The sequence below is a fragment of the Nocardiopsis sp. B62 genome, from assembly GCF_018070675.1.
GTDB classification, from domain to species: Bacteria; Actinomycetota; Actinomycetes; order Streptosporangiales; family Streptosporangiaceae; genus Nocardiopsis; species Nocardiopsis prasina.
Genome location: NZ_JAGPXK010000003.1, coordinates 287,789 through 343,444, shown reverse-complemented (window position 1 = coordinate 343,444; position 55,656 = coordinate 287,789). Strand labels below are relative to the sequence as shown.

At 70.2% G+C, this 55,656-nt stretch carries 52 protein-coding genes and 3 tRNA genes (1 of these 55 running past the window's edge); 22 read left to right on the top strand and 33 right to left on the bottom strand.

Annotated elements, in window-relative coordinates:
• From KBX21_RS05580 to KBX21_RS05560, 5 genes are all read right to left on the bottom strand, one after another.
• Positions 1–187, bottom strand: partial view of a roadblock/LC7 domain-containing protein gene (locus KBX21_RS05580; RefSeq protein WP_049578734.1) — the 5' portion only. The gene continues 233 nt to the left of window position 1, outside the view; 187 of the gene's 420 nt are visible here — the first part of the coding sequence; it begins with the start codon at positions 185–187; the stop codon falls past the left edge of the window.
• Positions 188–282: 95 nt separating this feature from the next.
• Complete coding sequence (locus tag KBX21_RS26865; RefSeq protein WP_210841206.1) at positions 283–2,301, bottom strand: ATP-binding protein; 2,019 nt, start codon at positions 2,299–2,301, stop codon at positions 283–285.
• 337 nt (positions 2,302–2,638) lie between these two features.
• Complete coding sequence (locus KBX21_RS05570) at positions 2,639–3,016, bottom strand: hypothetical protein (RefSeq protein ID WP_210841205.1); 378 nt, start codon at positions 3,014–3,016, stop codon at positions 2,639–2,641.
• Positions 3,013–4,083: a serine hydrolase gene (locus tag KBX21_RS05565; RefSeq protein WP_210841204.1), complete on the bottom strand. Its 1,071-nt coding sequence runs from the start codon at positions 4,081–4,083 to the stop codon at positions 3,013–3,015. Before KBX21_RS05565 ends, KBX21_RS05570 begins: the two co-directional genes overlap by 4 nt.
• A 29-nt stretch (positions 4,084–4,112) precedes the next feature.
• Positions 4,113–4,649, bottom strand: coding sequence for a helix-turn-helix transcriptional regulator (locus tag KBX21_RS05560; RefSeq protein ID WP_210841203.1), 537 nt, complete (start codon positions 4,647–4,649; stop codon positions 4,113–4,115).
• A 230-nt stretch (positions 4,650–4,879) separates the two neighbouring features.
• Here KBX21_RS05560 and KBX21_RS05555 point away from each other — a divergent pair, with 230 nt between their 5' ends.
• Positions 4,880–5,386 (top strand): hypothetical protein, encoded by a 507-nt coding sequence (locus tag KBX21_RS05555; protein WP_210841202.1) that lies wholly within the window; start codon positions 4,880–4,882, stop codon positions 5,384–5,386.
• A 56-nt stretch (positions 5,387–5,442) separates the two neighbouring features.
• On the opposite strand, the gene KBX21_RS05550 is transcribed toward KBX21_RS05555, so the two are convergent.
• From KBX21_RS05550 to KBX21_RS05540, 3 genes are read right to left on the bottom strand one after another with little or no spacing between them, the layout of a single operon-like run.
• Positions 5,443–6,252, bottom strand: a complete 810-nt coding sequence (locus tag KBX21_RS05550) for an ABC transporter ATP-binding protein (RefSeq protein WP_210841201.1) — start codon at positions 6,250–6,252, stop codon at positions 5,443–5,445.
• Entirely contained in the window at positions 6,236–7,273 is a 1,038-nt protein-coding gene (locus KBX21_RS05545) for an ABC transporter substrate-binding protein (protein WP_210841200.1), read from the bottom strand. The genes KBX21_RS05550 and KBX21_RS05545 overlap by 17 nt, the downstream gene beginning before the upstream one ends.
• 50 nt (positions 7,274–7,323) lie before the next feature.
• Positions 7,324–8,157, bottom strand: coding sequence for an ABC transporter permease (locus tag KBX21_RS05540; protein WP_210841199.1), 834 nt, complete (start codon positions 8,155–8,157; stop codon positions 7,324–7,326).
• Positions 8,158–8,434: 277 nt separating this feature from the next.
• Here KBX21_RS05540 and KBX21_RS05535 point away from each other — a divergent pair, with 277 nt between their 5' ends.
• Both KBX21_RS05535 and KBX21_RS05530 read left to right on the top strand, forming a co-directional pair.
• Positions 8,435–9,553, top strand: coding sequence for a hypothetical protein (locus tag KBX21_RS05535; protein ID WP_210841198.1), 1,119 nt, complete (start codon positions 8,435–8,437; stop codon positions 9,551–9,553).
• Entirely contained in the window at positions 9,550–10,650 is a 1,101-nt protein-coding gene (locus KBX21_RS05530; RefSeq protein WP_210841197.1) for a hypothetical protein, read from the top strand. Before KBX21_RS05535 ends, KBX21_RS05530 begins: the two co-directional genes overlap by 4 nt.
• 175 nt (positions 10,651–10,825) lie before the next feature.
• On the opposite strand, the gene KBX21_RS05525 is transcribed toward KBX21_RS05530, so the two are convergent.
• Positions 10,826–11,272, bottom strand: coding sequence for a carboxymuconolactone decarboxylase family protein (locus KBX21_RS05525; RefSeq protein WP_210841196.1), 447 nt, complete (start codon positions 11,270–11,272; stop codon positions 10,826–10,828).
• A gap of 98 nt (positions 11,273–11,370) precedes the next feature.
• Between KBX21_RS05525 and KBX21_RS05520 the strand changes: the two genes are divergently transcribed.
• Positions 11,371–12,765: an MATE family efflux transporter gene (locus KBX21_RS05520; RefSeq protein WP_210841195.1), complete on the top strand. Its 1,395-nt coding sequence runs from the start codon at positions 11,371–11,373 to the stop codon at positions 12,763–12,765.
• A gap of 3 nt (positions 12,766–12,768) precedes the next feature.
• Here KBX21_RS05520 and KBX21_RS05515 read toward each other — a convergent pair whose 3' ends face one another.
• Complete coding sequence (locus tag KBX21_RS05515; RefSeq protein ID WP_210841194.1) at positions 12,769–14,241, bottom strand: FAD-dependent oxidoreductase; 1,473 nt, start codon at positions 14,239–14,241, stop codon at positions 12,769–12,771.
• A gap of 102 nt (positions 14,242–14,343) precedes the next feature.
• Here KBX21_RS05515 and KBX21_RS05510 point away from each other — a divergent pair, with 102 nt between their 5' ends.
• Positions 14,344–14,919, top strand: coding sequence for a TetR/AcrR family transcriptional regulator (locus KBX21_RS05510; protein ID WP_210841193.1), 576 nt, complete (start codon positions 14,344–14,346; stop codon positions 14,917–14,919).
• A 298-nt stretch (positions 14,920–15,217) separates the two neighbouring features.
• Here KBX21_RS05510 and KBX21_RS05505 read toward each other — a convergent pair whose 3' ends face one another.
• Together KBX21_RS05505 and KBX21_RS05500 are read right to left on the bottom strand one after the other, a co-directional pair.
• Positions 15,218–15,931, bottom strand: coding sequence for a response regulator transcription factor (locus KBX21_RS05505; protein WP_210841192.1), 714 nt, complete (start codon positions 15,929–15,931; stop codon positions 15,218–15,220).
• The gene (locus KBX21_RS05500; protein ID WP_210841191.1) at positions 15,931–17,169 is read right to left on the bottom strand and encodes a sensor histidine kinase; all 1,239 of its coding nucleotides are present in this window, start codon (positions 17,167–17,169) and stop codon (positions 15,931–15,933) included. The genes KBX21_RS05505 and KBX21_RS05500 overlap by 1 nt, the downstream gene beginning before the upstream one ends.
• Before the next feature lie 170 nt (positions 17,170–17,339).
• On the opposite strand from KBX21_RS05500, the gene KBX21_RS05495 reads away from it, so the two are divergent.
• The 4 genes from KBX21_RS05495 (at position 17,340) to KBX21_RS05480 (ending at position 21,849) form a co-directional block, all read left to right on the top strand.
• Positions 17,340–18,116, top strand: a complete 777-nt coding sequence (locus KBX21_RS05495; protein ID WP_210841190.1) for an ABC transporter ATP-binding protein — start codon at positions 17,340–17,342, stop codon at positions 18,114–18,116.
• Positions 18,101–19,759, top strand: a complete 1,659-nt coding sequence (locus KBX21_RS05490) for a hypothetical protein (protein ID WP_210841189.1) — start codon at positions 18,101–18,103, stop codon at positions 19,757–19,759. The genes KBX21_RS05495 and KBX21_RS05490 overlap by 16 nt, the downstream gene beginning before the upstream one ends.
• A gap of 435 nt (positions 19,760–20,194) precedes the next feature.
• Complete coding sequence (locus KBX21_RS05485) at positions 20,195–21,157, top strand: SDR family NAD(P)-dependent oxidoreductase (RefSeq protein ID WP_210841188.1); 963 nt, start codon at positions 20,195–20,197, stop codon at positions 21,155–21,157.
• 113 nt (positions 21,158–21,270) lie between these two features.
• Complete coding sequence (locus tag KBX21_RS05480) at positions 21,271–21,849, top strand: TetR/AcrR family transcriptional regulator (protein ID WP_210841187.1); 579 nt, start codon at positions 21,271–21,273, stop codon at positions 21,847–21,849.
• 7 nt (positions 21,850–21,856) lie between these two features.
• Here the strand turns inward: KBX21_RS05480 and KBX21_RS05475 are convergent, their stop codons facing one another.
• Positions 21,857–22,498 carry a TetR/AcrR family transcriptional regulator gene (locus tag KBX21_RS05475; protein ID WP_210841186.1) on the bottom strand — a complete coding sequence of 214 codons (642 nt, stop codon included), beginning with the start codon at positions 22,496–22,498 and terminating at the stop codon, positions 21,857–21,859.
• A 201-nt stretch (positions 22,499–22,699) separates the two neighbouring features.
• Here KBX21_RS05475 and KBX21_RS05470 point away from each other — a divergent pair, with 201 nt between their 5' ends.
• Complete coding sequence (locus KBX21_RS05470; RefSeq protein WP_210841185.1) at positions 22,700–23,875, top strand: acyl-CoA dehydrogenase family protein; 1,176 nt, start codon at positions 22,700–22,702, stop codon at positions 23,873–23,875.
• Positions 23,876–24,030: 155 nt separating this feature from the next.
• Here the strand turns inward: KBX21_RS05470 and KBX21_RS05465 are convergent, their stop codons facing one another.
• From KBX21_RS05465 to manA, 3 genes are all read right to left on the bottom strand, one after another.
• Positions 24,031–24,405: an FKBP-type peptidyl-prolyl cis-trans isomerase gene (locus KBX21_RS05465; RefSeq protein WP_210841184.1), complete on the bottom strand. Its 375-nt coding sequence runs from the start codon at positions 24,403–24,405 to the stop codon at positions 24,031–24,033.
• A 135-nt stretch (positions 24,406–24,540) separates the two neighbouring features.
• Positions 24,541–24,924, bottom strand: coding sequence for a VOC family protein (locus KBX21_RS05460; protein WP_210841183.1), 384 nt, complete (start codon positions 24,922–24,924; stop codon positions 24,541–24,543).
• Between the two features lie 41 nt (positions 24,925–24,965).
• Positions 24,966–26,159: a mannose-6-phosphate isomerase, class I gene (manA, locus tag KBX21_RS05455; protein ID WP_210841182.1), complete on the bottom strand. Its 1,194-nt coding sequence runs from the start codon at positions 26,157–26,159 to the stop codon at positions 24,966–24,968.
• 515 nt (positions 26,160–26,674) lie between these two features.
• On the opposite strand from manA, the gene KBX21_RS05450 reads away from it, so the two are divergent.
• A complete protein-coding gene (locus KBX21_RS05450) occupies positions 26,675–27,172 on the top strand; it encodes a GNAT family N-acetyltransferase (protein WP_210841181.1) in 498 nt (165 codons plus the stop codon).
• Between the two features lie 33 nt (positions 27,173–27,205).
• Here the strand turns inward: KBX21_RS05450 and KBX21_RS05445 are convergent, their stop codons facing one another.
• On the bottom strand, positions 27,206–27,757 hold the full coding sequence (locus KBX21_RS05445; protein ID WP_026129411.1) for a TetR/AcrR family transcriptional regulator: 552 nt from the start codon (positions 27,755–27,757) through the stop codon (positions 27,206–27,208).
• A 194-nt stretch (positions 27,758–27,951) separates the two neighbouring features.
• Here KBX21_RS05445 and KBX21_RS05440 point away from each other — a divergent pair, with 194 nt between their 5' ends.
• Positions 27,952–29,628: an MFS transporter gene (locus KBX21_RS05440; RefSeq protein WP_210841180.1), complete on the top strand. Its 1,677-nt coding sequence runs from the start codon at positions 27,952–27,954 to the stop codon at positions 29,626–29,628.
• 71 nt (positions 29,629–29,699) lie between these two features.
• Here the strand turns inward: KBX21_RS05440 and KBX21_RS05435 are convergent, their stop codons facing one another.
• Positions 29,700–30,893, bottom strand: a complete 1,194-nt coding sequence (locus KBX21_RS05435) for a molybdopterin molybdotransferase MoeA (protein WP_210841179.1) — start codon at positions 30,891–30,893, stop codon at positions 29,700–29,702.
• Between the two features lie 201 nt (positions 30,894–31,094).
• On the opposite strand from KBX21_RS05435, the gene KBX21_RS05430 reads away from it, so the two are divergent.
• From KBX21_RS05430 to KBX21_RS05420, 3 genes are all read left to right on the top strand, one after another.
• A tRNA-Gly gene (locus tag KBX21_RS05430) sits at positions 31,095–31,167 on the top strand.
• A 40-nt stretch (positions 31,168–31,207) separates the two neighbouring features.
• Positions 31,208–31,278: transfer RNA gene (locus tag KBX21_RS05425), tRNA-Cys, on the top strand.
• 13 nt (positions 31,279–31,291) lie between these two features.
• A tRNA-Val gene (locus tag KBX21_RS05420) sits at positions 31,292–31,365 on the top strand.
• A gap of 420 nt (positions 31,366–31,785) precedes the next feature.
• Here KBX21_RS05420 and KBX21_RS05415 read toward each other — a convergent pair.
• The 5 genes from KBX21_RS05415 to KBX21_RS05395 form a co-directional block, all read right to left on the bottom strand.
• Entirely contained in the window at positions 31,786–32,343 is a 558-nt protein-coding gene (locus KBX21_RS05415; protein ID WP_210841178.1) for a TetR/AcrR family transcriptional regulator, read from the bottom strand.
• 257 nt (positions 32,344–32,600) lie between these two features.
• Complete coding sequence (locus KBX21_RS05410; protein WP_247665244.1) at positions 32,601–33,206, bottom strand: ABC transporter permease; 606 nt, start codon at positions 33,204–33,206, stop codon at positions 32,601–32,603.
• 127 nt (positions 33,207–33,333) lie between these two features.
• Positions 33,334–34,299 carry an NAD-dependent epimerase/dehydratase family protein gene (locus tag KBX21_RS05405; RefSeq protein ID WP_210841176.1) on the bottom strand — a complete coding sequence of 322 codons (966 nt, stop codon included), beginning with the start codon at positions 34,297–34,299 and terminating at the stop codon, positions 33,334–33,336.
• A 107-nt stretch (positions 34,300–34,406) separates the two neighbouring features.
• Positions 34,407–36,614 (bottom strand): FAD-dependent oxidoreductase, encoded by a 2,208-nt coding sequence (locus KBX21_RS05400; RefSeq protein WP_210841175.1) that lies wholly within the window; start codon positions 36,612–36,614, stop codon positions 34,407–34,409.
• Positions 36,615–36,781: 167 nt separating this feature from the next.
• On the bottom strand, positions 36,782–37,354 hold the full coding sequence (locus KBX21_RS05395; RefSeq protein ID WP_210841174.1) for a TetR/AcrR family transcriptional regulator: 573 nt from the start codon (positions 37,352–37,354) through the stop codon (positions 36,782–36,784).
• 438 nt (positions 37,355–37,792) lie between these two features.
• Here KBX21_RS05395 and KBX21_RS05390 point away from each other — a divergent pair, with 438 nt between their 5' ends.
• From KBX21_RS05390 to KBX21_RS05375, 4 genes are all read left to right on the top strand, one after another.
• Entirely contained in the window at positions 37,793–38,341 is a 549-nt protein-coding gene (locus KBX21_RS05390; protein ID WP_210841173.1) for a TetR/AcrR family transcriptional regulator, read from the top strand.
• Between the two features lie 99 nt (positions 38,342–38,440).
• Positions 38,441–39,859: an MFS transporter gene (locus KBX21_RS05385; protein ID WP_210841172.1), complete on the top strand. Its 1,419-nt coding sequence runs from the start codon at positions 38,441–38,443 to the stop codon at positions 39,857–39,859.
• A 62-nt stretch (positions 39,860–39,921) separates the two neighbouring features.
• Positions 39,922–40,776 carry an SDR family oxidoreductase gene (locus KBX21_RS05380; RefSeq protein WP_210841171.1) on the top strand — a complete coding sequence of 285 codons (855 nt, stop codon included), beginning with the start codon at positions 39,922–39,924 and terminating at the stop codon, positions 40,774–40,776.
• Between the two features lie 68 nt (positions 40,777–40,844).
• Positions 40,845–41,252 carry a Dabb family protein gene (locus KBX21_RS05375; protein WP_210841170.1) on the top strand — a complete coding sequence of 136 codons (408 nt, stop codon included), beginning with the start codon at positions 40,845–40,847 and terminating at the stop codon, positions 41,250–41,252.
• A gap of 296 nt (positions 41,253–41,548) precedes the next feature.
• Here KBX21_RS05375 and KBX21_RS05370 read toward each other — a convergent pair whose 3' ends face one another.
• From KBX21_RS05370 to KBX21_RS05350, 5 genes are all read right to left on the bottom strand, one after another.
• Complete coding sequence (locus KBX21_RS05370) at positions 41,549–42,748, bottom strand: serine hydrolase (protein WP_210841169.1); 1,200 nt, start codon at positions 42,746–42,748, stop codon at positions 41,549–41,551.
• A 373-nt stretch (positions 42,749–43,121) separates the two neighbouring features.
• On the bottom strand, positions 43,122–43,559 hold the full coding sequence (locus KBX21_RS05365; RefSeq protein ID WP_210841168.1) for a hypothetical protein: 438 nt from the start codon (positions 43,557–43,559) through the stop codon (positions 43,122–43,124).
• A complete protein-coding gene (locus KBX21_RS05360) occupies positions 43,556–44,200 on the bottom strand; it encodes a hypothetical protein (protein WP_247665243.1) in 645 nt (214 codons plus the stop codon). The genes KBX21_RS05365 and KBX21_RS05360 overlap by 4 nt, the downstream gene beginning before the upstream one ends.
• The gene (locus tag KBX21_RS05355) at positions 44,197–45,186 is read right to left on the bottom strand and encodes an enediyne biosynthesis protein UnbU (RefSeq protein WP_210841167.1); all 990 of its coding nucleotides are present in this window, start codon (positions 45,184–45,186) and stop codon (positions 44,197–44,199) included. The genes KBX21_RS05360 and KBX21_RS05355 overlap by 4 nt, the downstream gene beginning before the upstream one ends.
• A complete protein-coding gene (locus KBX21_RS05350; protein ID WP_210841166.1) occupies positions 45,183–47,087 on the bottom strand; it encodes a VCBS repeat-containing protein in 1,905 nt (634 codons plus the stop codon). Before KBX21_RS05350 ends, KBX21_RS05355 begins: the two co-directional genes overlap by 4 nt.
• Before the next feature lie 208 nt (positions 47,088–47,295).
• On the opposite strand from KBX21_RS05350, the gene KBX21_RS05345 reads away from it, so the two are divergent.
• The 3 genes from KBX21_RS05345 (at position 47,296) to KBX21_RS27070 (ending at position 50,990) form a co-directional block, all read left to right on the top strand.
• On the top strand, positions 47,296–47,724 hold the full coding sequence (locus KBX21_RS05345) for an SgcJ/EcaC family oxidoreductase (protein ID WP_210841165.1): 429 nt from the start codon (positions 47,296–47,298) through the stop codon (positions 47,722–47,724).
• 183 nt (positions 47,725–47,907) lie between these two features.
• A complete protein-coding gene (locus tag KBX21_RS05340) occupies positions 47,908–49,524 on the top strand; it encodes an MFS transporter (RefSeq protein WP_210841164.1) in 1,617 nt (538 codons plus the stop codon).
• Positions 49,525–49,676: 152 nt separating this feature from the next.
• A complete protein-coding gene (locus KBX21_RS27070; protein ID WP_210841163.1) occupies positions 49,677–50,990 on the top strand; it encodes a nucleotide disphospho-sugar-binding domain-containing protein in 1,314 nt (437 codons plus the stop codon).
• A gap of 54 nt (positions 50,991–51,044) precedes the next feature.
• Here KBX21_RS27070 and KBX21_RS05330 read toward each other — a convergent pair whose 3' ends face one another.
• From KBX21_RS05330 to KBX21_RS05310, 5 genes are read right to left on the bottom strand one after another with little or no spacing between them, the layout of a single operon-like run.
• The gene (locus KBX21_RS05330; protein WP_307869159.1) at positions 51,045–51,659 is read right to left on the bottom strand and encodes a dTDP-4-dehydrorhamnose 3,5-epimerase; all 615 of its coding nucleotides are present in this window, start codon (positions 51,657–51,659) and stop codon (positions 51,045–51,047) included.
• On the bottom strand, positions 51,656–52,414 hold the full coding sequence (locus KBX21_RS05325; RefSeq protein ID WP_210841162.1) for a class I SAM-dependent methyltransferase: 759 nt from the start codon (positions 52,412–52,414) through the stop codon (positions 51,656–51,658). The genes KBX21_RS05330 and KBX21_RS05325 overlap by 4 nt, the downstream gene beginning before the upstream one ends.
• An 11-nt stretch (positions 52,415–52,425) precedes the next feature.
• Positions 52,426–53,574, bottom strand: coding sequence for a DegT/DnrJ/EryC1/StrS aminotransferase family protein (locus KBX21_RS05320; RefSeq protein WP_210841161.1), 1,149 nt, complete (start codon positions 53,572–53,574; stop codon positions 52,426–52,428).
• The gene (gene rfbB, locus KBX21_RS05315; protein WP_307869161.1) at positions 53,571–54,548 is read right to left on the bottom strand and encodes a dTDP-glucose 4,6-dehydratase; all 978 of its coding nucleotides are present in this window, start codon (positions 54,546–54,548) and stop codon (positions 53,571–53,573) included. Before rfbB ends, KBX21_RS05320 begins: the two co-directional genes overlap by 4 nt.
• Positions 54,549–54,606: 58 nt before the next feature.
• Positions 54,607–55,620, bottom strand: coding sequence for a glucose-1-phosphate thymidylyltransferase (locus KBX21_RS05310; RefSeq protein WP_210841159.1), 1,014 nt, complete (start codon positions 55,618–55,620; stop codon positions 54,607–54,609).
• Positions 55,621–55,656 lie beyond the last annotated feature (36 nt).

Below are 55,656 nucleotides of genomic sequence, written 5' to 3'. Positions count from 1 at the left end.
CGCTCAGGGACAGGCTCTGGACGCCGGCGGAGATGGCGGCGAGCTGGTCGGCGCGGTCCACGTCCAGTTCCCGGGTGTGGCACATCTTGAGGCCGTCCCTGGACAGCACCAGGACGTGGCGGATGCCCGGTGTCCTGTGTCGCAGGTCCTCCAGCAGCCAGTCGAGACTGGCGTCCGTGGTCGTCATGGGGGTAGTGGGGCGGTCGCCCGGCCGCGGCGCCGGGTGCCCCTCCCTCCGTTCCTCTTCATCGGGTGTGTCGTGGTGCGGGGCGGAGGCGGTGGTCACCGACCGTCCTCCCAGAGGGTGCCCGGTCCGTTCACCTGGTCGTCGTCCTCGTCGTCGCGGAAGGCGGCCAGTCGGCTGGGGAGCTCCCTGCGCGTGTCGGGGTCGAAGTCCCGGCGCATGGAGGGAAAGAGCTGTTCCGGGTTCTCCCGCACCGCCTGGGCCAGGGTGAGGCCCCGGAACCGCTGCGGCAGGTCGAAGACCGGCTCGGGCTTGGCGTCCTTGTCGGACCGGGTGGCGGGCCCGGTGCCCCGCACGGTCCCGGTGGCGGGCTCGTCGGCGAGGGGGTCGACCGCGGCGCGGCGGCCGCCGTCCCGCCGGGCCAGCGGCGGGCGGGAGGGGGTGGGTTCGGCCCGGGTCCATGGTCCGGAGGAGGCGGAGGGCGCACCGGCCACCGGGATTCCGGACGAGGGAGTGCAGGCCTCCGGGATCCCAGGCGAGGGAGTGCCGGTGGCGGGGGTGTCCCCGGCCAGGACGTCGACGCCCGGGTCACCCGGGACGGGGTCCCCGGTGGTGAACGCGGGCGGTGCCGGAGGTCGGGGCTCCTGGTCGAGTACGGACGCGTCGACGGCAGGGGCGCCGGTGCCGGGCGTCCGGATCGCGGCGGCCCGCACCGCCTGCTCTGCCTCCCTCGCGAGCTCCGCCTCCCTCGCGAGCTCGTCGTCCCTCTCTTTCTGGAGTCGGGGAGGCAGCGGCATCTCGTACGCGGTGATGAGGTGGGGCGGGATGAGCACGACCACCCCGGTACCGCCCCGCGCGGAGGGCCGGAAGCTCACCTGGAGGTCGTACTTGTCCGCCAGGGCGCCCACCACGGCCAGCCCCATGCGCAGGCCCGGGAGCGTGGCCAGAGTGCGGGGTTCGTCGATGTAGTTCTCCGCCGCCCGGCGCTCCCGCTGGCGCAGGCCCCTGCCGCTGTCCTCGACGGTGACGGTGACCCCGCTGTCCTCCTCCTGGGCGTAGACGTTGACGTCGGTGCCGTTCGCGGAGAAGTTGGCCGCGTTGTCCATGAGTTCGGCGAGCACCTGGATGACCCCCTCCGCCGCGTATCCGACCACCGCCGAACGGTGGGTGTAGTGCAGGCGGACCCGGCGGTAGGCGGTGATGCGGCCCTGGGCGCCGCGCAGGATGCTCTCCATGCCGATGGGGCGGTTCCAGCGACGCCCGGAGCGGCCTCGGGCGAGGGTGACGAACGCGTCCGCGAGGCGGCCGGTACGGGAGACGTTGTGGTCGACCAGCAGGAGGTCGTTGAAGACGTCCGAGCGGTCGCCGTAGCGGAACTCCAGGTCGCGGAGCTGGGCGAGCAGGGTGGTGAGGTGCGCCTGGACGCGCCCGCCGATGTTGGCCGCCGAGATCAGCGCGGTGGCGCTGCGGCGCTCGGCGGTCACCAGCTCCTCGATCACCCGGGTGCGCAGGTGGGCCACGGTCGGGTGGACCTCCCGGAGCTCCTGGGCGAGGACCTCCTCGGCGATGGTGCGGTCCTGGCGGACGCGGTGCAGGATGAACGGCAGGGAGGTGTCGGCCAGGTCGGTGACCTCGTTCTCGATCTCCGTGCGCTCCGTGCGGGCCTCGGTGGCCCGGCGCTCGGCCTCGGCGAGCTGGGTCGTGAGGGCGTGCGCGAGCCGGTCGACCGTCGGGTGGGTGGGCCGGGGGTGGTCGGCGAGCACGCGCTGGAGGGGCCGACCCTCGCGGGCGGCGTGGGAGAGGGCGGGCAGGAGGGCGTCGACGACCCACCCCGTCTCCTCCTCCAGGGTGCGCGCCCCGGCGCTGACCCTGGTGCCGTGGGCTCGGGTGATGCGCGCGACGGCCGCGTGATGGACGGCGGTGGCCACGGCGGCGCACAGCAGCAGTGCGACCACGCCACCGAGGAGGGCGATGACCGGTCGGGCCGGTTCGGGGCTCTCGATCACCGCCCACGACCATGCCGGAGCGGCCGCGGCGGAGGCAACCAGGAGGGCGACGAGTGCCTGTTGGCCGGGGCGCGGGTGCGGGCGTTTCCGGTCGGACAGGTGTACTGCCATGTATGGGTTCCTCGTGGCTTTCCGTGCGGGTGGCGGATTCGTTGCCGTTGCACCCGCCCGTGTCACGTGCGTTCTGGATTGCACCCCGAAGGACCCGAAGCGGGGGCTCGGGGGCGGATGGATTTCACGTTAGACCACCCCCCGGGGAGTGCGGGGAGTTTTCCACAAGCGGGACCCCTGGCAGGGATAAGACCGGCGGAGCACCCGCCGGACAATGGCACTTTGATGGACATTTCGGCATTGCCGGGGTTATCCGGGAAGGGGGCTTTTACGGCTTTTCTCGATTCCTCGTCTCGGAAACCCAGAAGGGCGACCGCCGAAGGAGGGTCCTGGCCCCTCAGAGGGTCAGGAAGAGGACCAGGGCGACGGTCAGGCCCACGGCGAGCAGGGCCCCGATCCAGCGCCCACGACCTTCGCCGCCCTCCGACTTCCAGGGCAGGACCCGCCAGCGGGCCGCTCCCGCGCCCAGGGCCGTCGCGGTCAGGACGGCGTTGACCCACCACAGGGCGGCCGGGACGTACAGCCATCCCACGGCGAGCAGGGTGTACGCCGTGGCCAGGACCACGAACGCGGACCGCCGGACCACGGTCCAGCGGTCAGGGAAGGCGTGACCGCCCTCCCGGCTTCGCGCGGACCGCACCATCTCCCAGGTCAGGGTGGTGGCGCAGACCGTCAGCACCGCCCACACGGTGAGATTGACCAGGGTGTCGTTCACGCCTTCTCCAGCAACAGGTCGAGGGCGACGGAGTCCACGGCGACGGCGCTGTCCGCCAGCACGAGCACGGCTCGCCCGCCCTCGCGGTCCAGGGCGACCATGGCCGCGAATCCACCGGTCATGCCGTTGTGCCAGGTCACCTCGGTGCCGTCGTGGTCGGTGACGAACCAGCCCAGGCCGATCCCGCTCCCCCGTCCGTCGTCCCAGCGCGGCTCCAGGGCCTCCACGCCGGGCGCCTCCCCCTCCAGCAGGGCGCGGACGAGGAGTGCCATGTCGGCACCGGTGGAGTGCACCCCGCCCATGGGCGCCCACGCTGCGTTGGCCGAGGGCGAGGAGGGTCGGCCGTTGGTGCCGTACCCCACGGCCGCCTCGGTGGGCACCTCGTCGGGAGCGGCTGGGACGACCGTGCTCCCCATCCCGAGCGGGTCGAGGACGCGCTGGTCAAGGAGGGTCTCGTAGTCGGTTCCCGCGGACGCCGCCAGGGCCTGGCCCAGCAGGGCGGCTCCGAGGTTGGAGTAGGCGAACTCACCCCGGTCCGTGAGGTCGGCCCTGGCGGCGCTGTCGAGCAGGGTGTCGAGGTCACCGGTGTAGGGGTCGCGGTTGCGCAGGTTGTCCAGCAGCATCGTGACCGAGTTCGCCGCGCCCGGCGGGTTCCTGGGGAGCCCGGACCGGTGGGAGGAGAGCTCCGCGAGTGTGACCGTCGAGGCGGGGGCGCCCTCCAGGTCGAGCAGGGCACCGAGTTCGGTGTCCTCGTCCACCTCGCCGCGCTTGATCGCCTCCGCCAGCAGGAGCCCGGTCAGGGACTTGGAAACGGAGCCGATCTCGTAGAGGGTCGTCTCGTCCGCGCCGAAGTGGGCCTCCCGGACGCTGTCGCCGTCGACCTCCACGACGGCCGCCGTGGCACGGGAGCCGTCCTCCAGCAGGGGGAGGGCACGTTCGGCCAGGTCGGTGTCGCCGGTGATCTCCGACGACAGGTCCGGGGGCGTGGGTCGCACGACGAACCCGGTGGCCAGGACGGCGACGGCCACGAGCACCGCCGTCGCCCCGGCCCGTGTGTTGCCCCGCATGCCTGCCCCCTCGTTACTCGTCTCGTTCCTCAGCCCCGTGCGGCGGTGAGGATCACCATCAGCGGGACCAGTCGCTCCGGCGGGATGACGTAACGGCCTCGTTTGCGGGTGACCAGCCAGCCCGCCGCGACCAGCAGGTTGACGTGGTGGTAGATCTGGCCGCTGGTGCCGAACTCCGCGCGTTCCTTGAGCTCGGCGACGGTGGAGACTCCGGAGTGGACGGCGTGCAGGATGCTGAGCCGGACCGGGTGACCGAGAGCGTCCAGGTTTCCTGCCAGGGCGGACCAGTCGAGGTTCTCGATGTCCTCGACGGAGCCGCCGTACTGCCACTGGACCGGCTCCGGTGCGCCCTCGACCGGGACGACGCCCGCGAAGACGACCGAGCCTTCGTCGGGGGCACGCTCCTTGAGGGCCTCCAGGACGAAGAAGTGTCCGGCGTAGGCGGTCTCGGCCGGTCCGGCCCCAGCTGGGGCCGGTCGCTCCAGCTCGGCGACCCGGGCCTCCAGGTCGGCGAGGCGTTGCTCCGTGCTGGCGTGGGACGCGGGTCCTGCGGTTGGTTCTGCCACGTGCCCACGCTACACGATACTACGTTGTTACGTAAAAGCGGAATCCACGCGGAAGCGTCGAGGACCCGGCGAGGACCCATCGCCCGGCTTTGCCCGATCCGGGGGAACAGGTTCCGTGCCGCTTACGCACCGTCGTCGATGATGAGGGTGCGGAGTCGGTATCCGCCTGCTCGTGACACCAGAGAGGTCGCCCCCGTCAGTACTCCTGGGCGACCGACAGAGGAGCACCCATGCGGACACAGGCCAACGGTTGGCAGTACTTCGTCGCCACGCTGCTCATCGTCACCGGAGTCATCAACGTGATCCAGGGCCTCGCGGCGATCTTCACCCCGGGCTTCTTCGTCGCCACGGAGACCCAGATGCTCATCCTGGAGTACGGCGCGTGGGGCGTCCTGCTCGGCCTCTGGGGTGTGGTGCTGGTGGCCGCCGGTCTGGCGGTCCTGTCCGGCAGCGCCTGGGCGCGGGTCCTCGCCATCGTCCTGTCCGCGCTGAACGCCGTCGCCCAACTGGCCTTCCTGATCGCGATGCCGCTGTGGTCGGTGGTGGTCATCGCCATCGACATCCTGGTCATCTACGGTCTGACCGCCGGGTGGCCCATCACGGTCGGCGACGACGACTCCGAGCGTTCCCGCGAGGCCAGCTACCAGGCCGGCTACCGGGCGGCCCACGATCGGCCGCGCGCCGCGCCCCGGCCGACCTCGTCCCCGGAACACGGCCACCAGCAGTCGAACAACTGAGTCTGTGACCCCTTCCGCCGCCCCCGCCCCGTACGTTCGGGGCGGGGGCACGTGTGTCACCGGGCCGCGGCGCGCACGGCGTCCGCGATCCGGTCCCGGGTCGCCGCGAAGTCCGGATGCGCGCTCGGCTCCTCGGCCCGGGGAAGATCCGACGCCTCGTCGAGCACGATCCGCCCCGGCCGCGCGCTCAGCACCACGATCCGCGTGCCCAGACGGACCGCCTCACCCACGTCGTGGGTGATGGACAGCAGCGTCTTTCCGGTCAGCCGCCACAGGGAGCGCACCTCCTCCTGCATGCGCTCGCGGGTCAGGGCGTCCAGGGCTCCGAACGGCTCGTCCATGAGCACGATGCCGGGGTCCGGGGCCAGGGCGCGGGCGATGGCCACCCGCTGCCGCATGCCGCCGGACAGCTCGTAGCTGCGCAGGTGCGCGGCGTCGGCCAGCCCCACCAGGGCGAGCTGGCGTTCGGCGAGGGCCCGCCGCCGCACTCTGCCCGTTCCCGCCATGCGCAGCCCGAACTCGACGTTTCCGCGCACGGTCATCCATGGGAACAGGGTGGGCCGCTGGAAGACCACGCCGCGGTCGGGTCCGGGGCCCCGCACCGGCCGCCCGTTGACGGTGACCGTGCCCCGGGTGGGCGCGTGGAACCCGGCGACCAGCCGCAACAGGGTGCTCTTGCCTGAGCCGGAGGGTCCCACGACCACCAGGTGCTCACCCGCGGCCAGGGTCAGGTCGACGCCGTCCAGTGCGGGCACGGTACCGCCGCGCCCCCGGTGTCCGTCCCGCCGGTAGTCGTGTCCCACCCCGAGCAGCTCCAGGGCGGCCGGGTGCTCGGGGGCGTGCCGGGGTTCAGGGGCGTGCGGCATGTTCGGCTCCGGCGGGGGCCAGCGCGTTCTCGAAGTCCGCGGTGTCGGGTGCGGTGTCGATCTCCCCCTGTTCCGCCAGGAACTCGGCGGTGAGCCGCAGGTACCCGGCCAGGGCGCCGGGGTCGTCGCCGGTCCCCAGGTAGTCGGCGGAGGCCTGCTCCTGCGCGCTCAGGAAGACGAGCTGGTCGACCTGCAGGGCGGCCTCCCCGGGCTCCAGGTTGAGTTCGGCCGCAATGGCCTCCACGGCACTCTCGCGGTCCTCCCGGAGGAGGGAGACGGCGCGGTCCTGCTGCTCCACCCAGGTCGCCAGGGCGTCGGGGTGGTCCTCGGCGAAACCGGTGCCGACCACGGCGAGGTCGGCGGTGACCCAGCCGCGCTCGGCCAGTTCCCCGCTGGTCACCAGAGGTCGGGCGCCCTGCTCGTAGAGCTGGCCGAGGACCGGATACCAGACGAAGGCCGCGTCGAGGTCCCCGCGCTGCCAGGCGGCCTGGATGTCCTGGGGTTCGAGGTCGAGCAGTTCGACGTCGTCGGTGCCCAGACCGGCCTCGTCCAGGGCGGCGATCAGGTGGTAGTGCGTGGTGCTCGCGAAGGGAACAGCGACGGTGCGCCCCTCCAGGTCGGAGACCTCGTCGATCCCGTCAACCGCGGCCAGGGCCTCGTTGTCGCCGATGACGTCGTGGATCCACGGCACCTGGTAGTCGATGTCGAGGGGCCGGGACAGGCCCCGGGTGACGGGGGCGCTGCCCGCGAGGGCGATGTCGAGTTCCCCGGCCAGGAAGGCGGTGTTGACGTCGCCCCCGGAGTCGAACCGGTTCCAGACGATCTCGGTGTCGGGCAGGGCCTCCTCCAGCCAACCGTTGTGCTTGACGACGAGGTCGCCGTTGGGGATCGACTGGTAGCCGATGCGCAACTGGCCCGGAACCCCGTCGGCCGGGTCCTCGGCCGCGCCGGAGCAGCCGGCGAGGATCAGGGCCAGGGCCGCCGCGGCCGAGGCGGTTCGGGCGGTGTCTCTCGGGGTCATGGGTGCTCCGTGGGAGATGTGATGGGGGTTCGGGGACCGGTGGCGGGGACTCACTCCCTGCCCCGCCAGGGTGCGACGGTGCGGTCCAGGGTCTGGAGGAGCCAGTCGAGGAGGAGTCCGGACAGGCCGATGACGACCAGGCCGAGGATCACCACGTCGGTCTGGTTGTAGCGCTGGGCCTCGCGGATCATCCCGCCGATCCCGGGGACCCCGTTGACCGTCTCGGCCGCCACGACCGAGGTGTAGGCGACGCCCACCGCGATCCGCACGCCGGTCATGATCTCCGGCAGCGAGTGGGGCAGGACCACCCACACCGGCAGGTGCCAGGGGCGGGCGCCCAGCGACCGGGCGGCGTTCAGATAGTCCGGCGCCACCCCGCGCACGGCGTCCGCGGTGGCCACGGCGACCGGAGGCAGGGAGGCGATGACGAGGAGCCAGATCTTGGGTTCCTCGCCGATCCCGAACCAGATGACGAGCAGGCTGAGGTAGGCCAGTGGCGGCAGGGTGCGCACGAACGTGACGAAGGGGCCGAGCACGGCGCGGGCCACCGGGACCAGCCCGATGAACAGTCCGAGGAGGACCCCGCCGACCGTTCCGAGGGCGCTGCCCACGAGGATGCGGCGCAGGCTCACCCCGAGGTGTTCCTGGAGGGTGTGTCCGCTGTAGCCCTGGGTGCTGGTGGCCACGGCCTGGTCCCAGACCGCTCCGGGCCCGGGCAGGATGACCGGCGGCCAGATCCCGGCCCGGGCGACGGCCCACCACACCAGCAGGAAGCCGCCCACTGAGAGCGCCCGGAGCCCGAACGAGCGCACCAGCGGGGGAAGACCCCGACGCTCCGGAGCGGGCGTCTCGCGTGCCTGACGGTCCGGTGCGAGGACGCTCATTCGGGGACCCCCGGTCGGCCCGGCACCGTTCGGGCGCGGGCGGCGGAGGGGCCGAGGTCCGGGGGCGGGGGCTGGTGGAGGCACATGTGGGGGCGTCTTTCGCGGGCGGACCGAAGAACAAACCTGACTATACAGGTAGGAAATTAGAAGTTAAGGCCCGAGGGCCCCCGACCCACCCCCGTTCGAAGACACGAGCAGGCACGGAACGACTCGCCCGTCGACCGGGAGGCCTGTGGACAACCGGGTTCCCGGGCTTTCGGAACCTAGGATGGAAGGCATGCACACCCCCCGTCCGCGTCTCCCGCGCATCCGTGTGTCCGCCTCCGTGATGTCCCATCCCCGCCGAGCCGAGTCCGCGAGGAGGGTCGCCGAACACACCGGCCTGCCCCTCACCGGACTGGCCCTGGATCCCGATCCGGACGGCCCGCCCACGGCCCTGCGCAGCGCCACGGTGGCCTTCGGCGCCGCCGAGCGGTACGACACCACCCACCACCTGGTTCTCCAGGACGACGTGCGGCTCGCGGAGGGCTTCGCGGGAACCGTGGAACGGTACCTGGACGCGCACCCGGGGGCCGCGGTCTCGTTCTTCGTCGAGTGGGGGTCGCGCACCGCGACCCTGGCCCGGTGGGCGGTGTTCACCGGAGCCGGAGCGGTTCCCGTGGTCAACCCCTACGTGCCCACGGTCGCCCTGGCACTCCCCTCAGGGCTCTCCGCCGACCTGGCCGGGTTCCTGGCGGCCGAGGGCAGGGAGGAGGAGCCCGACGACCGGGAGGTGCTGCGGTTCGTCCGGCGCACCGGGACCCGCGCGCTGGTCGCGGTACCGACCCCGGTGGAACACGAGGAGCTGCCCAGCCTGGTCGGCAACTCCGGCCACGGGGCGCGGCGTTCAGTGTGCTTCGCAGCGGTGCCCGTGACGGACCCCGAAACCTCGGTCCTGGAACCCCCGCGCCCGCTCCCCCACCTGAACTGGACCACCGGGGAGGCCGCACTCGTGGACCTCGACCACGACGTACCGGAGTCCCACGTGCCGCTCGCCGGTGCCCTGGCCGCCTGGGGAGCCGACGGGGCACGAATGTCGGCCGCACTCGCCGCCAGCACGGGGGTCGGTCCGGTGGCCGAACTGGTTCCCCCTCCGTATCTGGGGGCGGTCTGGCACACGGCGGTGGCCAACGGCGCCGTGTTGGAGGGCCGCTGGCCGGGGGTGGTCGGCGGGCTACGTGACCGGCGCGGGGAGACGGCGGTGGAAGGCGCGCTGGCCACGCTGGTACCGGGAGCCCTGCGCACCGTGGTCGACGTCGACGTCCTGGAGGAGCGCCGGTCAGCGGTGGTCTCGCTGACCCTGGACGCCCTGGAGTTCGGCGCCGAGTACTGTCCCGCCCCCAGGGAGGCCCTGTGACCGACGACGTGCGCGTCTCCTGCGCGGTGATGACGCACCCGCGCCGAGCCGGGGCCGCCCGCGCGCTGGCACGGGCCCTGCCCGAGCTCGCGCCCACCGTGGTCATGGATCCCACACCCGAGGGGCCGCCGTCCACTCTGCGCACCTCACTCGCGGCCTGGTCCGCCATGCCCGGCTGGGCCACCCACCACCTGGTTCTCCAGGACGACGCCGAACCCCGGCCGGGCCTGATCGCGGCGCTGTCCGCGCTGGTCGCTGCCCACCCGGAGCGGCCGCTGAGCCTGTTCTGCGAATGGGGGTCGGCGAGCGCCACCATGGTCCGCTGGGCGGCCCTCGGCGGCCACGGTCTGGCGGAATGCGTGGACCAGTACGTGCCCACGGTGGGGTTCCTGCTACCAGCGACCGCGGCCCGTGAACTGGTGGACACCGTCGACCCACGGGGACGGGAGGACGAACCCGACGACGAGGCGCTGGCCCGCTTCCTGGAGCGCACCGGACGAACGGCCCTGGTCACCGTGCCCAACCTGGTGGAACACGACGGCGACCTCAGTCTGGTCGGCAACGGCCACCGGATGGGGGTGCGCCGGTCGGTCCTGCTCAGGGTGGCCGCGGATCCGGCACCCGACACACGGATCCTCCGGGCACCGGCACTGGTGCCCTTCGTGAGCTGGCGCAGGGCTCGCGCGTCGGCTGCCTGTTGGGGCACCGAGCGGCGAAGACATTCTGGGCATCGTGGTCACCTGCGCACGGCCCTGTCCGACCGGGGCCCGTCCCACGCTGACCTGGTCCGGGAGCTGGACGCCTGGCTGGACACGGAGCCCGGGCGGCGTCTGGAGGGGAAGCTGGGCTTCGGTCTGGCGCACGAGGTGTGGTTGGCCGCCACGGCCATGGCCGTGTGGGCCCCGCTGCCCGAGCGGATCCTCGCCGAGCCCGTTGACCGGGCTCGTGGGGCACTGGCCACCCTGGCCCCCGGAGGGCTGCGCACGGTGGTGCCCGAGGTGCTCACCGACACGGAGGTACGCGACGACCTGTCCGCTCTGGTACTGGCCGCCTTCGCCTTCGGTGTCCGCTCACGCGCCACCGGTGCCGCTCACTGAGAGGGGCGCCCGACCTCCAGACCCCAGGCGGGCTGCCACCCCGGCACCTGTGGCGGACGGGCGCCTGCACGGTCCAGGGCAGGGCCCAGGGGCCCGGGCCTCCTTGTGGGGCTTGGGGGACCACATCGGTTCCCACGCCGGGGGCGTGCTCCCGGCGTGGGAACGGACGCGTGCCCTAGCGCTCCTTGGGGTGCAGCTGGCTGGTCACCGCGAGCCTGTTGTAGAGGTTGATCATCGCGATGGCGGACATCAGGGCCGCGAGTTCGGTCTCGTCGAAGAACTCGGCCGCCGACTCGTAGGCGTCGTCGGACACCCCGGTGCCGCCGAGCTCGGTCATCTCGTCGGTGAGGGCGAGGGCGGCGCGCTCGCGCTCGGTGAACCGCTCACCGGCCTCGTACCAGGTGGAGACCAGGAAGAGCCGCTGCTGGGACTCGCCCTCCTTGAGCGCCTTCTGGGTATGAAGGTCCACGCAGAAGGCGCAGCCGTTGAGGACGGAGGCCCGGAGTTTGATCAGTTCGAGCAGTTTCACGTCCAGGTGGTCGGCGATGACCACGTCGATCTCGTCGAGCTTCTTGTAGACCTCCGGCAGCTTCTTGGCCCACACCACGCGCTTCTCGGCCATGAGAACCGTCCTCTCTCGTCGAAGACCCTGTCGAGCCAGATGCTACGGCCCCCGGCCCTGTAGGAAACGCCCAACCCCCCGAGGAGTCATCCCCGAGCATGTCAACACGCACCGACCGGACCCCCGTGTCCGAACCCCCGTCCGCCGCCGAGCTGCCCGAGCGCTCGCGGGTGATCGCCTGGAGGATCGCGGGCAAGGCCCTGCCGCTCTACCTCTCGATGCTGTCCACCCTCATCGGGAGCGCGGTCACCGCGGCGGTCCTGGGCAACACCGGCACCGTGCAGCTGGCCGCGTACGCGCTGGTGATCGCCGTGTTCAACCCGATGATCATGGTCGTGCACGGCACTCTGCGCGGTTCCCTGCCCTTCTTCACCGAGAACGAGGGGTCACCCCGTGCGCTCGCACCGGTCCTGCGTGACGGACTGTGGCTCGGCCTGTTCCTGGGGATCGTTGGCGGGCTGATGATCCTCGCCGTTCCCCTGGGTGCCCGCTGGATCGGGGTGGCCGAACCCACGGTGGCCGCCCTCGGGTTCTACCCCCTGCTCATGGCCGGGTACGTGGTGCTGGCGGCGGTCAAGAACGCGACCACCGTGCTGCTGGTCGGGTTGGGCCACACCAGGGCGGTGCTGGCGTTGTCCCTGGCCGCCGTGGCCTTCTCTCTGGTGTCGACCCCGGCCCTGGTGCTCGGGCTCGGCCCGTTCCCGGCCCTGGGGCTGCTCGGCGCGGGGTTGTCCATGCTCGCGATGAACGTGGTCACCGTGGGCCTGAACTTCGCGGTGGTCCGACGCGGGACGATCCTGCGCGGGCACCGGATCGGGTTCGGCGCGCCACGGTGGGCGGGGATCGGCCGGATGGCGAAGGTGGGTCTGCCCACGGGTTCCACGCTGTTGATCAAGTCGGGGTCGTTGAGCGTCCTGGCCGTGGTGGTGGCCCGGATCGGTCCGGAGGAGGCCGCCATGCACCAGGTCGCCGTGGTGCTCGTGGGGATGGCCTTCATCTCCTTCGTCGGCGTGGGGCAGGCCACCGTGCCGTTCACCGTGCGCGCGGCCCTGGTCCGGGACCGGGCGCTGGTGGTGCGCACGGTGGTGGCGAGCTACCTGGTGTCGATCCCGGTGGTGCTGGTCAGCGGAGCGCTGTTGTGGTGGGCGGCGGGGCCGGTGGTGGGGCTGTTCACCGACGATCCCCGGGTGCACGCGGGGGTCGTCGCGCTCGTTCCGCTGCTGTGCCTGGTGGGCGCGTTCGACGCCCTCCAGTCGGCGCCCAACTCGGGGTTGCTCGGGCTCAAGGACACCCGGCCCGCCCTGTACGCGTTCGCCCTCGGATACGGAGTCCTCGTGCTGTCCTCGGTTCCGCTCATGGAACGGGGCGGGTTGACCGCCCTGTGGTCCGCCTACGCCGCCGCCACGGCGTTCCTCGTGGTGGCGCAGTGGTTCTCGTTCCTCCGGATGTCCCGCCGCGTCGTGCGGGAGACGCCCCCGGAGCTCTCCGCCTGAGGGTCAGGGGGCACCGGTCCACTCGGCGAGGATCTGGCGGACCTGACCGGAGGCGGGGTGCTCGCCACTCCAGGCGACGTACCCGTCGGGCCGGACGAGAAGCACGTCCGCTCCCTCGGGGAGGTCGCCCCGCACACGCAGGGCCAGGACACGGTCCGCCCAGGGCTGTGCGACCTCGGCAACGCTCCCCTGCGCGGTGGCGTCGAGCAGGGTGAACCGGGCGGGGTCCACCAGCTCGTACAGCCGGGTCGGCTCCCCCGCGTGGACCAACGGAAGATCGTCCACCCGTCGGCCCACCGACGGGGAGTCCTCCACCTCGTGGGGCCGGTCGTAGCGCACACCCAGACCGGAGATCAGCCTGCGCATCGCAGCGGTGAACCTGCGGACGCGGAGGAGCCTCGGGACCACGTGGGGCCGGATGGCGCGGACCGGGGCGGGGGCCACCGCCATGCGCTGGACGAAGTCGGTGACGCGCAGGGCCTGGCGGCCCACCGGGTGGCGTTCCCCCTCGTAGGTGTCGAGCAGCCAGGACGGAGCCCAGCCCCGTTCCTGCGCGACCAGCTTCCAGGCCAGGTTGGCGGCGTCCTGGATACCGGTGTTCATGCCCATGGCGCCCATCGGGGAGTGCACGTGGGCGGCGTCACCGGCGAGCAGGACCCGCCCGACCCGGTAGCGGTCGGCTTGGCGGCGTTCGCTGAGGAAGCGGGTGGACCAGCTCATCTCGGCGACGCTGATCCGTCCGCCGGTGATCCGCCGCAGGGAGTCGTTGAGCTCGTCCAGACTGACCGGGTGGTCGAGGGGTACGTCCTGTCGGCTGCGGTCCCAGACGATGGCGCGGAACCAGCCGTCCCCGTAGGGCGGCAGCAGGGCGACACCGTCCGCGCCCATGTACGGGTTGATCGCGGGAGGCAGCTCCTGGTCCGGGCGGACGTCGGCGAGGATGATGTGGGTGTCGTAGCTGCGTCCGCTGAACCCCACTCCCAGCAACCTGCGGACGACGCTGTGCGCCCCGTCCGCACCCACCACGTAGGACGCGTGTTCGGTGTGCGATCCGTCCCGGGTTCGGACGCTGAGGGTGACCCCGTCACCGTCCTGTTCGAGCCCCACCACCTCGGCTCCCCTGCGGATCCGCACGCCCAGGTCCTCGGCCCGGCGTTGGAGGAGGGCCTCGGTGCGCGCCTGCGCGACGGTCAGCACGTACTTGAACCGGCTCTCGGGGTGGTCCAGGTCCAGGGCCGTCTCCCCACCTCCCAGGTCCACGCGGACCCCGGACACCTCGAAGCCCTGGTCGACGATCTCGTCGGCGATGCCGCGCATGTCGAAGAGTTCGAGGGTGCGGGCGTGCAGGGCGAAGGCGCGGGTCAGGTTGGACTCCTCGGCCCGCTTCTCCAGGAGGGTGACGTCCGTCCCGGCCTCCGCGAGGTCTCCCGCGAGCATGAGGCCGGTGGGCCCGGCCCCGACGATGATGACGCTCATGCCGGTTCTCCTTACGGCGATTCAACGGTACTCTCAATACCGGAACTCCTAGTACCGATACTACGGGTACCAGAATTGCAGTCAAGGACTCCGGGAGAGGTAATGCGCAAGGGACGCGGTGGCCGCCGACCCGACCCCGCCGTGGACGAGGCCATTCGACGGGCGACGGTGGAGCTGCTCCAGGAACGCGGGTTCGAGCTGACCTTCGACGAGGTCGCCGAGCGCGCAGGGGTCGGCCGGACCAGCGTCTTCCGCCGATACGCCACCAAGGAGGACCTCCTCCTGGCCGCCGCGGAGCAGATCACAATCGACCGGATCGAGGTCCCCGACACCGGTTCCCTCATCGGCGACCTGACCACCGCCGTCCACACCGTGTACCGGGTGTTCGAGGAGCAGGCCACGCAGACGCTGGCCAGGCACGCCCTCGTGGCGGCGCTGCGGGAACAACCGGGCGCGGTGATCATCCGCGGGCTCCTCGACCGACGGCTGGAACTGGTCACCACGCTGTTGGAGCGCGCGGTGGATCGCGGCGAGGTCCCAGGGACGGAGCGGGCCCGGCTCGTCGCCGACCTGCTCTCCGGTGTGATCATGGCGCGTCTGGCCACCGACCTTCCGCTGCCCGGCGAGGAGGAGTCCGCCGCCCTGGCCGCCGCGATGGCCACCGCCGCCGCTGCCTGACGCCGAGTCGCATCCACGGCGCCGCCCCGTCGGGAACTTCGCGTGCGACCGGCGGTGGTGGGCCCGGGCCGGGACCACCAGCGTCATGCGTGGATCCACACGAAGACCGGACCCACTACGGTCGAACCCGATTCCGGGGCTCTCAACTCCCGAACGCCGGAACCATCGCGGCGACCGGTATCGGGGCCCTCAACCCCGGGTCACCACCAACCCACCAGTGGGCGGCGCCAACCGGGCACGAGCAGGCGCACCGGCCGCCCAGCCCAACGGAACCAGCGGCTCCCCGAACCTTCGCCGCTCAGGCCTCGAAGTCCCGAGCGTCATGGGTGAGCAGGGCCAACTGGATGCGACCGGACAGGTCCAGCTTGGTCAGCGCACTGGACACGTGCGCCTTGACCGTGCCCATGGACATGAACAGGCGATCCGCGATCTCGGCGTTGGAGAGCCCCTCGGTCACCGCCTCGGCCACGTCCCGCTCCCTGTCGGTGAGCAGCGCCAGCCGGGCCCGGGCCCGATCGCGGCGTGTGGGGGCCTCGGAACGCTCCACCGGGTCGACCCCGGCCGCCCGGTCCATCAGCGCGCGGGCCACGCTCGGCGACAGCACCGGCTCGCCGAGCGCGGCGCGGCGCACGGCCTCGACGATCCGCGCCGGGTCGGTGTGCTTGAGCAGGTATCCGGCGGCACCCGCCCGCAGGGCCCGCACCACGGTGGCGTCGGCGTCGAAGGTGGTCAGCACCAGCACCTGGGGGCCCGGGACACGGTGAGTTCCGTCCGACAGCCCCGTTCTCAGCTGCTCGGTGGCGGCGATGCCGTCGACCCCCGGCATGCGCACGTCCATGAGGACCACGTCCGGTCGGTGCTCGGCCACGGCGGCCACCACCTGCGAGCCGTCGTCGGCCTCGCCCACGACCTCGATGTCTCCGCCTCCGGAGAGCATCAGGCGCAGACCGGCGCGTACCAGTGCGTCATCGTCCACGAGCAGGACCCGGACCGGAGCTTTCACGGCCTCCACTATGACACCTTCCGACCGTGGTCCCCAGAGGGCCCGGTGGGCTGGGCGACCTGCCAGGGCAACACGGCGGTCAACCGGAACCGGCCCCGGGCGGGGCCGTGCCTCAGCCGTCCTCCGTCCAGGTGCACCCGTTCGGCCAGTCCGACCAGCCCCGCCCCGGCGCCGGGGATCTCGCTCTCCGCCCTGCCGATCGGCAGCACGTTGCTGACCACGATCACCAGCTCACGGCCCGGGGCGCCGGTCACCGTGACCGAGACCTTCGCCCCCGGGGCGTGTTTACGGGTGTTGGTCAGCCCCTCCTGCACCACCCGGTAGGCGGTGCGCCGTATCTGGTCCCGGGGTTCGACGCCCTCGGGCAGGTCAGAGGTGTAGGAGACCTTCTCCCCCGCGTCGACGGCCTCCGCCACCAACCGGGCGACGTCGGTGAGCCGGGGCTGGTGGGTGCCCTCGTCCTCTCCGGACAGGTCGCCCGAGCGCAGCACGGTGAGGATGTCGCCGAGTTCGTCCAGGACCCGGTGCGCGTTGTCACGGATGACCCGGACCGCCGAGCCCACCTCCGCGGCCTTGAGCGGCTCGGCCTCCCCGGACTCCGCCCGCTCGGTGCGGTAGGCCAGCGCCCCCGCGTGCACGGACAGCAGGGACATGCGGTGGGCGACCACATCGTGCATCTCGCGGGCGATCCTGCGACGTTCGTCCACCCGCGCGGCTGCCAACCTCTCCTCCCTCAGCTCGCGTTCGCGGCGCACGTCCTCCCTCAGGCGTTCGACCAGGCGTCTGCGGGAGCGGATGGCCGCTCCCCAGGCAACGTAGGCGCTCATCAGAACCAGGATGAGGAATCCGGTGACGATGGAGTCGCCGGTGGAGTCGGGCACCAGTGCGACCCAGGGCAGCCCCAGCACCACGGCCAGGGCCGCTCCCAGGGCCGCTTGCGGCAGGGGCCGGTAGACGGCCAACCCGATGACGGCCACCGTGAGCGCCCCGATCACCGAGGTGGAGAACGAGGAGAGCAGGACGATGACCAGCGCCACGGCCAGCGGGCGGTCCCGCCGCCACCACAGGGCCAGGCAGCCCAGCGGGAGGCAGGCCAGGTCCAGCCAGAGGACCCACGCTGGTACACGGTCGGTCGGGTGCAGGTCCGCCGCGTAGCCCGCGTAGGACACCAGCCCGAACACGCTCGCGAACACCACGAGGAGGATGTCCACCACGAGGTCGCGGCGGCTGCGGCGACTCGGCTCCATGCACCCCTCCTCCACTGTCACGACCTGGCCGGATTCCAGCCTAGAACGACGTCTCCGTTGGGCACCTCGGTCACCAGGCCAGGTGTGGCGTGCTCATGCTGGCCACTCGGCCAGAGGGTCTGTCCGGTTGACCGATGCGAACCGGACGGCGTTCCCGGAGTATGGGCACCATGACTAGCGACGACGTTCCAGCCCTCGAACTGGACGGACTCACCAAGACCTTCAACGAGACGCGGGCCGCTGACGACGTGAGCCTCGCCGTCCCGCGCGGCGCCACGCTGGGCCTGGTCGGCCCCAACGGCGCGGGCAAGACCACCTCGTTGTCGATGGCCGTGGGTCTGCTGCGCCCGGACTCCGGCACTGCCCGGGTCCTCGGCGTGGACGTGTGGCGGGACCCTGTCGAGGCCAAGCGGCGGATGGGCGTGCTTCCGGACGGCCTCTCCCTGCCGGAACGGCTCACCGGGGGCGAACTGCTCGACTACTGGGGGCGGCTGCGCGGTCTGCCCCGCGACGTGACCCGGACCCGTGCGGGGGAACTGCTCCATGTCCTCGAACTGGACGGCGCGGAGCGCGACGGCGTGCTGGTCGCTGAGTTCTCCACCGGTATGCGTAAGAAGATCGGGCTGGCCACGGCGTTGCTGCACGCACCGGACGTGCTGGTCCTGGACGAGCCGTACGAGGCGGTGGACCCGGTCTCGGCGCGGGTGCTGACAGCGATCCTGCGCCGATTCACCGACGGTGGCGGCACCGTGGTGATCTCCAGCCACGTGATGGCCCTGGTCGAACAGCTCACCGACCGGGTGGCGATCATCGCCGAGGGGCGAGTGCTGGCGGACGGCACGCTCGGTGAGGTCCGAGGCGTGGACGCGACCCTGGAGGACACCTTCGTCCGTCTGGTCGGGGCCCGCGAGGTCGGGGAGGGGGATCTGGCGTGGTTGAACTCCTGATTCGCCTCAAGATCACCCTGGGACGGCACAGTTCCGTCGGCACGAGGATCCTCTCCCTGGTGATGATCGCCCTGGGGGTCGCGCTGACCTGGTACCTGGCGGTGGCGGCCACCTCCGACCAGGTCCGATCGGGCCTGCTCATGCTGGCCCTCGCGGTCTGGGCCGGCGGGTGGCTGCTGGGGCCCACGATCACCAACGGGGTGGGGGTGCTGCGGGCGCAGTACTTCACCCTCCTTCCCCTGGACCGGGACCGGGTGGGTGCCGGGCTGCTGGTGACGGCGTTCGTCGGCACGGGCCCGCTGCTCACCCTGGTGGCCACGGCGACGGTCGCCTGGCACGCGTGGGCCTCGGATCCGGCCACGCTGTTCCTGGGACTGCTCGGCATGCTGGCGCTGCTGGTGCTCATGGTGTCGCTGTCGCGCCTGGTGTTCCGGGCGTTGGGCGCGGCCATGCACAGCCGGATCGGGATGGAGATCGCCTCCCTGCAATGGGGCCTGATCCTGGCCGGAATCTTCTTCGGGTGGATGGTGGTCCAGCCAGCGTTCTCGGCCGTGTCGAGCCTGTCCCGGGAGGGGCTCCAGGGCACGGTCCTGACCATGCTGTCCGTGGTGCCGACCTCCTGGCCGGTGCTGGCGGTGGACGCGGCCGCCGCGGGGTCGTGGGGGGCGGCCTTCGGCTGGCTGGGCGCGCTCGGCGCGCTGACCCTGGTGACAGTGCTGGTCACCGTGCGCCTGCTGGCTCCGAGCGTGGCCCCCCGTGGTGTGCGGAGACGGTCGCGGCCGCTGGGTTCGCGGGTACTGCTCGGCGGTCGTTCGTTCCTGCCGGACACCCCACTGGGCGCGGTGGTCGGCAAGGAGCTGCGTCAGTGGTGGCGGGACCCGTGGCGCGGCCTGGAACTGCGCGCAGCCCTGTGGACGGGTCTGATCATCGGGGTGTTCGGGCTGATCGGTCACCTGCCACAGATCGCTCCCTTCGCTGGTGTGATGGCCCTCCTCGTGATCGGCATGGGAGGCGCCAACATGTACGGGCACGACGGCACCGCACTGTGGCTGACCGTGGTCGGCCAGGGACGCGACACCCTGCGCGCCGACGTGCGGGGCAGACAGATCGCGTTCGCCCTGCTCGCGGGCCCGTCATCGGCGGCGCTGAGCCTGGTGGCCGTGGTCGCCGCCGGAGCGTACTGGGCAGTTCCGTACGTGGTGTCGAGCCTGGTGGTGTTCCTGGGGGTGACCGCCGGGCTGACGATCCTGCTGTCGGTGGTGGCCGTCACCCCGGGAGTGGACCCACACCTGCGGGTGGACGCCAACGACGCCGGTGACAACCAGATCCAGGTGTGGATCACCCTGGTCGCCCTGCCGTTACTGTCGGCCCCCGCCATCGGAACCCTCGTGTGGGCGGGTGTCCAGGGCGTGCCCTGGCTGGCCGTTCCGGTGGCGCTGGCCAACGGGTCGCTGGCCGCGTGGCTGCTGGGCAGAGCCGCCCACCAACGTCTGGAGAAGCGGCTGCCCGAGACCTTCACCCGCATCCGCTACGGCAAGGCCGTCGCGGCTCAGGCCGCTGCCCGGTCCGGCGGAGGCCTGCTGGACCAACTGGAGCGCGGGGCGCTGTCCACCAACGTGGAGACCAAGCCCACCGGCTCCTGACAGACCACTCATGGAAGAGCGGCGCCGGTGGTGGCCCCAGGGCCACCACCGGCGTACTTCCCTCCCCGGCCCCGCTCCAGCGCACGCGCCCATCCAGGTTTGCGGGCCCTGCCCCGTATCCACCGCCAGAGCCGTTCCCACGTCCACCGCACCGTCCGCGCACCCCGCACTCCGCACTGTCCGCCACACCCCGCACCCCGGACCGAACCCTCACCCTCGATCCTCCGGGAGCCGGTGATCCGCCACAAGCCCCGGGTCCGTACCTGTGGACAACTCCGGCACCGGCGGCCTCGCCCGGTTGTCCCCGGAACCGCAAGCGCACCGGGCAGGGCTCCTCCCGGACTCGGTTTCCAAGCGCGTCGGGTGGCGGCCCGGCGCGGGTGTCGGCGCGTGAGATTTGACCTGGAGTGCGCTCCAGGTCCTAGCGTGAGCCGCATGACCACGAAACAGAGCAGGATCGGCTCCGGCTTCGGCATGCGCAGCACGGCGGCCGACGTCCTCGACGGCATCGACCTCACCGGACGGGTCGCCCTGGTGACCGGCGGCTACTCGGGAATCGGCCTGGAGACCACGCGGGCCCTCGCTGGGGCGGGCGCCCGCGTGGTCGTCCCGGCCCGCAGGCCCGAACTCTCCCAGGAGGCGCTGTCGGCGATCCCCGGCGCCGAGACCGCCGCGCTGGACCTGGCCGACCTGGACAGCGTGCGGGCCTTCGCCGACTCCTTCCCGTACGACCGCATCGACCTGATGATCAACAGCGCCGGGATCATGGCCAGCCCGCACACCGTGGTCGGGCCCGGTTGGGAGGCCCAGTTCGCCGTCAACCACCTGGGACACTTCGCCCTGGTCAACCGCCTGTGGGACCGGCTCAACGACGGAGCCCGGGTGGTCTCGGTGTCCTCCGCCGCACACCACGCCTCCGGCATCCGCTGGGACGATCCGTGGTTCGAGCGGGGCTACGACCGCTGGCTCGCCTATGGGCAGGCCAAGACCGCCAACGCCCTCTTCGCCGTGCACCTCGACCGACTCGGCGGTGCACGCGGGGTGCGGGCCTTCTCCCTGCACCCGGGCGCCATCCTCACGCCGCTGCAGCGGCACATGACCACCCAGGAACAGGTCGACCGCGGGTGGATCGACGAACAGGGCAACATCATCGACTCCGTCTTCAAGTCTCCCGAGCAGGGAGCCGCCACCCAGGTGTGGGCGGCCACCTCCCCGCAGCTCGCTGACCTGGGCGGGGTGTACTGCGAGAACTGCGACATCGCCGAAGCCCCCGAGTCCGCCGACCCCGAGCAGGGAGCGGCCGGGGTGGCCGCCCACGCCCGCGACCCCGAGCAGGCCGAACGACTGTGGGCGTGGTCGGCCGAGCTCACCGGTGTGGACGCCTTCGCCCGATCCTGAACCCCGCGAACCCGCGCGGGGCGCCCCGTCCGACGAGGGCGCCCCGCAAGCGGCGTTGGCCACCCCGCCGCCTGTGCCAGAGTTGGATCCGGGAGGACCAGCAGGAGGTACAGATGGCTCGGAAGGCCGACCCCGCAAGGCGACGCGAGGTCCTAGACGCCGTGATCGAACAGCTCGCGGACACCGGGATCAGCGGATTCACGCTGCGCGGCCTCGCCCAGGGACTGGGGCAGAGCACCCGCGTGTTCACCCATCACTTCGCCGACCGCGAGGACCTGCTCTCCGCGGTCCTGGCCCGTCTGGACGAGCGCCAGCACCGGTCGCTGCTGTCCACCAAGGGGTGGGAGGACCCGGCGGTCCCGGTCAGTGACATCGTCCGCGACTCCTGGGAGCGCAACCTCGGCCCGGAGCTCCCCATGACCCGGCTCATCCGCGAGATCGAGGGGCTGGCCTCGGCGGGACGCTTACCCGCGTCCAGCGCCGGGTTCCTGCGCGGGCGGGCGGAGTTCGTGGCCTCCTGTCTGACCCTGCGCGGCGCCTCGCCAGACCGCGCCCTCAGCCTCGCCACGCTGCTCAACGCGGCCTTCTCCGGCTTGGAGGCGGACTACCTGTCCACCGGCGACCTGGGCCGCGCCGAGGCCGGACTGGACCTCCTGTGCGAGTGGATCGACACCACCGCACCACCTCGCTGAGCCGCGTCTACTCCCCGGTCCGCACGCGGACCCTCTCGTAGACCGGGACCAGACCGTCGAGGAAGGCCGTCAACGCCAGCTCGAAGCTGTCCTCGTCGATCTCGGCCGCGACCTCCGCCAGCCGGTGGGCCTGCGACAGGTTCGGGTAACGGTCCTGGTAGACCCACACATCGTCGTCGAACCCGCCCGCGAAGGAGTGGGTCGCCGCACCGACCACCAGGTACTTGGTGGAGGCTCCGATCATGGTCGCGTACCGGGGCGGCCAGCCCGCGCCCACGAGCCCGCCGTGCACGGCGTCGGCCCGGCGCAGCGCCTCCTCACGGCGACCCGGACCGGCGGCGATCACCGGCAGCAGGTTGGGGTGCTCGGCCAGGGCCGCACGGTAGGAGCGCGCCCACACGGCCAGGCCCCGGCGCCAGTCGCGGTTTCCGAAGGCCGAGACGTCGATGTGTCTGGTGGCCTCCTCCGCGACCTCGCTGAGCAGCTCCTCCTTGGTCCGGTAGTGGCTGTACAGCGAGGCGGCCTGCACGGCGAGCTCCTGGGCGAGCTTGCGCATGGAGAGCTTCTCCAGCCCGTCCCGGTCGATGAGCGCGAGCGCGGCCTCACGGATGGCCGGTTTGCTCAGGATCGGTGTCTTGGGTCGGGCCACGGCGGGGCTCCCCTTCCGCGCTGCTCTTACGTGCCGGGCCGTCCGGCGTCCGCGCTGATCATCGCACGGTGGCGCCCCGACTCCCGTCGAACTCCCCTGGATCGGTCGCGTCCCCGACCGTGGGGCCGACCCCTTGCGTGAGTTGACGGGCGCGACGTACTCTCAAATAACCGAACAGCGTTAGGTTAATTGGGAGCAGCCGTGATTGATTTCTCACTGAGCGAAGAGCAGCGCGCCATCCAGAGCTGGGTGCGGACCTTCGTCGAGCGGGAGCTCATGCCTCTGGAGAACGAAGCGCTGCGCCGCGAACGCGAGGGCCACCCGCCCGGACTGACCCACGAGGAGAGGACCCGGCTGCGTGCGCTGGCACGCAGGTCCGACTTCTGGGGTGTGGGCACGCCGGAGGAGTACGGCGGCATGGGCCTGGACGCCGTCACCGAGGCCCTCATCGAGACCGAACTCGGCCGCACCTTCCTCACGTTCAAGTTCGGCGGCGAGGCCGACAACATCCTGTTCCATGCCAACGAGGAGCAGAAGCGCGCCTACCTGCTCCCCACCATCGAGGGCGAGCGCAGGTCCTGCTTCGCCATCACCGAACCCGGAGCCGGGTCCGACGCCAAGGCCATCCGCACACGGGCCGTCCGCGACGGTGACGAGTGGGTGATCAACGGCGAGAAGACCTTCATCACCGGCGGCGAGGAGGCCGACTTCGCCATGGTCTTCGCGGTCACCGACCCCCAGAGGGGCGCCGACGGCGGTGTGACCTGCTTCCTCGTCGACCGCGACATGGGCTGGACCTCCGAGCCCATCGACACCATGGGCGAGCGCCGCCCCGCGTCCCTGGTCTTCCAGGACGTGCGCGTCCCCCACGAGAACATCCTCGGTGAGGAGGGAAGGGGCTTCGCCCTGGCCATGAAGTGGATCGGCCGGGGCCGCTATCTCCTGCCCGCCCGCGCCCTCGGAGGCTGCGAACGCCTGCTCGACATGGGCATCGAGTACGCGAAGACCCGGGAGACCTTCGGGGCGCCCATCGCGGACCGGCAGGCCATCCAGTGGATGATCGCCGACTCCCAGACCGAGATCGAGGCTCTGCGGCTGCTCGTACTGCACGCGGCCTGGCAGGTCTCGCAGGGCGTGGACTCACGGCACGCGCAGTCGATCGCCAAGCTGTTCGGCGGTGTGAAGGCCAACGAGATCGTCGACCGCGTCATGCAGATCCACGGTGGCATGGGCTACACGCGGGAACTGCCCGTCGAGCGCTTCTACCGCGACCTGCGGCTCCTGCGCATCTTCGAGGGCACCGACGAGATCCAGCGCCGCACCATCGCCCGCGACCTGCTCAAGGGCCATGTGAAGGTGGGCGCGACCCTCAGGTAGGGCCCGGCACCGCAACGGGCCCGCTCCGCGCACGAGGTGGGCCTCGCAACCGAACCGGGGCCCGCTCAGCGCTCGATGACGCGGCACGGGCCCCGGTTCGTCCGCCCACCGCTCGGCCTCGGGGGACCCCCGGCCGAGCGGCGGGGCGAAAGGGCCTAGTTGACGTCGACCAGGTCGACGACGAACACCAGGGTCTCCCCCGGCTTGATGAGGCCACCGGCGCCGCGGTCGCCGTAGGCGAGGTTCGGCGGGATGACCAGCTGACGGCGGCCGCCGACGCGCATGCCCAGGACACCCTGGTCCCAGCCGGGGATGACCTGACGGGCGCCCAGCTTGAAACGCAGGGGCTCGCCGCGGTTCCAGCTGGCGTCGAACTCCTCACCGGTGGAGTGGGAGACGCCGACGTACTGCACGCTGACGGTGCTGCCGTGCCCGGCCTGGTCGCCCTCGCCGACGGTGATGTCGGTGATCTGGAGGTCCGCGGGCGGCGGGCCGTCGATGAAGTCGATCTCGGGACGCTCAAGCGCCATGGTGGGTCCCCTCGGTTGAAGACGTGAACAGAAGAGGCCCAGGCTATCGGTGGTGACCGATGGTGCCGGACAGAGTTCGCGAAAGGGGCCCGGAAGGCGGGGTTCGGGGGCCTCGGCGGTTCGGCTCCGGGGACCTCAGGCCTCGGATGCCGCGCGATCGGACTCGCTGCGCAGCACACAGAACTCGTTGCCCTCGGGGTCGGCGAGGACCACCCAGCCGGAACCGTCGGCGTTGCGATGGTCACCGACGAACGTGGCGCCGATCCCCAACAGCCGCTCCACCTCCTGTTCCCGCGAGGTCTCGGGAGTCAGACACAGGTGCAGGCGGTTCTTGGCAGCCTTCGCGTCGGGCACCTGGTTGAAGTGCAGCACCGGCCCCTCCGCCAGCAACACCTCGGTCTCCGTGTCTCCCGGAACGGACTCCGGATGCACGGGGTACCCGGTCACCCCACTCCAGAACCGGGCCAGTCCGTAGGCGTCCGCACAGTCGATCGCGATGTTGCGCACCATGGAGAACATGGGTGCCAGTCTGGTCGACCCTGGCCCGCCACACCACCGGGTCACTCCCGCTCGTGGTCCCCGACCGTGGCGGCGATGACGTGGCCGTGGCCCTCGACCTTGATCGGGCCGCTGTCGGCCTGGACGAACACGGACTCGCCCCGGCCCAGGGTGACCCCCTCGCCGACCTCGGCGACCAGGTCCACGGTCCCGTGCAGCGCCAGGACCACCGTGGGACCGTCGCCCGGCAGATGGGCGGTGATCCGGCCCGGCCCGATCTCGTGGAGCGCGAACTCCGGCGCGGCGGGGCGGAACTCACGGCGACCGTCGAGGAATCCCGGCTGGGCGTACGGGATGGGCAGCACCGAGAAGTCCACCACGTCGAGGAGTTCGGGCGCGTCCACGTGCTTGGCGGTCAGACCAGCCCGGAGCACGTTGTCGGAGCTGGCCATCACCTCCACGGCGGTGCCCTGGAGGTAGGCGTGCATGTTGCCCGCCGGGAGGAAGAGGGCCTGGCCCGGCCAGAGCGTGACCCTGTTGAGCAGCAGGGCGGCGACGGCGCCCGGGTCCCCGGGGTAACGGGCGGCCAGGTCGGTGACGATCTCCGCGTGGGGGCCGCGTCCGCCACCACCCGACCACTCCCGGACGAACTCCTCGATCATCCGGCACCGGTCCGGGGCCGGGAGGGTCAGCAGGCGGGTGAGGGCCGCACGGAGCGCCGCGTGGGTGTCGGAGTCGGACAGGTCCTCGCGGAGCGCGGTGGCCAGGTCGTTGTCGAGCCCGATGAGGTCGGCGACGGTGGCGGCGGGTTCACGGAACCCGCACAGGGCCTCGAAGGGCTCCAGGGCGAGGAGGAGTTCCGGCTTGTGGTGGGGGTCGCGGTAGTTGCGGTGGGGGGCGTCGAGCGGGATGCCCGCGCGCTCCTCGGCCTCGAACCCGGCACGGGCCCGCTCGGCGTCGGGGTGGACCTGCAGGGAGAGCGGCGCCTCGGCCGCCAGGTACTTGAGGAGGTAGGGCAGGCGCGAGCCGAAGCGTTCGGCGGTTCCGTGGCCGAGGACACGGTGCGGGTCCGCGGAGATCAGTTCGGGGAGGGGCCTGTCGCCGCCGTCGCAGTGCGCGGTGCTGGGGGCGCCGTGGTGGGCGCCCAGCCAGAGCTCGGCCTGGGGACTTCCGTCCGGCTCGATACCCAGCAGACGAGGAATGGCAGCGCGTGCTCCCCAGGCGTACGGTCGTACCCGGTTGGTGAGCCTGTGCATCCGCTCCCCGCTTTCCCGTCGGCGTGTTCTCACCCCGAGGACGCTCCGGTGAGGTGGGAACAGTCTTGCCAAGAGAAGCCTCCCGGTCGACACGGCACGCCCCACATCTCGCGGTAGTGCACACTTCACCTCGCCAGTTGGGCAGGCACCCGGTGGACCCGGCGCCCGGTGACGGCAACGAAGTTACTGGGAAGTAAACCACGTTCGAGGACACGTGAACAGCACCACACTGTCACCTTCGAGAGACCACCGACGGTGCCCTCCAGGGTGATTCATGATGCCATCCACAGGACGAGCAGGCCCGCTTCGAACGGCCTTGCCCCCGCACTGGATCGTGACATCCGACACTCGCCGATCACCCCGGCACGACCGGCACGCCACGCACCTCCGCCCCCGGGCGACGGTGCCTCGCTGGACCGAGTGGGCGGTGGCGCCGGGAAAACCAGATGCCGCCCGAGGGTCCCGACCAGTAGGGTTCCCCGACCCGGGACAAGCGAACACCAAGGAGCCAGCCCATGCGACTGCGTCGAGGCGGCGCGGACGACACCGCCGAACTCCTGCGGCTCTTCGACGAAGCGGTCGTGTGGCTCACCGATCGCGGCTCCGCCGAGCAGTGGGGCACCCGCCCCTGGTCGGAGATCCCCGAGAGGGTCGAGATGGTCCGCGGACTCGCCTCGGACGGCCTGTGGATCGCCGAGATCGACGGGACCACGGCGGGCGCCCTGGTCATCAGCGAGTCCGCCCTCGACTACGCGCCGCCGGTCGACGAACGGGAGGTCTACGTGCGCCTGCTCCTGACCGACCGAAGGTACGCGGGTCGCGGTGTCGGCGGCCGGCTCCTCGACCACGCCCGCACCCAGGCCCGCGAACGCGGGATCTCGCTGGTCCGGGTGGACTGCTGGTCAGGTGGAGACGGCTCCCTCATCCGCTACTACGAGCGCCAGGGGTTCACCCCGACGGTGCGGGTGCCGGTGAAGGACAAGGAGGTCCAGGTGTTCGAGGACCGCCTCTGACAGACTCGCCGGACCGCACGGACGACCGGGGCCTCAGCGGTCCCGGCGGACCTGATCCGAGGCCTCGGCCAGGCGGTCGATGACCTGCTGGGTCAGCTCGGGGTCGGGACTCCCCAGCCCGGCGATCGAGGACATGTACATGCCGTCACCGGCGAGGCGGATGGTCTCGGCGAGCACCGGGTCCGTGAGCTCGGCGTGCAGGAGTTCGCCCCAGCGGGTGAACAGCTCCTTCACCAGGACGCCCGCCTCCGGGGGGATGTCCTCCTTGCTGCGCAGCGCGGCGATGACCGCCCAGTAGAGCTCACCCTCCACCGTGGTCTGCGGAAGCGACGTGCGCAGGAAGTAGCGGACCACGCCCTCGTCACTCTCGACCGCCTCGCGGAACTCCTCCTCCGCCAGGGCGCGGACGCGCTCCATGAGGCCGACCATCATGGCCGACTTGGAGGGGAAGTGGTAGAGCAGCCCGCCCTTGGAGACCTCGGCGGCGCGTGCGACCGCTTCCAGGGTCACCGAGGAATAACCTTCGGCGATCAGGATGTCTTGTAAGGCGTCGAGGATTCTGTCCCGCGTGTTCGATGTACTCACGATTGACACTGTACCGGCCGGACGGTACTGTACCGGCTGGACGGTTGAAGAGTCCCGGATCGTGCCCGCACCACCGTGCCGCACCCCGGTCGACCAGACTTCCCGTCCCACCAGCCCGGACGGCGCCAGCCACCCGCCGGGCCCGCGCCCTCACTCCGTAGGGCGCGCAACCCACAAGCGATGACGAGGGAAAGATGAGTTCCGCCAAGGCCGGAAACGGCGCCACCCACACGCACGGGGGCAACGGGTCCCCACCCGCACTCGCGGGCCCGCGCGAGTGGGCCGCACTCGCCGTCCTGGTCCTGCCCGTGGTGCTGATCTCGGTCGACATGACCGTGCTCGGCTTCGCGGTCCCAGCTCTGAGCGAGGCGCTGAGTCCCTCCTCCGGGCAGCTGCTGTGGATCATCGACATCTACGGCTTCATCCTGGCCGGGCTGCTGATCACCATGGGTTCGCTCGGGGACCGGGTCGGTCGGCGACGCCTGCTCATGATCGGTTCGGCGGCCTTCGGCGCGGCCTCCCTTCTGGCCGCCTTCGCGCCCAACGCCGAGACCCTGATCCTCGCCCGCGCACTGCTCGGAGTGGCGGGGGCCTCGCTGATGCCCTCGACCCTGTCCCTGCTGCGCAACATCTTCCTGGACCCGCGCCAGCGCCTGCTCGCCATCGCGATCTGGGCGTCGGGCTTCTCCGGCGGCGCGGCCCTCGGCCCGATCCTGGGCGGCTGGCTCCTGGAGCACTTCTTCTGGGGCTCGGTCTTCCTGATCAACCTGCCCGTGATGGCGCTGATCCTCATCCTGGTGCCGCTGTTGGTCCGTGAGTCCCGCAACCCGGACTCCGGCCGGATCGACATGCCCAGCGTCGTGCTGTCGCTGGGGGCCATGCTGCCCGTGGTCTTCGGCATCAAGAAGCTGGCCACCGGTGGCCTCGACGTCCTGCCGGTCGTCTCGCTGGTGTTCGGTCTGACCCTCGGCTACCTGTTCGTCCGCCGTCAGCGGACGCTCAAGGACCCGCTGATCGACGTCCACCTGTTCCGTTCGCGCGTGTTCAGCGTGGCGGTGGTCACCAACCTGATGATCGTGTTCTCCCTGGTCGGGTCGTTGTTCTTCCTCACCCAGTACCTCCAGCTGGTGCTCGGCGTCTCGCCCATGCGCGCGGGCATGGTGCTGCTGCCGGGGCTGGTCCTGTCGATCGTCGCCGGTCTGGTTGCCGCGCGGGTCGCCCGCCACCTGAGCCTGTCCACCGTGATCGGGGTGTCCCTGATCGTGACGGCGGCCGGGTTCGGCGCGCTGGTGCTCACTCCGGCCGACGACGTCACCCGTGGTGTCGGTCTCGTGATCACCGCCTTCGTGCTGATCTCGCTGGGCACCGGATTCGCCGAGACGCTCACCAACGGCGCGATCATGTCGGCCGCGCCGCCCAAGCGCGCGGGCGCCGCGTCCGCGATCTCCGAGACCGCCTACGAGATGGGCGGTGCGCTGGGTGTCGCGGTGCTGGGCAGCGTGCTGACCGCGTTCTACCGTGGGCACCTCACCGAGGTGGACGGGGTGTCCGACTCCGCGACCGAGGCCGCCCGGGAGACCCTGGGCGGTGCCGCCAACACGGCCGCCGACCTGGGCGGGCCCGCCGGTGAGGCGCTCATGGATTCGGCTCGGTTGGCGTTCACCGACGGCATGCACCTGACCTCGGCCATCGCCTTGGTGATCGTGCTCGCCGCGGCGGCGCAGGCCTGGTTCCTGCTGCGCGGACACGGCAACCCCGCCGTGGACGCTCCGGAGCCCGTGGAGGCCCGCCAGGAGGAGCCTGAGGCCCCTGCGGGGACCGATGCCTCCGAGGCGCCCGTGGCCGTCGGGACCAACGAGCCCGCGAAGTAGCAGGGATCGTGGTTCGGCCCCCGAGGGACTTCCCTCGGGGGCCGACGTGTGTCCGGGGGTGTGAGTCCGGGTCAGGGCAGCCGCAGGAGCTCCACCGCACCGCCCGACCAGCCCGGGGGCACCACCGCGTAGGCGTCGGCCAGGGCGGCGCCACGCAGGCTCCCCGGGCGGTCGTGCCCCACCGGTTCGGCGCGCCCCTGCCTCACCCGCACCGCGACCAGACGGGTGTCGTCGGGCCGGGAGGCCACCTCGCCGACCAAGGTCGCCTCAGCCAGGCCACCAGACGGGTCGGGGCGACCGGACATCGCACTCAGCAGCGGAACCAGGAGGGTGAGCGACGCCACGAGCGCGGCGTTCGGGTTGCCGGGCAGGCCCACGAAGACGGTCCCGCCCGAGTGCGCGAGCAACTGCGGGTGTCCGGGGCGGCAGGCCACCCCGTCCACGACTACCTCGGCGCCCAGATCCCGGAGCACCCCGCGCAGATGGTCGGCGGGGCCCTTCGAGGAGGAACCGCAGACCACCACCACGTCGGTCCCGGCCGTGGCCAACGCCTCACCCAGGTCCCCGAAACCGTCCCCCAGCATCCGCACCCGTTCCAGGTGCGCCCCGGCCCAGGTGAGGACCCCGGGCAGCAACGGACCGAGCGCGTCCCGGACCACACCTTCGCCGGGGAGGCCGTTCGTGGCGATCTCGTCCCCGGTGACCAGCACGGACACCGTGGGAAGACGCACTTCCAGACCGTCGTGGCCCAGGCTCGCCGCCATCCCCAGCACCGCCGGGGTGACCTCGGTGCCCGCCGCCAGCACGAGCTCCCCCGGCGCGGTCTCCTCTCCCGACCAGCGCACGTGCCGTCCGCGCTGGGCCTGGCCGTGCACCCGACCGTCCACCACTTCGGCGTGCTCGTAGGGCAGGACCGACTCCGTGCCCTTCGGCACCCGGGCGCCGGTGGCGATCTCCACCGCCTCACCACGGCTCAGGGAGAGCCCGGTCACCGGCGCCCCGGCCAGTTGGGAGCCCACCAGGAGCCACGGCCCCTCCCCCGCCACGGCGAACCCGTCCATCGCCGACGCGTCGAAGGCGGGCAGGCCCACCAGGGCCCGCAGGTCATCGCCGAGCACACCGCCCAACGCCCGCCCCAACGGGAGTTCGCGTACGGGCGTGCTCAAACGGGCCCCGAGCTCGCGGGCCCGTTCACGCGCCCGCGCCCAGGAAACGGCACCTCCGTGCCCTCCACACGCCGCACCGTCCGCCACGGGGATGTCCATGCCGCTCCGTCCACTTCACCGCTGGTGTGCCCCGACTCTGCCCGGGACACCTGACGCGGACGCTACCGCCCCCGCGCACCCGCCCAGGGGAGCGCCGCACCACCCGGACGGGCTCCGATTTGCCGTCTGTCGAATCTCCGCTAAAGTCTGTACCAGCAGCAAGGCGCGGCCAACGGAGACGGAGGCCGGGCCGGGCAGCACGCGGACGTGGCTCAGCTGGTAGAGCATCACCTTGCCAAGGTGAGGGTCGCGGGTTCGAATCCCGTCGTCCGCTCGGAGGAGGCGCGGGGCGAGAGATCGCCTCACGTGTACTCGGTGGAGTGGCCGAGAGGCGAGGCAGCGGCCTGCAAAGCCGTCTACACGGGTTCAAATCCCGTCTCCACCTCCCAGTCTCACTGGGGCGATTAGCTCAGTTGGCTAGAGCACTACCTCGACACGGTAGGGGTCACAGGTTCGAGTCCTGTATCGCCCACATCAAGCGGAAGCGGGTTCCCTCGGGAGCCCGCTTCCGTCGTTTCCACGGCCCTCGGTATCGGCGCCATCCCGAACAACCGATCCCGCTCCCCGTGGGTGGGGCACCGGTCAGGGCGACCAGGAGCAGTCGATGCTCATAGCCCCCGACTCTCCGGGAAGCCGGGCCGCTTCCAGACGAAGACGGTCCCGCTCGCCGGTGGCGACGCATTGCTCGTGAAGGCCGGTCCTGGTCCACGACCAGCGAGGCGAACGGGGGGACGGACCGGTTCGGTCTGCCGCGGCTCAGGGCATGCATACGTGCGGTGACGCTCGCACGGCCGCGGCGCGGAGTGACACCCATACCCCTGCCGCTGCCAACGTGAATGACGGGTCCGCGCGAGTTACAGCACCCGGAGGCGGACCCATGGAAATCTGACGGTCAGGAACCCGAGGCCAGAAAACGGTCCGCCCATGCATCCTTTTCCGCGCGCGAGGGCAGGTTCATGGAGGCCGCCACCATGTACAGCATGCCCGCGGCGAAGAAATCGTGCGCCAGATTCGTGCCGACTCCGGGCAGCGCCTCGAATCGCTCGAACACGTCCTGCGTCCACTCCTGCATGAGGTCGCGAATCTCCGGATCGTTGCCAGCCGCATACCCTTGAAGGAGGATGAGCATCAGCTCGCGGTGCTCCATGAGCACGCCCCAGGCATCGGACATGGTCTGGAGTGGATTCTCTTCGTCCTTTTCCCCAGGAATGAGCATATCTTTCTCGACCTGCGCGAAGGTCTGCCTCAGAACCGCCATGAAGAGTTCCTTCTTGGTGGAGAAGACACGAAAAAGATTGGGGTGGGATATCTCCACTTCCTTGGCAATGGTCACCGTCGAACCGCCGTGCAGTCCTTTGTGACTGAACTCCTTCAAAGCCGCAGCGAGAATCTGCTCACGACGCAGCTCGATACTGACGCGCGGCCTTCGTTCCCTCCGAATTTCGGTCATGCTTGATAGTCTACACTCAGCAAATCCGAAGGGGCGAAACAGGGCACGACGACGCGTGCTTCCCCGGGCGACTCCGCGCACCCATGATGGACGAGCGTCGTCCGAGCGGCCCCTGGGCAACGTCGCCAGACCAGAGAGCCGACTTCGGCGTCCGCGAGCGGCGTCTTCGTGGGGTGGACGCGGTGGTTCGGAGCAACCACCGCGTCCACTGCCCTCCGCGGGATCGCGCGCCTCCCGCTGGACGGAGCGCGGGAGGTTCAGCCGAGGGCGGTGATGCGGCGGCCTTCGAAGAAGGCCGCCAGTAGGTAGGCGGTGCTCCCGGCGAGGGACAGGACCCAGAACGCGCCGGGAGGAGGGAACAGGAGCGCCGCGGTGGCGATGATCGCGAGCGCGGTACCCAGGCTGTAGTGGAGCACGTTGCGGCGTGCGGCGCCCTCGGCGATGTTGATCAGGCCGACGACGAACACCGCGCCGGTGGGCCACAGCACGTCCTGGGCTTCGGCGGGGATGTCGAAGGTGGTGGTCAGGCCGGTGATACCCAGGGTGAGGGCGACGAAGACGGTCGCCCACGCGTTCCCGAGCAGCTTCTCGGAGAGGACCTCGGCCGGTCCGGCGCCCTTCTGGGCGCGTTTTGCAGCCAGAAGGGAGGAGACCACACCGGGCACGATCCCGCAGGCCAGCAGCGTCAGGGGCACCCACAGGGGCAGGACCACCAGGGGGTCGGGGCCTCCTGAGACAGCGAAGGCGCCGTGTCCGAAGACGAAGGCGAAGGCGAAGCTGCGGTAGGCGAACCGGCTGTCGATCAGGCTGGGGCGAACATCGCTCGCGGTGTCGTCTACGGCGACGGAAGGTGTGGTTGACATGGTGAGCCTCCGGTCGGGGTCTCGTGTGCGCGCATGAGTCATGGTTGGCGAAGCCGGGAACAGGGAGGGACCGGGATGCCGGTCACAGCCTGTGGCACCCAGGGCGGGGTGCCACAGGACACGGGTGTCAGGAAGCGGTCCGGCGGGTACTGGAGGGCCCGGTGGCCTTGTTCGGGGTGCCCCCACTCAGTTCGGCTGCCTCACGCAGGGCCTCCTCGATCGGCTGCGGGCGCAGGCCGAAGGTGGTGGAGGCCGCTGAGGAGTCCATGACGAACGGCGCCGAGAACTGGTAGGCCGTGGTCTGGAACTCGCGCACCATCGGAACGAAGTGACCGCTGACCCTGAACATCCAGTCGGGGAACTTGCCGACCTTCGGAGCGGGTGCTCCGTTCGCCTCGCTGAACCGGTGGGCGAGCTTGCGGACCGTCAGCGGGTCCGTGCTGGGCACGTGCCAGGCGCGGTTCCATGCCCGCTGTTCGGTGGCCGCGGTGATCAGCATCGTCGCCACGTCGTTGATCGAGGTCCAGGTGTGCGGTACGTCGAGCGGGGCGGGGACCAGGGCGCGGCTGCCGGACAACAGCGGCTTGGCCAGGAAGAGGCTGAGGAGTGATCCGGCCTGGATGTAGTCGCTGGCGCGCACCTCGGTGACGGCGCGGATGCGACCGGCCTCCTGCGCGGCGAGGGCCTCGCGCCACATGTCGGCACGCACCTTCAGCTTGGGTTGGGTGGCGGAAAGGGGGGTGTCCTCGGTCATGGGGCCGGTGACCTCCCCGTACCCGTAGAGGCAACCGGCGATCACGAGGGGGGCACCGGAGCGCTCGGCGGCGGTGAGCAGCGCGGCACTCATCGGTGGCCAGTCGGTGAGCCAGCGGTGGTAGGCGGGATTGAGGCAGTTGTAGATCGCTGCCACCCCGTCCGCGAGCTCGCTGAGGCGACCAGCGTCGTTCGCGTCGGCCGGGATCAGCTCGATCTGCTCGTGGACCGGGCCCCGGCCCGAGCGGCTGATGAGCCTGACGTGTTCGCCGAGGTCTGCGAGCCGGAGCGCGGTGGTCGAGCCGACCATGCCGGCGCCGACGATCAGGTGTACGGACACAGGATGTCTCCCTGCGGGAAAGGAGAGCGGCGCTCTCTGACTGGATAGGGGAACTACTGGTGATCACTTGCGGGGCCGGGCGTGCGCCGGGTCGCGCTGAGAGCCGACTACCGGCGTGCGGATGGCCCCTTGTCGGGGCTGGTGGTGGTGCGCGGACCGCCTGTCGGGCCCGGGCTCCGTCGTCGCAGGGCGGAGGCCGCGAAGAAGGATGCGAACCGGGCCGACGCGCGTAGGCGGCGTGCGAGGGTGAAGCCCTTCCCCGAGATCGACGTGCCCAGCCGGAAGAGGTCGGCGGCACCGATGGTGAGCACGAGGCGCCGGCTCTCACCCGTCTCGGAGGCAAGGGGGGTGATCTCGGTGCGCAGGTGTGTCAGTCCGGTCAGCAGATCCACGGGGTTGCGGGAGCGCACGGCCTTGGTCCCCGTGAGCTGCCACGCGTTGCCCTCGTCGTCGTGGAAGTCGAGCGCGTAGGACATGGCCTCGTGCCGTCCCCGGGGGAACAGGGACAGCGTTCCCGCGATGGGCACCCGCGTGGCGATGTCCTCGACGTCGATCGAGCCCCGCATCGGCACCGTGTGCGCCTGGTCCGCGAGGAACGGGTCCATGCCGGGGATCTCCGCCTTCAGGGTCAGGACGACCCTGGGGTGCTTGCCTCGGCCCGTGGTCATGCGTTCGGCGAAGACGAGGCCGTCGCCCTTGGTGGCGTTGCGGAGCTTGGACTGGGAGGTGAACGCGGCGTCCTCGGGGACAGGGGCGGGAACGACCGCGCCCCATTCAGGGGCACGCCACTCGGGCTGTCCGGAGCGGCGGATGACGGTTTCGATCGCGCGTTCGGTGGCGGCGAGGATCGTGGCGGAGGGGTTCACCCCGGTCGCGGCTGGCAGTACCGAACCGTCCATGACGAACAGGCCGGGGTAGCCGTGCACCTCTCCTGCCCGGTCGGCGACCGAGGTGGCTGGATCGGGGCCGGGGCGTACCCCGCCCAGTGGGTGGACGGTGATGGTGCGGCGCAGGACGGACCAGGTGAAGGGGTTGTACAGGCGCGCGTCCAGGAGTTTGGCGACCGCCGGTCCCACGCGTACCTGGGACCGGTACAGGGCGGCCTGCCACCGGTTGTCCCAGGCCAGCGTGGCGTCACCCCCGGCGTCCAGCCGTAGCTTCCCCTTGCCGGAGTCCTTGCCCATCGCGAGGACGGCGAAGGTCTGGCGCGGGTTGGTGCCGCGTACCCTGCGCCGCCACCAGTCGCGTGCCTTCCGTGCCGGGAGGAGGCTGTCGAGCAGGTCGTTCAGGGGCGGTGGGAAGGCGCCGTCCTGGACCTGGTACCAGACGGGGCGTCGCCCTTCTGGAACGTCGAGCACGGTGTTGGTGGTGATGGTGGGTCCGGTCGTCATGTCCTCGCGGTCGCCGCGGAGTTCGGCCAGGGTGAGGAAGTCGCCGTTGCCCGAGAACCCGTGGCCGAGCTTGCGGGAGAGGCGGGGCAGGGTGCCGTGGATGTCACGGGAGCGCAGCAGGAGTTCGTTGGTGGCCACCGCGCCCGCGGCGAGCACGACCCTGGCGGCGGACCACTCGCGTCGAGGTGCGTCGGGGTCGGAGGGGGTCGAGGTGAACACCGTGTAGCCGTCGTCCCGCGGTTCGATCCGCTGGACCTGGGCGTCGGTGACGGACCGCGCTCCGGCGTTCTCGGCGGCGGTGAGGTAGGTGTGGTCCAGGGTGTTCTTGGCTCCGTGGTTGCAGCCGATGACGCACTCTCCGACGAACGCGCAGCCGCGGCGCTGTGCTCCGTGGACGTTGGGTCGCCAGGTGTCGGGATCGCCGAAGGTCACCGCCAGGTTGGGGCGCACGGTGGCCTCGGCCTTGTCCGAATGCTCCAGGAGCTGTTCCAGGAGCTGGGTGCGGGGAGGGGTCCTTCCGGTCCGGGGGTCGTCGCCCACCGGCGCGACGCCCATCATGTGCGCGGCCAGGTCGTAGTACGGGTCCAGCTCCTTGCGGCGCAGGTGGTCCGGCCACCGGTGGTCCAGCGTCTCTTCGAAGGGGCGGGCGAAGACGTTCGCGTACACGAGTGACCCGCCTCCCCAGCCGGCGGCCTGGACACTGGCCATCTTGTCGAGCCAGCGGATGTCGTAGAGCCCCCGGTCGAGCTCCCACAGCCAGCCGTCGTCCAGCTTGGAGGCGCGGGGGAACTCGCCGAGCCCCCACCGTCGGCCGCGTTCGAGGACGATGACGGAGAACCCCGCCTGCGCGAGGCGGGCCGCGGCCACCGCGCCGCCGAAGCCGCTGCCGACGACGATGGCGTCAGCGTCGTATTGACTGGTCATTGCGCTTCTTCTCCAGGTTGTGTGTCATCGGGGGACGGTGCACGACACGGCCGAACCGTCCTCCCTCCGCATCGGTCAGCTGCCATGCGGGTGCGGGTCCGGCTCTCACGTGGGTGAGTTCCTCGGGGTGCGACCGATCATGATAGTGAGTGCTCGCTATCAATAGGTCAAACGTCAGGAGCCTCAAAGGCCCCGGCCTTGGAGGCCAGAAGTCGCCCCGCCCACGCCTCACCCTCAGCGCGGGTCGACAGGTCCATGCAGGAGGCCACCGTGTACAGCATGGCCGTGGCGAAGAGGGGGCTCTCCGGCTCGGCGCCCGCCTTCGACAAGGCCTCCATCCGCTCGAAGGTCTCCCGCGTCCACCGGTACATCCGATCGTGGATGTCGGAGTCCCCGGAGGCGGCGTACCCCTGAATCAGGAGGAGCATCAGTTCGCGCTCTTCCATCAGGGACCTCCAGGTCATCACCGCGACCTGGCGCCGCTCACCCTCCGCCACCTGGTCCGCGACGGCCAACCCCCGCTCGATCGTGGTGAACACCTGCTCAAGCACCGCCAGGAAGAGCCTCTTCTTGGTGGGAAACGTTTGGAAGAGGCCCGGATGCGAACCGCCTGCCGCCTCGGCGATGGTCGCGGTCGAGCCGCCATGGAATCCCTTGTGGCTGAACTCCCTCAGTGCCGCGGCAAGGATCCGCTCTCGGCGCGGCGCGCCCTGACCCTGAACCTCTCGCCCTGTCGTCATGTTTGATAGTTAACAGTCACTACAAAGTGCGCGTCAACCCCGCACCCCGAGCCGCACACCACGACTCCCCCAGGCGTCCGCGCGCCGCTGAACTGGCCGTTCGTGCGAGGCGGGCATCGACTTCGGCGCCAACAAGGACAGGACCCTTCGTGACATGGGCACGCCCCCTGGGTCCGACTCGCAGCCGTGAACTGCGGGTTTGCACTCGGCGACCACAACTGGAGCACACGCAAAGAGAAGCGTGTGGCGTGCATCACTTTCCCTACGGCGAGGGTTGACTCATGCACCAGGCGACCCGAAACAGCGGACTCCCGCTTCTCGGCCGCCGCCCAGCTCACTCCGAGCCGGCCCCTGTCCGCGAACGTTGACCCCGACCCCGCCTCCGCCCAGCGACGCAAGAGTTGACACCCATCTCGTAGTGACTGTTTACTATCAAACATGACGACAGGGCGGAGACCACGGGTCAGCATCGAGCGGCGTCGCGAGCAGGTCCTCGCCGCGGCACTGAGGGAGTTCAGCCACAAGGGCTTCCATGGCGGCTCGACCGTGACCATCGCCAAGGACGTCAAGTTCCCCCACCCGAACCTCTTCCGAGTCTTCTCCACCAAGAAGGGGCTCTTCGTCGCGGTACTGGAACGCACGTTCGCGACGATCGAACAGGAGATGCTCGTTCGCGGCGAGGAAGCGGACAACGACCAACTGTGGGCGATGGCGAACGGCTGGGGCACCCTCATGGAAAGCCGTGAGGTGATGCTCATCCTGCTTCAGGGCTACGCGGCCTGCGAGGACCCCGAAATTCGCGACCTGATGCACGGGTGGACACAGGATGTCTTCGAGCGAGCTGAGGCACTCCCCGGAGTGGACGCCGACTTGGCGCACGACTTCTTCGCCGCCGGCATGCTGTACCTGATCGCGGCCTCCATGGACCTGCCAGGCCGGGCCGGAGGCGAACCGTGGGTCGAGCGGTTTCTGGCGTCCGGCTCCTGACCCCGGCCGGATCCGTGTTTTTTTGGCCTCTTGATAGTGATAACTCACTATCCATGTGAGTTGCAAGCCCACCCCCTCTCTGGACAAGGAACAGGCGAGATGAGTAACGACACCGCCCGCGTCCCCCCACTCGCCCGCTTACGGGTACCCCGCGGTGTGGCGATGGCGGGGCTGGCGACCTCCATGTTCCTGGTCGTCCTCGGCACCGCGATGGTCAATCTCGCCGGACCGGCGATCCGCCAGGGCCTGGGGCTCTCGGCGGCCGAACTCTCCATGGTCGCGAGCAGCTACCTGGTCGCCCTGGCGGGCCTGCTGCTCCTCGGCGGCCGTCTCGCCGACGTGCTCGGGGCCCGCAGGGTCTTCCTCGCCGCCATGGCCGTCTACCTCGCGGCATCGGTCCTGTGCGCCCTGGCCGTGACCGGACCGATGCTGATCGCCGGGCGGATCGGGCAGGGGGTCGGAGCCGCGGCCCTGATGCCCTCATCGTTCGCGCTCATGCTCTCCCTCTACACATCCGCCACGGAACGCACCCGTGCGATGGGTCTCTGGGGCGTCATCTCGGGTATCGGCAGTCTGCTCGGGGTGTTCTTCGGCGGCTCGCTGACCGACGCGCTGGGGTGGCAGTCGGTGTTCTGGGCCCCGCTGGCCTTCGGCGTCCTCAGCGCGATCGTCGTGTGGGGTTCGGTGCCACCGGCACCGTGCCAGCCTGGACGATTCGACGTTCCGGGCGCCGTGTCGATCACGCTCGGCATCTCCGCCCTCGCACTCGGCATGATCACCGCCTCGGAGGCCGGATGGGGCGCGCCGAGCACACTGATCAGCCTCACGGTCGGGCCTGCCTCCCTGGTCGCGTTCGTCCTTGTCGAACGGCGCTCCGCACATCCCCTCGTCCCGCTTGACGTCTTCCGCAGGAAGCCGGTGGTGACCGCGAGCGCGGTCCTGATGCTGATCGGCGCCACCCTGGCGAGCCTGCTCTTCTTCCTGCCCCTGTACCAGCAGGAAGTGCTCGGGATGAGCGCGTCGATGACCGGCCTGACCCAGGCCCCCATCGCCCTGATGATGATCGTCGGTAGTGGCCTGGCCCCCAGCGCGGCCAGGCGGGTCGGGCCCGCCCGCGCACTGCGAGCAGCCCTGGTCCTGCTCCTGCTCGGTCTGCTGTGGCTGGTACTGAACCCGACCACCACCGGCTTCACCCCGAACCTCCTGGGCGCGTTCTCACTGATCGGCGCGGGTCTCGGACTCGGTTCCGTCAACGCCGTCACGATGGCGGTGCGCGACAGCGGAGAGGGCGAAGGCGGCCTGCTCAGCGCGCTCGTCACCACGGCACAGCAGTTGGGTGGCGCGATCGGGCTCGCGGCCCTGGCCGGGGTGGCCATCGGAGCCGCGGGCGCGAGCGGGGACATCGCGTTCACGACGGTGTTCCTGGGCCAGTGCGCGCTCGTCTTCGTGGCGCTCGCCCTCTCACTCGCATCCGCCACGGGCAGGGATCACCCCCGGGCCGCCTCCACAGGGCCCTGAACCCCGACACGAACTCCGCCGAGGAACAAGCCTCGGCGAGACCACGAAACGGAGAGTTCGCCATGACCAACCCCACCGTGCTCGTGACCGGCGCGACAGGAACCGTGGGCTCCGCGTTGTTGCCCGCTGTGAAGAGCCGGGGCGCCACCGTCCGTGCGATGATCCGCAGCCCTTTCAAAGTCATGCCCGGTGTCGAGAACGTCGTCGCCGACCTGCGGGACCCGGAGGCGGTCACCGCTGCGCTGGAGGGCGTTGACGCGGCCTTCCTCAACAGCCCTTCTGATGAGGACGCCGCCGACCTGCAGATCAGGTTCGCCGACCTCGCCCAGAAGGTTGGCGTGAAGCGGCTCGTGGTGCTCTCCCAGTACGAGGCCCGTACCGACTCGCCGGTGCGGTTCCTGCGCTGGCACGCCGAGGTGGAGGCCCACGTGCGGGGGCTCGGCCTCGACCACACGGTGCTGCGCCCCAACCTCTATATGCAGTCGCTGCTCGGCTTCGCAGGCACCATCGCCCAGGGTCTGCTCGCCGCGCCCATCGGTGACGCCGCCGTCAGCGTCGTCGACACCAGGGACGTCGCGGCCACCGCCGCGGCGGTGTTGACCAGCCAGGGACACACCGGACGTACCTACACCCTGACCGGCCCCCGGGCAGTGACCCACGAACAGATCGCCCAGGCGCTGTCGAAGGCCACCGGTCAGGCGATCGACTTCCAGGACGTTCCCCCCGGCCAGTTCGTCTCCGCGCTGACCGGCATGATCCCGCCGTGGCAGCTGCAAGGTCTGGTCGAGGACTACGCCCACTACGCCAGGGGCGAGGCCGCCGAGGTGCACACCTCGGTCACCGACCTGACCGGAGCACCCGCGCGCGACATCGCCGACTTCGCTCACGACCACGCCGGCGCCTTCGCCCAGGACTGAGCCACCCCACTCAGACCACCCCACCCAAGCCTCACCACTCAGGTGAACACCCAAGGAAAGGGAATTCCATGATCTACCACTGCATCCGGTTCACCATCCGGCCCGACGTCCCCAAAGAGACCGCGGACGCCATCGTCAGGGGCATGACGGGACAGGACACGGACGACCCGACGGGGGTCTTCGGCCGCGACTTCGGCGGCGAGTACGAGTACGGCGCAGTCAACGCCGCCCAGGACCTCGAGACCTACGAGAAGATGATGAACGACCCCGCGCACCTGGAGATCGACAGACTCGGGCTCCCGCTGATCTCCAGGTTCGCCTCGTTCGACATCACCGACGACCCGGACCCGGAGATGGACGCGAAGATCGCCGCGATCCACCAGCGCCGCTTCGACGCCCACCCCGACCTCGTCGAGCTGATCGACAACCTCGACGAGTACCTCGGCAGCGCCGCACCGGGCAGGCACGCGGCCTGACCGACCACGGCCATGAGGCCGTTCACCCGCACCACTCTCTGACATCCGGCGCCGTGCCGGTGGAGCGGTGAGCGCCCTTGCACCAGTGAGCGCGAGGCCACGGATCACCTCCCTGATCCGGGCCTCGCGCTCACTCGGGCGCCGGCCCCCTGTCGAACAGGGCGAGTACGAGTGCGGTGCTTCTGTTCACCGAAAACCCGCGACAGGAACGGCCGGATCCATGACGTCGCATCTCGTCGGAGACGCCCCTGGGAGCGGATGGAAGCGCTCTCAGGGGCGTAGGGCGTCACGGCCGATCAACGCCGGTCGGGAGTGCGCACCAACGCGTCGTAGGCGGCTCGTTCGAACTCCAGGAACCCGCCGTAGGACGCCGGGTCGATGAAGGGCAGCACCTGGGTGGCCCAGAACCCGCCGATGCCGTTCTCCCGATCGATCCAGTAGTAGAGGTTCGCCAGTCCCGCCCATCCCTGGGTGCCCGCCGGGCGTCCCGTGGGGGTCGCTTCCTGGTTGATCATGAAGGCCAGGGACCATGACTTGCGGACGCCGGGGTAGAACTCACCGTCGTTGGTCGCCGTGGGGATCGCACTCCGGAACGGGGTGACCTCCACATGGTCCGGAAGGTGCTGACGGACCGCGTCGCGGACCGTCTCGGCCTCCAGCACGCGCCCGTGGTCGCCGACCCCGTCGTTCAGCCACATGCGGATGAACCTGAGGTAGTCCCCCACGGTTCCGTACAGTCCGTGCCCGCCGGATTCGACCTCGGGTGAGGTGGGCGGCTCGACGTCCAGGGGCACCAGGTCGCCCTCCTGTGTGCGCAGGTGGGTGCCCACGAGTGCGCGGCGCTGCTCGGGGCCGGGCGCGAAGGTCATCGTCGTGATTCCGAGCGGCGACAGCACCTCACGGTCGAGGACCTCGCTGAGGCGCTGTCCGGTGACGCCCTCGACGACCCGGCCCACCCAGTCGATCCCGGACCCGTACTCCCAACGGGCTCCGGGATCGAACAGCAGCGGCGTGTCCAGTGCCGCCCGGGTGGAGGTCGCGATGGGCGGCTGCCGCTGCTCACCCACGAGACGGGCGTAGTCGGCGTTGAAGTACTCGTACCCGAGCCCGGAGGAGTGCGTGAGCAGCTGACGGGTCGTGATCTGGCTGGCAGGGGGGCGAAGTATCGGTTCGCCGACCTGGTCGAAGCCCGCCAGCACCCGCAACCGACCAAGGTCCGGGGCGTATCGGCTGGCTGGGGCGTCCAGGTCGAGTCTGCCCTGTTCGACGAGGCGCAGTGCCGCCGTCGCCGTGATCGCTTTGGTCGTCGAAAGGAGGGCCACCGGCGAGTCGGTGGTCACCGGCTCGGCGCCATCGACCCGTCGGACCCCCTCCGCGCTCAGGTACAGGGTCCGGTGCTCGTCAGTGACACCGGCGATCACGCCCGGGACCCCTGGCGTGGAACCCACGGTTCGACGGAGCACTTCGTCCGCCTTGACCTTGAAGTCTTCAGTCATCGTTGTTTCCCTCTCGTGCGGGACCCAGCAGTCGGCGTCGCGAAGGCGACGCCGTCACCCGTGCCGAACCACGGGACCCGGGGTCGATGCCAGCTTATGATAGTGAACATTCACTATACCAAGAGGGCGACGGCCGTCGCCCACCCCAATCGGGAGACTCCTGGGATGACGAACACACCCAACGGATTCCAACCGCCACGAAGATCCCTCTACGGAACCGGCTGCTCCGCGCGGATGCTTGTTGACGCAGGCCGACGCCACGCCCGACCCACCTCGACACGGCACGGATCACAGGTTCGGGTCCTGCTACGGCCGAAAGAACGAAAGCGGGTTCCCTCGGGAGCCCGCTTCCGTCTTTCGTGTGGGCGCGACCTCAGTCCCCCGGCTCCGGGCGGAGCCACCACGACCGGACGCTCCAGCCGCCGAGCCCAAGACCGAAGAGGATCAGACCGGCGGTCATGATCCACTCGTTCGACCCCTCCGGCCCGTACACCCGGTTGGCGGAGCCCACGTCCACGGCCGCGGTCTGCCCGCCCACCGGGCAGGTCTCCCGGTTGCCTCCGTAGAGGTAGATGTCGGAGCGGACGGGTTCGCCCGACTCGGGCGCGTAGGTTCCGAAGCAGGTGCAGGACTCGTGGCCCGGATGCTGGACGCAGTCCAGCCTGGTGGCGCTGAAGGTGCCGGGGGCCCCGTCCGCCCGGGCGGCGCGCAGGCTCCGCTCGACGTTGGAGGCCCCCATGTAGACGATCAGGGCGGCGACCAGCAGCAGGACCACGTCGAACGCCGACACCCGGCGCCGCCCCGCGATCACCGGTCCGACCTGGACGGCTCACCGGCACACGCGCACTGCATCGCCTCTCGTTCGACCGCGTTCGGCCGCGCGTGCAGGTACATCGCCACGACCATCGGCACGAACACGATCGTGTTGTAGAACAGGTGCAGCTCCACCCGGGGGATCAGCAGCTGGATGAGGCTGCTGGGAGCGTCGCCGCCGCCGAGGTTGACCCCGTTGGAGGCCTGGACGAGCAGGATCAGGTGCTCGAAGTGGTGCCAGACCTGGATCAGGAGCGAGATCGTCCACCAGGTCCTCGACCTGCCCGTAAATCCGGGCAGCAGGAGCAGGAGCCCGATGAGCATGATCAGCGCGTACCCGTAGTGCATCCACTCGGACGTGACCAGCCAGGGGAAGGGGATGCCGAGGACACCCCGGGCCTCCTCGAGCGGCCAGTCGAACACGTAGATCTGGACGGCCTGGACGATGTGCTCGGCCCAGTGGGCGATGACGATGACCAGGTACAGCTGGAGGCACAGCCGGTGCCGGTCGACGTTCAGCACGTCCATACCCCGGTGGTACCGGTCCGCCAGCCCCGAGCGCCGGGCGGGGGCGGCCGCCTGGGTCACCTCGGGGGACTCGACGGGTTCGGACGTGGGTGCGGACGGTTTGTCGTTCATGTGGACTCCCTGGGGTGGTGGGGCTCCGTCGGCCTCGCGGGCAGGAAGGGGGCGCCGACCAGGACGAGGCCGCGAAGCACACAGGTGATGACCAGTGCGAAGAAGAGACCGAACACGATGTTGAAGCTGACGAGGAGGCCGTACACCATCGCCGTGGTGAACCCGAACACCATCTGGTTGCGCGGCTTGGACGGCGTGGTTCCCGGGTCCGTGATCATGTAGTTCGTGAACAGGATGAAGGCCACCCCGGTCATCGGCATCAGCGCGGCCAGGAGCATGTGGTCGAGGAAGAGCCAGCGCAGCACGGCCTGGAGGGCGAACCCGCCGACCCACGCCAGGATCAGCGGCCACCGTTTGGTGAGGTTGACGTTGAGCATGGTCCCGGCCATGAGGATCCCCAGCGGGAGCAGCCAGTCCACGGTTCCGTAGGTGTTGTTCGTGAAGTGGTACGGCGGTGCGATCCCCACCCACGGGAAGATCACCAGCGTCACCGCGATGCCGAAGTTGGAGGGGTTCAGGAAGTGGCGCCTGCGGCCCGCGACCCGGAGCCGGAACAGGTACTTGCTGCTCACCGCCACGGCCACCGCGAACAGGTACGGCCAGAGCGAGGTGTTCCCCCACAGCAGCATCGCGCAGGCCAGACCGGCGATGTGGGTGGGCAGCAGGTAGTCGACCAACTTGCCGAGACCGCCCGCGTAGCCGGGCTCCCGATCCTCGGCCCGGGCGTCGAGGGTCTCCAGGACCATGTCGAGCGCGTAGCCGAACAGGATCGCCACGATGGGAGTGACGGGGGACTGCTCGAACCCGAGGAAGATGTGCCCGATCACCGTGAACACGGTGATGGAGGTGGCGAACATGCGCAGCGCCTTCAGGCGCCGGTCCACCCCGGGAGGGGCCGCGGTTCGAGGTCCCTCGTCCGCGGGGGTCTGCTGCGAGGTCGCGGCGGGTTCGGCGGCCGCGCCGCCGTCGGATCTGGTCACCGTCATCGGATCTCCGCCGTTCCGTCGTCGTCGAGGAGGACCGTGTGGGTCCCCGGTTCCACCGTCAGCTCGGTGCTGTGCGTGTCGCCGCCGCCGTCCCGCCAGGAGAGGGTGACCGGCAGGTCCCCCGAGGGCGCGGCCAGATGGACGATGGAGTCGGAGACCCCCACGTGCCCGTTGGCGGGGAAGAGCTCCCTGGTCTGCGCGGGGTGGCCGTCCGCGTCCACACGGACCGCGGCTCCCAGCGCCGGGGTGAGGGCGTCGTCGCCGCCCGCGCCCGGACGGACGAGCCGCAGCACCACCCCGGGGGCGGCGTCGGGTGCCTGGTTCAGCAGCAGCCGCGAGTCCTCCCACTGGTTGGCGACCACCACGTCCAGCAGGCCGTCCCCGTTCACGTCACCGAAGGCGAAGGCCCGTGTGACGTCGTACTCGGAGATCCCCACAGCGTCGGCGAGGTCGGCGTAGGTACCGTCGTCGCCGCGGACCCAGAACGGGTTGGTCTCGTGGCCGGAGATGTCGTCTCCCTCGGCGAAGTTGGGCCAGAAGGCGGGGTGCTTGAGCAGCTGGTCGTTGCCCATGGCGATCTCCTGGAGCTCGGGCCAGCGCTTGGTCTCCCCCTTGAGGAAGCCGGTGGCCTGGAAGAGCTCGTCGGTGCCGTTGTTGTTGAAGTCGCCCGCCTTGACGTCCCACGACCAGCCGCTGCGGGCCAGTCCGAGTTGTTCGCTGCTCTCGCTGTAGGGGACGGTGCCGTCGAGGAGTTCGGAGGCGTCACCGTCGGGGACGAACGCGAAGTTGCTCTCGTGCAGCGCGTAGGGGCTGGTGATGTTGCTGACCACGATCATCGGCAGTTCGGCGTCGTCCTCGTAGGTGAAGGCCACGCCCATGCCCTTGAAGGAGCCGTTCCCCATGACCTGTGACTTGGGCGTGGTCATGTCCCGGTCACCCTTGAGCAGTTCCAGCCGCACCTCCCCGGGGGTCGAGTGGTTGACGAGGAGGCTGTCGTTGCCGAAGTCGTTGCCGAGGTAGATGTCGGGGACCCCGGTTCCGGTGAGGTCCTGGAAGCCGATCGCCAGTGTCCAGGCGGTGGTCGCCTTCTCCGGGATGGCCGTGCTCGCGTCGGTCACCGTGGGGGGCGTGTCCGCCTCACCCGTGGGTTCGGTGAGCAGCAGCCGGTTGCGACCACCGTTGGTGGCCAGGCCCATGCTCTGCTGCATCTCCATGCGCGTCTCGTCGTCCGCGTCGGGGTCCAGGACACGCGCGCCGTCGGGGAAGTAGTTGCCGACCAGGATGTCGAGGCTGCCGGAGCCGTCCACGTCCGCGACGTTGAGCGAGGTCGTGTTCCAGACCTGCATCGGCTCGACCAGCTCGTGCGCGGTGAAGTTCTCCGCCGCGGGGACGGCCTCGGGGCCGGCCGTGTTCATGAACAGGACCGGGGATCGGCCCCAGTAGTAGACGATGACGTCGAGGTCGCCGTCCTCGTCCAGGTCCGCGGGGACACAGCCCATGGGGGCCATGGTGTCGTCGTGGGGCAGCCCCTCCGGCAGCAGTTCGACGACCGGGTAGTCGTCCTCACCGCTTCCGGGCGCGTTGCGCAGGGTGACGCTGTCGTCCCGGGGGTCGACCAGGCACACGTCCCCGGACTTGCCCAGGCCGCGAAGGTCCAGCAGGGTGGCGCCCGCGCCCACGGCGGAGATCCACCCCTTGAAGTGTTCGAGGTCGGGTGCCACGTCCCGCTCGAAGCGGGAGTCCGGTGGTTCGGAGTTGAGGGCGAGTGTCTCGAAGGCGAAGGGGGCCGCGCGATCGGACTGGTCGGACTCGCCGAGTGAGGGTCGGATGGTCATGACACCGACCGCACCCATCAGTGCGAGGGCGAGCGCGATCGTCGCCACGCGATACATCAGCCGCATCGGGGCTCCTTGGGAGGAGGGTGGCAGTTCCACCCTGTCGGGTTCTGAACGCTTTTCAGGTTCGCTGAGCCCCGCCCCATACCTCCATATCCATTCTTGCGACTCCCGAGAAAAAACAGAATGACGGAGCAAGCCAGAAGTTGCCGTCGTAACCACAGCAAGCAGAATGTCTATGGAAACGCTTCGCCCTCAATTTATGGAGTACAGCATGACCACCCAGGACAAGATTTCGATTCCAGGCCTCTCCACCGAGGACTCAGCCCAGGTGACAGGCCTTCCCCGACGAATCATCGAAGCATGGGCGGCTCACGACGCGAAAGCGTTCGCCGACGTGTTCACGGATGACGGCACCATGGTTCTGCCCGGCGTGATGTGCGCCGGCAGTGACCAGATTCGCGACTTCATGGGCAATGCCTTCCAGGGCCCGTTCAAGGGCACCCGAGTTACCGGGACTCCCGTATCCGTAAGGGCTTTGGGTTCCGACGCGGCTGTGTTGGTGACTCGTGGCGGGGTCCTTGCCCCCGGAGAGGAGGAGGTTTCGGACGCTCGCGCCGTGCGAGCCTGCTGGGTCGCCGCCCGGACCGAAGGCGGCTGGCGGTTGGCCGCATACCAGAACAGCCCGGCACACCCCTCCTGAGCTGCGGATCCGCCGGCCCGTTCTGTCTCGGAGTGCGGGCCGCGTTCCCTTGCCCAATTACGGCCAGTTTTCCTTCGGGGAACATTTAATCCACCACGATGGAAATTATCATTCTCCTTGACAGAGAACCCCTGTCCGGGCAAAATCGTCGGGATTGAAACTCACCGACCACTGGGAGAACCCATGGGCACAGATGCCCCAGCCACCAGAGCCAGCAGGCGTGAATGGATTGGCCTGGCAGTTCTCGCACTTCCGACCCTCCTGGTCTCGGTGGATATCAGCGTCCTCTTTCTGGCTCTGCCCCACCTGGCCGCTGACCTGGGAGCCTCCAACACCCAGCTTCTGTGGATCACGGACATCTACGCGTTCATGATCGCGGGCTTCCTTGTGGCGATGGGGACCCTCGGGGACAGAATCGGCAGACGGCGCATCCTCGTCATCGGTGGAGCCGTGTTCGGCCTCGCGTCGGTCCTGGCGGCGTACTCGACCACCCCGGAGATGCTCATCGGAGCGCGGGCCCTCCTCGGCGTCGCCGGGGCGACACTGGCCCCCTCCGCTCTGGCTCTGGTCACGACCATGTTCACCGACCCGAAACAGCGCGGTCTGGCGATCGGTGTGTTCATGAGCTGCTTCATGGGCGGTGGGGCGCTGGGTCCCGTCGTCGGAGGGTTCATGCTGGAGTACTTCTGGTGGGGATCGGTGTTCCTCCTGGCCGTACCGATCATGCTCCTGCTGGTGGTGGCCGGCCCGCTGCTGCTCCCCGAGTCCCGCAACCCCGACGCCGGGTCCATCGACCTCCTCAGTGTCGTGATGGCGCTCGGTTCGATCCTGCCCGTCATCTACAGCCTCAAGGAGCTGGCCACGGGGAACACCTCTCCCCTGGTGTTCGCCTCCCTGCTCCTCGGCGCGGTCGTCACCACCCTCTTCATCCGGCGGCAGCGAAAGCTGGAGACCCCCCTGGTGGACCTCACGCTGTTCACCAACACGATCTTCCGTTCCGCCCTTCTCGTCATGCTCCTCGGCTCCATCGTGATGAGCGGAATGATGATGCTCTTCGCCATGTACCTCCAGATGGTCGTTGGCCTGAGCCCGCTCCAGGCTGGCCTGTGGACCGTGATCCCCGCGGTGGCGACGGTCGTGGGCGCCATGCTCGCCCCCGCCGCTGCGCAGAGGGTGAGTCCTGGAATCGTCATCGCCGGTGGGCTCCTGGTCTCGGCGTGCGGCTTCCTCCTGATGACCCAGATCGGTCCTCTGGGAGGCCTCGCCGTGACGCTGGCCGGTATCGCCGTGGGCTCGATCGGTGCCGGAGCGTTCGCCTCCCTGGGGACCGACCTCGCCCTGGGCGCCGCGCCGCCCGACCGGGCCGGCTCGGCCGCGTCCCTGTCCGAGACCGGTGGCGAACTCGGCGTGGCACTGGGCATCGCCACCCTCGGAACCCTGGGGGCGGCCATCTACAGCAGTCAGCTGGTGATCCCCGCGGGGGTGTCGTCGGAGGCGGGTGAGGCATCCCGCGAGAGCATCGCGAACGCCACCGTCGAGGCGGCGGCTCTTCCCGGCCAACTGGCCGTCGATCTCATGGAGAACGCGCGGGAGGCCTTCTCCACGGGCCTGGGTGTGACCGCGGCGACGGCTGTCGTCCTCTACCTGCTGCTCGCGGTGCTCGCCTTCGTCACGTTGAGGCGCACTCCCCCGACCGGTTCGGTGGTCGTCGAGGAGACCCCCGAGGCCGGTTCGACCGAAGACGGCGCCGAGGAGCCGACGCTCTCCGCTGAGCCGGAGCCGGAGCAGAGCAAGGGCTGAATGAGGGCTGGGCCCGGAACACCATGGACCCCGAGCGGCAGAAGTGGCCGCTCGGGGTCCCGCGTTCGCCCCGGCAACCGAGGAGACGCTCGTCGGAGGGCCGCAGCCATAGCGTTGAGCCGCCCTGTCCCGATGGCGCCCCGGAGGCATCCGTGCGAGTCCTTCTCATCACCTGTGCGAGCAAGACGCACCTCTATTCCCTCGTCCCCCTGGCCTGGGCCCTGCGATCCGCCGGCCACGAAGTCCGTGTCGCCACCGGCACCGACCCGAACAGCCTGCTTCCGGAGGACGTCACGGCGACCGGCCTGACATCCGCCACCATGGGGGAGCCGATCAACCTCGGAAGCATCGCCGAATCGGCCGAGGGGGAATCGAGCGGACGCGCGATGGACGCTGATCCGTGGCCGCACAGTCAGGGAAGGTCGTCCCAGGCGGACTACCCCGGCCAGACGCCGGACGAGGAACTCGGCATGTTGGCATGGGTGCTGCGCGGGTTCAGCCCCGAGTCGATGCTGGACGAGCTCGTGGACCACTGCCGTTCCTGGCGACCCGACCTGGTCCTGTGGGACTACATGATGATGTACGCGGGCCCGCTGGCAGCGAGATCCTGTGGCGCGGCGCACGCGAGGGTCCTCTACGGCGTGGACGCCCCCGCCCAACTGGTCAGCGCGTCCGCGTCGCTCCGGGGCGGGGAGGGCCTCGATCCGCTCAGGTCCAGCCTGCGTGAGCACATGGAGGGGCGCGGTCACGCCTATGCCGACGACACGGTCTTCGGTCACTGGTCCGTGAGCACGATGCCGCCCTGGACCTGGCACCCCTCCGACCGGGACTACGTGTCCGTGCGCCCGATCCCCTTCAACGGCCCCTCCACAGTCCCGGACTGGCTGCGAGGCCCGGCCGAGCGACGGCGCGTCTGCCTCACCCTTGGTCTGACGGCACAGGAGGTGCATTCCGGGGGCGCCTCCCTGGCGGAGGTCTTCGACGCCGTCTCCGACATTGACGCGGAGATCGTCGCGACTGTCAGGGAGGACGACCTCGCCCAGGTCGGCAGCGTGCCGGACAACGTCCGCGTCGCGGGTTTCGTGCCGCTGAGTGTTCTCCTTCCCACCTGTTCGGCCATCATCCACCACGGCGGATCCGGCACCGTGAACTCGGCGTTGGAGCATTCTGTACCGCAGTTGTTCGTGCCCAGCAGTTTCGCCAACCAGCGGTGGTGGGCCCCGGTGTCCCACGCGACGGGTTGGACCGAACAGGGTGCGGGCGCATACGTGTCCGACTCACGTCACCTGGACGCGGCCGAGCTGCGCGCGTCCCTGTCGCGTGTCCTGGACGACCCCTCGTACGCCGACAACGCAGAGCGGTTGCGTCGTGAGTCGGCGCGAACGCCTTCCCCCGCGGACGTGGTGCCCACGTTGGAGAAGCTGACCGCCCGCTTCGCGGACGGCCCGGTCGACTTGGAGGTCTGAGGCACACGACGTGCGGGGGCGGGCCCGGGGGGGCCCGCCCCCGCACGTCGTTCCTCACGGCTCGTAGACGGTCAGCAGCCCCCGGCGCACGGCCTCGTCCAGGGTGGGTGCCCGCCGGTCCCTGGCCGACATGAGTCTGGTGTCCCCTCGATCGAGCGGCAGGCCGAGGCGGGGGTCCCGGGCGTCGACGGCCCCTTCCGTCTCCGAGGCGTAGGGAGTGGAGAGAAGGTAGGTCAGCACGGTGTCCGGTTCCAGTGCGACGAAGGCGTGGCCCACTCCCGCCGGAACGTAGACGCTCCGGTTCAGGGACGGGTCAAGGGACACCGTGTCCCAGAGCCCGAACGTGGGCGATCCCGTCCGCAGGTCGACCACGATGTCCAGGGCGGATCCGTGTGCGCAGTGCACGTACTTGGCACCGCCGGACGGCCCCCGTGTGTAGTGGACGCCGCGGACGGTGCCGCGCCTCGAACGACTGTGCACCGTCTGGGCCACGTCCAGTGGGGGCACGCCCAGGGCGGCCAGGTGATCCCGCCGGAACGGCACGGCGACCAGGCCCCGATCGTCGGTGAAGACCGGAGGCCGGATCTCCCACGCCCCGGACACACGCAGCGCACGGACTGACGGCGTGGAGGCGGTGCCCATCGGGGGCTGGCCGCCGTCCACCTTCACCGGCGCACACCCACGAAGAGCCCCGGGGAGTTGGGTCTTCCGTCTGCCAGAGCCAGAGCCGGTTCGAGAACGACGTCGCAGCCTGCCTCATGGAAGGCGTCACGGTACTGCTCCGGTGTGAAGAGTCCAACGGACAGGACTTCGCCGAACTGGTGGAATCCCCTGTCGTCGGCCAGCAGGAAGCGCACTTCGTGACGGGTCCTGTCCCCCTTTCGCACCGCCCTGGTCATACGGCACACCGCACGCCCCGGCTCGAGTTGCAGGTGTCCTCCGACATGCCCGTCGATGAAGTTCCCGGGGAACCACCAGGGCTCCACCACGAGGACACCGCCCGGGTTGAGGTGGGCGGCCATCCTGCTGACGGACTCCGCCATCTCCTCGGGAGAGTCCACGCAGGCCACGGAGTTCCCCAGGCAGGTGATCGCGTCGAAGCGGTCCGGTAGCCGGAGTTCTCGCATGTCACCGAGGTGCAGTTCGGCGTCCGGCAGTCGCTTCCGGGCGACGTCCAGCATGGCGGGCGCCAACTCCACACCCTCGACGCGGTCGAAGAGGTCCCGGAAGGCCTCCAGGTGGGCGCCCGTTCCACAGGCCACGTCAAGCAGGGACGAGGCCCCGGGGTTGCGTTCCCTCACCAGTTCGGCGACACGGGCCGCCTCTCCGGCGAAGTCCTTTCCCCTGCCCCTGAAGATCTCGTCGTAGAGTTCGGCGTGCTCGGAGCTGTACTCGGTCTGTCCACTTCCGTTGTCCACCGTCACCCGTGTTCCTCTCACCCGTCACTCCGTGAATGCTTCGCGACCGAATCGGCCAGGGCCTCCGTGATGTACCGGACCTCACGCTCCGTGATCTCCTGGTGCAGCGGCAGGCAGAGCGTGCTGGCCGCTGCCGAGTCCGTGTCCGGGAGCACCGCGGTCGATCCATAGGCCGCGATCCGGTGCAGCGGGTGGTAGCGCATCGTGGTGTAGACCCCGTGCGCGTAGAGGTCCGCCGCCACCGCGTCCCGGATCTCCGGGGCGGTCTGAATCCAGTACAGATAATGGGAGGACTCGTGTCCCCTCGGGAGGGGAGGCGGCGTGCGCACTCCGGACACTCCTGACAGGGAGAGGTCGTAGACCGACGCCAACTCCCGGCGACGCTCGACGAAACCGTCGAGACGGGTGAGCTGGACGCGTCCTATGGCCGCGGTGAGGTCGTTCATCACCGATCTCCGGGAGAAGGACGACACGTCGAACTCCCACCACCGGTGGCCACCGTTCCGTGCCTGGGAGAAACCACTGGAGCGGTCCATGCCCAGGTACAGGCGCTCGGCGGCGCGTCGCGCTTCGCCCGGTTCCTTGGCATACAGCATGCCCCCGTCCACCGCGACGGCGATCTTGCCGTGGTCGAAGCTCCAGAACCCGAAGTCACCGAACGTCCCGCACGCCTGTCCGTCAACGCGGGAGGCCTGTGCGTTGGCCGCGTCCTCGACGAGCGCGATCCCCCGCCCCTGACACAGGCGCGCGATCTCCGCGATGTGCCCGGGGGCGCCCCCGTAGTGCAGGACGACCACGGCGCGGGTGTTGGCTGTGAGCGCCTTCTCCACGTCCTCGAGACGGGGGTTCAGGCTGTGCGGATCGACATCGCAGAAGACGTTCGTGGCTCCCCGCGCCGCCACCGCGTTCGCGATGCCCACGAAACCGATCGAGGGCATGACGACCTCGTCGCCCGGCCCCAGACCGAGCAGTTCCATGACGGTGAACGCGGCGGTGGTGCAGGTGTCGGCCGAGACCACGTTCGACGTCGACACTCCGAGGTGCCGGGCGAAGGCCTCCTCGAAGTCCTTGACGCGTGGCCCGTGCCCCACCCACCGGCTCTCCAGAACCTCACGGACCGCTGCGAGCTCCTCGTCCCCGAAGGAGGGCTGGAAGACGTTGATCATGGGTCGTTCCTCTGTCCGTCGCCGTGTTTGACCGACTTCCACCAGTCGGGGTGTTGCGTGTACCAGGCCACGGTCCGTTCGAGGCCTTCGAAGAACGGCACCTGGGGGGTGAACCCCAGTTCCGCGCGGATCCTCGTGTCATCGAGCGCGTACCGACGATCGTGGCCCTTGCGGTCAGTCACGTACTGGAGGACCTCCGTGGAAACCCCGTGCAGGGACGCGATGCCCTCCGCCACTTCGAGGTTCGACAGGGAGCTGTCCCCGCGCACGTTGTAGACCCCTCCGGGCTCACCCCTGGTGAGCACCAGGTCCAGAGCCCGGCAGTGATCGTCCACGTGGAGCCACTCGCGGATGTTGGTGCCGTCGCCGTACAGCGGCAGGCCCAGTCCCTCCGAGAGGTTGGTCGTGAACAACGGGATGAGCTTCTCGGGGTGCTGGCGCGGCCCGTAGTTGTTCGAGGGGCGGAGCACCCTGACGTCGAGCCCGTGGGTGCGCCAGTAGGCGCGGGCAAGGTGATCACCTGCGGCCTTCGACGCCGCGTAGGGGGAGTTGGGGAGCAGCGGGGCGTCCTCCGACCACGTGCCGGTCTCCGTGGAGCCGTACACCTCGTCCGTCGACACGTGGACGACACGCTCGATCCCGGCGCGCAGGCACTCACTCAGCAGTGTCTCGGTGCCGAGGGCGTTCGTGCGTACGAACGCCTCCGACGCCTCGATGGAGCGGTCCACGTGCGACTCGGCGGCGAGGTGGACCACCGCCTCGTGGCCGGGAAGCAGGTGTCGCAGGCGGGCGCGGTCCGTGATGTCGGCGTGGACGAAGGTCAGGCGCTGACTGACGGGGAGGTTCGCGCGACGCCCAGCGTAGGTGAGGGAGTCCAGGACGGTCACGTCCACTGACCGGTGGCCCGGGACCCCATACTTCAGGAGTCCCCTCACATAGTGGGATCCGATGAAGCCGGCTCCACCGGTGACCATGATTCTCATACGGCACCGCCTTGTCTGTCGGGGTCCGTTCTCCGGCGACCGATTGGCATCAGGTGCTCTCCTGGCAGGCGAGAAGCCCCTCCGGGCCGACGAGGCAGCCGCTGAACCCGTCCCCTCCGTCCACGGTGACTCCGTCGAGCACGGTCGACCGGGCGATGGAGGCCGCGCGCACGTGGCAGTCCCGGCCGACGGTCACCCCCGGACCGACGACGGAGTCCTCGATCACCGTTCCCTCGCCCACCATGACGGGACCGATGATCCGGGAGCGCATGACCTTGGCCCCGCTCCCGATCTCGACCGCTCCCTCCACCGAGCTCTCGGCGTCCAAGGCCCCGCTGAGGTCGGGGGTGAGTCCTTCCAGATAATGCCGCCCGCTCTCCAGGAGGTCCTCCACTCTGCCGACGTCCCTCCAGTAACCGTCGTATCGGACGGCCGTCACCTCGTCGCCGCGGTCAACGAGCCACTGGACCGCGTCGGTCAGCTCCAGCTCGCCCCTGGGACTCGGTCTGATGCTGCTGATCGCCTCGTGGATCGACGGTCTGAAGAAGTACGCGCCGAGGACGGCCAGGTCACTGGGTGGGTGATCCGGTTTCTCCACCACCCGTAGGACGCGGTTCCCGGGGGTGAGAACCGCGACTCCGAAGTCACGGGGATCCGGACGCGGCTGGACGGTGAGTTGGACCTGCGGTCCGCGTTCCCGAAAGGTCCGTGCCGGGGCCTCCAACCCCTCCTTGAACAGGTTGTCGCCGAGGTAGACCACGAAATCGTCGTCTCCCAGGAAGGAGCGGGCCAGTCCCACGCAGTGGGCCAACCCGTCCGGACTGTCCTGACGGAGGTAGGTGAGGCGGACTCCGAACCGTGAGCCGTCCCCCAAGGAGTCACGGATCTGCCTGCCCCACTCCCCCACCACCACGCCCACATCACGGGCGCCGACGGATCGGAGGTGCTCCACCGCGTGTGCGAGTACCGGCCGGTTCGCGACCGGCAGCAACTGCTTGGGCATGGTTCGGGTGAAGGGGAGGAGTCGGCTCCCCTTCCCACCAGCTAGTAGCAGCGCTTTCATAGCGCTCCCGACCTCTCTTTCGGAACATCGGCGCAA

What these genes read in the sequence shown, in the direction of transcription:
- KBX21_RS26865 (WP_210841206.1), bottom strand. Translation starts at nt 2,301, where the DNA reads ATGGCAGTACACCTGTCCGACCGGAAACGCCCGCACCCGCGCCCCGGC.
- KBX21_RS05565 (WP_210841204.1), bottom strand. Translation starts at nt 4,083, where the DNA reads ATGCGGGGCAACACACGGGCCGGGGCGACGGCGGTGCTCGTGGCCGTC.
- KBX21_RS05555 (WP_210841202.1), top strand. Translation starts at nt 4,880, where the DNA reads ATGCGGACACAGGCCAACGGTTGGCAGTACTTCGTCGCCACGCTGCTC.
- KBX21_RS05550 (WP_210841201.1), bottom strand. Translation starts at nt 6,252, where the DNA reads ATGCCGCACGCCCCTGAACCCCGGCACGCCCCCGAGCACCCGGCCGCC.
- KBX21_RS05545 (WP_210841200.1), bottom strand. Translation starts at nt 7,273, where the DNA reads ATGACCCCGAGAGACACCGCCCGAACCGCCTCGGCCGCGGCGGCCCTG.
- KBX21_RS05540 (WP_210841199.1), bottom strand. Translation starts at nt 8,157, where the DNA reads ATGAGCGTCCTCGCACCGGACCGTCAGGCACGCGAGACGCCCGCTCCG.
- KBX21_RS05535 (WP_210841198.1), top strand. Translation starts at nt 8,435, where the DNA reads ATGCACACCCCCCGTCCGCGTCTCCCGCGCATCCGTGTGTCCGCCTCC.
- KBX21_RS05525 (WP_210841196.1), bottom strand. Translation starts at nt 11,272, where the DNA reads ATGGCCGAGAAGCGCGTGGTGTGGGCCAAGAAGCTGCCGGAGGTCTAC.
- KBX21_RS05520 (WP_210841195.1), top strand. Translation starts at nt 11,371, where the DNA reads ATGTCAACACGCACCGACCGGACCCCCGTGTCCGAACCCCCGTCCGCC.
- KBX21_RS05515 (WP_210841194.1), bottom strand. Translation starts at nt 14,241, where the DNA reads ATGAGCGTCATCATCGTCGGGGCCGGGCCCACCGGCCTCATGCTCGCG.
- KBX21_RS05510 (WP_210841193.1), top strand. Translation starts at nt 14,344, where the DNA reads ATGCGCAAGGGACGCGGTGGCCGCCGACCCGACCCCGCCGTGGACGAG.
- KBX21_RS05500 (WP_210841191.1), bottom strand. Translation starts at nt 17,169, where the DNA reads ATGGAGCCGAGTCGCCGCAGCCGCCGCGACCTCGTGGTGGACATCCTC.
- KBX21_RS05495 (WP_210841190.1), top strand. Translation starts at nt 17,340, where the DNA reads ATGACTAGCGACGACGTTCCAGCCCTCGAACTGGACGGACTCACCAAG.
- KBX21_RS05485 (WP_210841188.1), top strand. Translation starts at nt 20,195, where the DNA reads ATGACCACGAAACAGAGCAGGATCGGCTCCGGCTTCGGCATGCGCAGC.
- KBX21_RS05480 (WP_210841187.1), top strand. Translation starts at nt 21,271, where the DNA reads ATGGCTCGGAAGGCCGACCCCGCAAGGCGACGCGAGGTCCTAGACGCC.
- KBX21_RS05465 (WP_210841184.1), bottom strand. Translation starts at nt 24,405, where the DNA reads ATGGCGCTTGAGCGTCCCGAGATCGACTTCATCGACGGCCCGCCGCCC.
- KBX21_RS05460 (WP_210841183.1), bottom strand. Translation starts at nt 24,924, where the DNA reads ATGTTCTCCATGGTGCGCAACATCGCGATCGACTGTGCGGACGCCTAC.
- manA (WP_210841182.1), bottom strand. Translation starts at nt 26,159, where the DNA reads ATGCACAGGCTCACCAACCGGGTACGACCGTACGCCTGGGGAGCACGC.
- KBX21_RS05450 (WP_210841181.1), top strand. Translation starts at nt 26,675, where the DNA reads ATGCGACTGCGTCGAGGCGGCGCGGACGACACCGCCGAACTCCTGCGG.
- KBX21_RS05440 (WP_210841180.1), top strand. Translation starts at nt 27,952, where the DNA reads ATGAGTTCCGCCAAGGCCGGAAACGGCGCCACCCACACGCACGGGGGC.
- KBX21_RS05435 (WP_210841179.1), bottom strand. Translation starts at nt 30,893, where the DNA reads ATGGACATCCCCGTGGCGGACGGTGCGGCGTGTGGAGGGCACGGAGGT.
- KBX21_RS05415 (WP_210841178.1), bottom strand. Translation starts at nt 32,343, where the DNA reads ATGACCGAAATTCGGAGGGAACGAAGGCCGCGCGTCAGTATCGAGCTG.
- KBX21_RS05410 (WP_247665244.1), bottom strand. Translation starts at nt 33,206, where the DNA reads ATGTCAACCACACCTTCCGTCGCCGTAGACGACACCGCGAGCGATGTT.
- KBX21_RS05400 (WP_210841175.1), bottom strand. Translation starts at nt 36,614, where the DNA reads ATGACCAGTCAATACGACGCTGACGCCATCGTCGTCGGCAGCGGCTTC.
- KBX21_RS05395 (WP_210841174.1), bottom strand. Translation starts at nt 37,354, where the DNA reads ATGACGACAGGGCGAGAGGTTCAGGGTCAGGGCGCGCCGCGCCGAGAG.
- KBX21_RS05390 (WP_210841173.1), top strand. Translation starts at nt 37,793, where the DNA reads ATGACGACAGGGCGGAGACCACGGGTCAGCATCGAGCGGCGTCGCGAG.
- KBX21_RS05385 (WP_210841172.1), top strand. Translation starts at nt 38,441, where the DNA reads ATGAGTAACGACACCGCCCGCGTCCCCCCACTCGCCCGCTTACGGGTA.
- KBX21_RS05380 (WP_210841171.1), top strand. Translation starts at nt 39,922, where the DNA reads ATGACCAACCCCACCGTGCTCGTGACCGGCGCGACAGGAACCGTGGGC.
- KBX21_RS05375 (WP_210841170.1), top strand. Translation starts at nt 40,845, where the DNA reads ATGATCTACCACTGCATCCGGTTCACCATCCGGCCCGACGTCCCCAAA.
- KBX21_RS05370 (WP_210841169.1), bottom strand. Translation starts at nt 42,748, where the DNA reads ATGACTGAAGACTTCAAGGTCAAGGCGGACGAAGTGCTCCGTCGAACC.
- KBX21_RS05360 (WP_247665243.1), bottom strand. Translation starts at nt 44,200, where the DNA reads ATGAACGACAAACCGTCCGCACCCACGTCCGAACCCGTCGAGTCCCCC.
- KBX21_RS05355 (WP_210841167.1), bottom strand. Translation starts at nt 45,186, where the DNA reads ATGACGGTGACCAGATCCGACGGCGGCGCGGCCGCCGAACCCGCCGCG.
- KBX21_RS05350 (WP_210841166.1), bottom strand. Translation starts at nt 47,087, where the DNA reads ATGCGGCTGATGTATCGCGTGGCGACGATCGCGCTCGCCCTCGCACTG.
- KBX21_RS05345 (WP_210841165.1), top strand. Translation starts at nt 47,296, where the DNA reads ATGACCACCCAGGACAAGATTTCGATTCCAGGCCTCTCCACCGAGGAC.
- KBX21_RS05340 (WP_210841164.1), top strand. Translation starts at nt 47,908, where the DNA reads ATGGGCACAGATGCCCCAGCCACCAGAGCCAGCAGGCGTGAATGGATT.
- KBX21_RS05320 (WP_210841161.1), bottom strand. Translation starts at nt 53,574, where the DNA reads ATGATCAACGTCTTCCAGCCCTCCTTCGGGGACGAGGAGCTCGCAGCG.
- rfbB (WP_307869161.1), bottom strand. Translation starts at nt 54,548, where the DNA reads ATGGTCACCGGTGGAGCCGGCTTCATCGGATCCCACTATGTGAGGGGA.
- KBX21_RS05310 (WP_210841159.1), bottom strand. Translation starts at nt 55,620, where the DNA reads ATGAAAGCGCTGCTACTAGCTGGTGGGAAGGGGAGCCGACTCCTCCCC.